The organism is Arcobacter sp. s6 (genome assembly GCF_040884245.1).
Classification (GTDB): domain Bacteria; phylum Campylobacterota; class Campylobacteria; order Campylobacterales; family Arcobacteraceae; genus Aliarcobacter.
In genome coordinates this window covers 1-57,671 of record NZ_JBEVTN010000002.1, presented here as the reverse complement: position 1 = coordinate 57,671, position 57,671 = coordinate 1, and the positions used below count along the sequence as shown (strand labels likewise).

At 28.3% G+C, this 57,671-nt stretch carries 53 protein-coding genes (1 of these 53 running past the window's edge); 28 read left to right on the top strand and 25 right to left on the bottom strand.

The features are described 5' to 3' along the window. The 3 genes from ABVS04_RS01240 to ABVS04_RS01230 all read left to right on the top strand — a co-directional run. Positions 1–1,143 carry the 3' portion of an LL-diaminopimelate aminotransferase gene (locus ABVS04_RS01240; protein WP_368028837.1) on the top strand. It extends 72 nt beyond the left edge of the window, so the window shows 1,143 of its 1,215 coding nt (coding positions 73–1,215); its start codon lies off the left edge, out of view; its stop codon occupies positions 1,141–1,143. Between the two features lie 124 nt (positions 1,144–1,267). Further along, positions 1,268–2,530 carry a homoserine dehydrogenase gene (locus ABVS04_RS01235; protein ID WP_368028836.1) on the top strand — a complete coding sequence of 421 codons (1,263 nt, stop codon included), beginning with the start codon at positions 1,268–1,270 and terminating at the stop codon, positions 2,528–2,530. A 61-nt stretch (positions 2,531–2,591) separates the two neighbouring features. Next, positions 2,592–3,905 carry an MATE family efflux transporter gene (locus tag ABVS04_RS01230; RefSeq protein ID WP_368028835.1) on the top strand — a complete coding sequence of 438 codons (1,314 nt, stop codon included), beginning with the start codon at positions 2,592–2,594 and terminating at the stop codon, positions 3,903–3,905. On the opposite strand, the gene ABVS04_RS01225 is transcribed toward ABVS04_RS01230, so the two are convergent. The 16 genes from ABVS04_RS01225 to hisF form a co-directional block, all read right to left on the bottom strand. Further along, positions 3,902–4,597, bottom strand: coding sequence for a hypothetical protein (locus tag ABVS04_RS01225; protein WP_368028834.1), 696 nt, complete (start codon positions 4,595–4,597; stop codon positions 3,902–3,904). The genes ABVS04_RS01230 and ABVS04_RS01225 overlap by 4 nt on opposite strands. Continuing rightward, entirely contained in the window at positions 4,587–5,411 is an 825-nt protein-coding gene (locus ABVS04_RS01220) for a DUF692 domain-containing protein (protein WP_368028833.1), read from the bottom strand. The genes ABVS04_RS01225 and ABVS04_RS01220 overlap by 11 nt, the downstream gene beginning before the upstream one ends. 24 nt (positions 5,412–5,435) lie before the next feature. Beyond that, positions 5,436–5,756: a hypothetical protein gene (locus ABVS04_RS01215; protein ID WP_368028832.1), complete on the bottom strand. Its 321-nt coding sequence runs from the start codon at positions 5,754–5,756 to the stop codon at positions 5,436–5,438. Positions 5,757–5,816: 60 nt separating this feature from the next. After that, positions 5,817–6,386, bottom strand: a complete 570-nt coding sequence (locus tag ABVS04_RS01210) for a YceI family protein (protein WP_368028831.1) — start codon at positions 6,384–6,386, stop codon at positions 5,817–5,819. 82 nt (positions 6,387–6,468) lie between these two features. After that, entirely contained in the window at positions 6,469–9,585 is a 3,117-nt protein-coding gene (locus ABVS04_RS01205; protein ID WP_368028830.1) for an efflux RND transporter permease subunit, read from the bottom strand. A gap of 6 nt (positions 9,586–9,591) precedes the next feature. After that, the gene (locus ABVS04_RS01200) at positions 9,592–10,605 is read right to left on the bottom strand and encodes an efflux RND transporter periplasmic adaptor subunit (RefSeq protein WP_368028829.1); all 1,014 of its coding nucleotides are present in this window, start codon (positions 10,603–10,605) and stop codon (positions 9,592–9,594) included. Beyond that, positions 10,602–11,798: a TolC family protein gene (locus ABVS04_RS01195; protein WP_368028828.1), complete on the bottom strand. Its 1,197-nt coding sequence runs from the start codon at positions 11,796–11,798 to the stop codon at positions 10,602–10,604. Before ABVS04_RS01195 ends, ABVS04_RS01200 begins: the two co-directional genes overlap by 4 nt. Further along, positions 11,798–12,181 (bottom strand): FixH family protein, encoded by a 384-nt coding sequence (locus tag ABVS04_RS01190; RefSeq protein ID WP_368028827.1) that lies wholly within the window; start codon positions 12,179–12,181, stop codon positions 11,798–11,800. The genes ABVS04_RS01195 and ABVS04_RS01190 overlap by 1 nt, the downstream gene beginning before the upstream one ends. A 73-nt stretch (positions 12,182–12,254) precedes the next feature. Then, positions 12,255–13,409 (bottom strand): sensor histidine kinase, encoded by a 1,155-nt coding sequence (locus ABVS04_RS01185; protein WP_368028826.1) that lies wholly within the window; start codon positions 13,407–13,409, stop codon positions 12,255–12,257. Then, positions 13,387–14,046, bottom strand: a complete 660-nt coding sequence (locus ABVS04_RS01180; RefSeq protein ID WP_368028825.1) for a response regulator transcription factor — start codon at positions 14,044–14,046, stop codon at positions 13,387–13,389. Before ABVS04_RS01180 ends, ABVS04_RS01185 begins: the two co-directional genes overlap by 23 nt. A gap of 248 nt (positions 14,047–14,294) precedes the next feature. Further along, entirely contained in the window at positions 14,295–14,561 is a 267-nt protein-coding gene (locus tag ABVS04_RS01175) for an RNA-binding protein (RefSeq protein ID WP_172124020.1), read from the bottom strand. 53 nt (positions 14,562–14,614) lie between these two features. Then, on the bottom strand, positions 14,615–16,024 hold the full coding sequence (gltX, locus tag ABVS04_RS01170) for a glutamate--tRNA ligase (protein WP_368028824.1): 1,410 nt from the start codon (positions 16,022–16,024) through the stop codon (positions 14,615–14,617). Positions 16,025–16,113: 89 nt separating this feature from the next. Beyond that, the gene (gene rlmN / locus ABVS04_RS01165; RefSeq protein WP_368028823.1) at positions 16,114–17,196 is read right to left on the bottom strand and encodes a 23S rRNA (adenine(2503)-C(2))-methyltransferase RlmN; all 1,083 of its coding nucleotides are present in this window, start codon (positions 17,194–17,196) and stop codon (positions 16,114–16,116) included. Between the two features lie 27 nt (positions 17,197–17,223). Then, entirely contained in the window at positions 17,224–17,760 is a 537-nt protein-coding gene (locus tag ABVS04_RS01160; RefSeq protein ID WP_368028822.1) for a purine-nucleoside phosphorylase, read from the bottom strand. Beyond that, positions 17,757–18,443 carry an SIMPL domain-containing protein gene (locus tag ABVS04_RS01155; protein WP_368028821.1) on the bottom strand — a complete coding sequence of 229 codons (687 nt, stop codon included), beginning with the start codon at positions 18,441–18,443 and terminating at the stop codon, positions 17,757–17,759. The genes ABVS04_RS01160 and ABVS04_RS01155 overlap by 4 nt, the downstream gene beginning before the upstream one ends. A gap of 1 nt (position 18,444) precedes the next feature. Then, positions 18,445–19,206 carry an imidazole glycerol phosphate synthase subunit HisF gene (hisF, locus tag ABVS04_RS01150; RefSeq protein ID WP_368028820.1) on the bottom strand — a complete coding sequence of 254 codons (762 nt, stop codon included), beginning with the start codon at positions 19,204–19,206 and terminating at the stop codon, positions 18,445–18,447. Positions 19,207–19,279: 73 nt separating this feature from the next. Between hisF and rsmA the strand changes: the two genes are divergently transcribed. The 10 genes from rsmA to ABVS04_RS01100 all read left to right on the top strand — a co-directional run bounded on the left by rsmA (position 19,280) and on the right by ABVS04_RS01100 (position 29,899). Beyond that, on the top strand, positions 19,280–20,077 hold the full coding sequence (gene rsmA, locus ABVS04_RS01145; RefSeq protein WP_368028819.1) for a 16S rRNA (adenine(1518)-N(6)/adenine(1519)-N(6))-dimethyltransferase RsmA: 798 nt from the start codon (positions 19,280–19,282) through the stop codon (positions 20,075–20,077). Continuing rightward, positions 20,061–22,019, top strand: coding sequence for a ribonuclease J (locus ABVS04_RS01140; RefSeq protein WP_368028818.1), 1,959 nt, complete (start codon positions 20,061–20,063; stop codon positions 22,017–22,019). Before rsmA ends, ABVS04_RS01140 begins: the two co-directional genes overlap by 17 nt. Positions 22,020–22,030: 11 nt before the next feature. Continuing rightward, the gene (locus tag ABVS04_RS01135) at positions 22,031–22,993 is read left to right on the top strand and encodes an SIS domain-containing protein (RefSeq protein WP_368028817.1); all 963 of its coding nucleotides are present in this window, start codon (positions 22,031–22,033) and stop codon (positions 22,991–22,993) included. Next, complete coding sequence (locus ABVS04_RS01130) at positions 22,990–23,796, top strand: pseudouridine synthase (protein WP_368028816.1); 807 nt, start codon at positions 22,990–22,992, stop codon at positions 23,794–23,796. The genes ABVS04_RS01135 and ABVS04_RS01130 overlap by 4 nt, the downstream gene beginning before the upstream one ends. Beyond that, positions 23,780–24,970 carry a replication-associated recombination protein A gene (locus tag ABVS04_RS01125; RefSeq protein ID WP_368028977.1) on the top strand — a complete coding sequence of 397 codons (1,191 nt, stop codon included), beginning with the start codon at positions 23,780–23,782 and terminating at the stop codon, positions 24,968–24,970. The genes ABVS04_RS01130 and ABVS04_RS01125 overlap by 17 nt, the downstream gene beginning before the upstream one ends. Before the next feature lies 1 nt (position 24,971). After that, the gene (hemJ, locus tag ABVS04_RS01120; RefSeq protein ID WP_368028815.1) at positions 24,972–25,496 is read left to right on the top strand and encodes a protoporphyrinogen oxidase HemJ; all 525 of its coding nucleotides are present in this window, start codon (positions 24,972–24,974) and stop codon (positions 25,494–25,496) included. After that, complete coding sequence (locus tag ABVS04_RS01115) at positions 25,493–26,899, top strand: PhoH family protein (RefSeq protein ID WP_368028814.1); 1,407 nt, start codon at positions 25,493–25,495, stop codon at positions 26,897–26,899. Before hemJ ends, ABVS04_RS01115 begins: the two co-directional genes overlap by 4 nt. 285 nt (positions 26,900–27,184) lie before the next feature. Next, a complete protein-coding gene (locus ABVS04_RS01110) occupies positions 27,185–27,562 on the top strand; it encodes a hypothetical protein (protein ID WP_368028813.1) in 378 nt (125 codons plus the stop codon). 1 nt (position 27,563) lies between these two features. Next, positions 27,564–29,168: an FAD-dependent oxidoreductase gene (locus tag ABVS04_RS01105; protein ID WP_368028812.1), complete on the top strand. Its 1,605-nt coding sequence runs from the start codon at positions 27,564–27,566 to the stop codon at positions 29,166–29,168. Further along, positions 29,165–29,899: a succinate dehydrogenase/fumarate reductase iron-sulfur subunit gene (locus ABVS04_RS01100; protein ID WP_368028811.1), complete on the top strand. Its 735-nt coding sequence runs from the start codon at positions 29,165–29,167 to the stop codon at positions 29,897–29,899. The genes ABVS04_RS01105 and ABVS04_RS01100 overlap by 4 nt, the downstream gene beginning before the upstream one ends. Before the next feature lie 33 nt (positions 29,900–29,932). Here ABVS04_RS01100 and ABVS04_RS01095 read toward each other — a convergent pair whose 3' ends face one another. From ABVS04_RS01095 to accB, 9 genes are all read right to left on the bottom strand, one after another. After that, a complete protein-coding gene (locus ABVS04_RS01095; protein ID WP_368028810.1) occupies positions 29,933–30,997 on the bottom strand; it encodes a TRAP transporter substrate-binding protein in 1,065 nt (354 codons plus the stop codon). Positions 30,998–31,051: 54 nt separating this feature from the next. Next, complete coding sequence (bluB, locus tag ABVS04_RS01090; protein ID WP_368028809.1) at positions 31,052–31,672, bottom strand: 5,6-dimethylbenzimidazole synthase; 621 nt, start codon at positions 31,670–31,672, stop codon at positions 31,052–31,054. Further along, positions 31,673–31,975, bottom strand: a complete 303-nt coding sequence (locus ABVS04_RS01085; RefSeq protein ID WP_368028808.1) for a hypothetical protein — start codon at positions 31,973–31,975, stop codon at positions 31,673–31,675. Positions 31,976–32,031: 56 nt separating this feature from the next. Continuing rightward, positions 32,032–33,822 carry an asparagine synthase (glutamine-hydrolyzing) gene (asnB, locus tag ABVS04_RS01080; RefSeq protein ID WP_368028807.1) on the bottom strand — a complete coding sequence of 597 codons (1,791 nt, stop codon included), beginning with the start codon at positions 33,820–33,822 and terminating at the stop codon, positions 32,032–32,034. Between the two features lie 6 nt (positions 33,823–33,828). Next, entirely contained in the window at positions 33,829–34,743 is a 915-nt protein-coding gene (locus tag ABVS04_RS01075; RefSeq protein ID WP_368028806.1) for an AEC family transporter, read from the bottom strand. Between the two features lie 84 nt (positions 34,744–34,827). Beyond that, positions 34,828–36,411 (bottom strand): inorganic phosphate transporter, encoded by a 1,584-nt coding sequence (locus tag ABVS04_RS01070; protein WP_368028805.1) that lies wholly within the window; start codon positions 36,409–36,411, stop codon positions 34,828–34,830. A gap of 200 nt (positions 36,412–36,611) precedes the next feature. Next, the gene (locus tag ABVS04_RS01065) at positions 36,612–38,291 is read right to left on the bottom strand and encodes a DEAD/DEAH box helicase (protein ID WP_368028803.1); all 1,680 of its coding nucleotides are present in this window, start codon (positions 38,289–38,291) and stop codon (positions 36,612–36,614) included. Between the two features lie 238 nt (positions 38,292–38,529). Beyond that, positions 38,530–39,882 carry an acetyl-CoA carboxylase biotin carboxylase subunit gene (locus ABVS04_RS01060; protein ID WP_368028802.1) on the bottom strand — a complete coding sequence of 451 codons (1,353 nt, stop codon included), beginning with the start codon at positions 39,880–39,882 and terminating at the stop codon, positions 38,530–38,532. A gap of 9 nt (positions 39,883–39,891) precedes the next feature. Then, a complete protein-coding gene (gene accB, locus ABVS04_RS01055; protein ID WP_368028801.1) occupies positions 39,892–40,353 on the bottom strand; it encodes an acetyl-CoA carboxylase biotin carboxyl carrier protein in 462 nt (153 codons plus the stop codon). Positions 40,354–40,522: 169 nt separating this feature from the next. On the opposite strand from accB, the gene ABVS04_RS01050 reads away from it, so the two are divergent. The 15 genes from ABVS04_RS01050 to ABVS04_RS00980 all read left to right on the top strand — a co-directional run bounded on the left by ABVS04_RS01050 (position 40,523) and on the right by ABVS04_RS00980 (position 57,456). Further along, positions 40,523–40,963, top strand: a complete 441-nt coding sequence (locus ABVS04_RS01050) for a cytidine/deoxycytidylate deaminase family protein (protein ID WP_368028800.1) — start codon at positions 40,523–40,525, stop codon at positions 40,961–40,963. Positions 40,964–40,971: 8 nt separating this feature from the next. Next, a complete protein-coding gene (locus tag ABVS04_RS01045) occupies positions 40,972–41,541 on the top strand; it encodes a class I SAM-dependent methyltransferase (protein ID WP_368028799.1) in 570 nt (189 codons plus the stop codon). A 63-nt stretch (positions 41,542–41,604) separates the two neighbouring features. Continuing rightward, a complete protein-coding gene (locus ABVS04_RS01040; RefSeq protein ID WP_368028798.1) occupies positions 41,605–42,354 on the top strand; it encodes a (Fe-S)-binding protein in 750 nt (249 codons plus the stop codon). Continuing rightward, on the top strand, positions 42,351–43,730 hold the full coding sequence (locus tag ABVS04_RS01035) for a lactate utilization protein B (protein WP_368028797.1): 1,380 nt from the start codon (positions 42,351–42,353) through the stop codon (positions 43,728–43,730). The genes ABVS04_RS01040 and ABVS04_RS01035 overlap by 4 nt, the downstream gene beginning before the upstream one ends. Continuing rightward, a complete protein-coding gene (locus ABVS04_RS01030) occupies positions 43,723–44,310 on the top strand; it encodes a lactate utilization protein C (protein WP_368028796.1) in 588 nt (195 codons plus the stop codon). Before ABVS04_RS01035 ends, ABVS04_RS01030 begins: the two co-directional genes overlap by 8 nt. Positions 44,311–44,335: 25 nt before the next feature. Further along, positions 44,336–46,543 (top strand): ABC transporter substrate binding protein, encoded by a 2,208-nt coding sequence (locus ABVS04_RS01025; protein ID WP_368028795.1) that lies wholly within the window; start codon positions 44,336–44,338, stop codon positions 46,541–46,543. Continuing rightward, positions 46,540–47,184, top strand: a complete 645-nt coding sequence (locus ABVS04_RS01020; RefSeq protein WP_368028794.1) for a response regulator transcription factor — start codon at positions 46,540–46,542, stop codon at positions 47,182–47,184. The genes ABVS04_RS01025 and ABVS04_RS01020 overlap by 4 nt, the downstream gene beginning before the upstream one ends. Before the next feature lie 85 nt (positions 47,185–47,269). Continuing rightward, a complete protein-coding gene (locus tag ABVS04_RS01015; protein ID WP_368028793.1) occupies positions 47,270–48,334 on the top strand; it encodes a TRAP transporter substrate-binding protein in 1,065 nt (354 codons plus the stop codon). Between the two features lie 121 nt (positions 48,335–48,455). Further along, positions 48,456–49,064: a TRAP transporter small permease subunit gene (locus ABVS04_RS01010; protein ID WP_368028792.1), complete on the top strand. Its 609-nt coding sequence runs from the start codon at positions 48,456–48,458 to the stop codon at positions 49,062–49,064. Further along, entirely contained in the window at positions 49,061–50,422 is a 1,362-nt protein-coding gene (locus ABVS04_RS01005; protein ID WP_368028791.1) for a TRAP transporter large permease subunit, read from the top strand. Before ABVS04_RS01010 ends, ABVS04_RS01005 begins: the two co-directional genes overlap by 4 nt. Before the next feature lie 223 nt (positions 50,423–50,645). After that, a complete protein-coding gene (locus ABVS04_RS01000; protein WP_368028789.1) occupies positions 50,646–53,486 on the top strand; it encodes an FAD-binding and (Fe-S)-binding domain-containing protein in 2,841 nt (946 codons plus the stop codon). 72 nt (positions 53,487–53,558) lie between these two features. Further along, positions 53,559–54,383, top strand: coding sequence for a peptidyl-prolyl cis-trans isomerase (locus ABVS04_RS00995; protein WP_368028788.1), 825 nt, complete (start codon positions 53,559–53,561; stop codon positions 54,381–54,383). Positions 54,384–54,397: 14 nt separating this feature from the next. Continuing rightward, positions 54,398–55,825, top strand: a complete 1,428-nt coding sequence (gene gatB, locus ABVS04_RS00990) for an Asp-tRNA(Asn)/Glu-tRNA(Gln) amidotransferase subunit GatB (RefSeq protein WP_368028787.1) — start codon at positions 54,398–54,400, stop codon at positions 55,823–55,825. Then, positions 55,826–56,722, top strand: coding sequence for an NAD(P)H-dependent glycerol-3-phosphate dehydrogenase (locus tag ABVS04_RS00985; RefSeq protein WP_368028786.1), 897 nt, complete (start codon positions 55,826–55,828; stop codon positions 56,720–56,722). A gap of 11 nt (positions 56,723–56,733) precedes the next feature. Next, the gene (locus ABVS04_RS00980) at positions 56,734–57,456 is read left to right on the top strand and encodes an energy transducer TonB (RefSeq protein WP_368028785.1); all 723 of its coding nucleotides are present in this window, start codon (positions 56,734–56,736) and stop codon (positions 57,454–57,456) included. Positions 57,457–57,671: the final 215 nt, after the last annotated feature.

Genomic DNA, 57,671 nt, shown 5'->3' with positions numbered 1-57,671 from the left:
AAAATGGAAGCAAGACGAGCGGGTGAAGACGTAATTGATTTCTCTATGGGAAATCCAGATGGTCCAGCACCACAACATATTACAGATAAATTAATTGAAGCTGCTGCTAAACCTAAAAATCATGGTTATAGTGCAAGTGCTGGTATTTTTAAATTAAGACTTGCTATTTCTAATTGGTACAAAAGAAAATATGACGTTGATTATTTAGATCCAAATTTACACGTATGTGCAACAATGGGTTCAAAAGAAGGTTATGTTCACTTAGTTCAAGCTATTGTAAATGTTGGGGATGTTGCTGTTGTTCCAGATCCTACTTATCCAATTCATTCATATGCATTTATGTTAAATGGTGCAGCTGTTCATAAGTTTGAATTAGTATTTGATGATACATTTAAAGTAGATGAAGAATTATTTTTCCAAAGATTACAAAAAACAATTGATGAATCAATTCCAAAAGTAAAATTCGTAGTTGTAAACTTCCCTCACAATCCATCATGTGCAACTGTTACACCTGAATTTTATACTACACTTGTAGCAATGGCAAAAAGAGAAAGATTTTATATTATCTCTGATATTGCTTATGCTGATATTACATTTGACGGTTATAAAACTCCATCAATTTTCCAAGCTGAGGGTGCACTTGATGTTGCAGTTGAATGTTTTACATTAAGTAAATCATACAATATGGCAGGATGGAGAGTTGGATGTATCGTTGGAAATGAAAAATTAATTGGTGCATTAAAAAGAATCAAATCATGGTTAGATTATGGAATGTTTACTCCAATCCAAATCGCAGCTACTGTTGCACTTGATGGGCCACAAGACTGTGTTGCTGAACATGTAGAAAAATATAGAAAGAGAAGAGACCTAATGCTTGAAGTATTTGCAGAAGCTGGTTGGAAAATGAATAAACCAAATGCATCTATGTTTATATGGGCAAAAATACCTGAGTGTGCAGCACATTTAGGAAGTATGGAATTCTCAAAACAATTATTAACTCAAGCACAAGTTGCAGTAAGTCCAGGAATTGGATTTGGTAACTATGGTGACCAGTATGTGAGAATTGCACTAATTGAAAATGAAAAAAGAATCAGACAAGCTGCAAAGAATATAAAGAAATATTTAAAATCATTAGAAAAGTAAGCTTTGTTCTCAAAGCCCTTTAGTTTTTGCTACTTTTAAGGATTTTTTACAAATCCTGCTAAAAAGTAGATATAGAATAGATTCGGTTCCTTTAAAAGGGGAACCATTTTAAAGGAAATAAGATATGTTAAAAGTTGGAATTATTGGAGTTGGAACAGTTGGAGCAAGTGTTGCTAATATTTTAAGAGATAACAAAAATATTATTACCGCACGTGCTGGAATTGAGATTGTACCAACCATTGGAGTAGTATCTAACTTACATAAAACTAGAAATGTTGATATTAAATTAACTGATAATATTGATGAAGTATTAAATGATGACTCTATTGATGTTGTCGTTGAATTAATGGGTGGAATTGAAAAACCAAATGAAATAGTCAGAAAGGCTTTATTAAAAGGTAAAGCTGTGGTTACAGCTAATAAAGCTTTATTAGCTTATCATAGATATGAACTTCAAGAATTAGCTGGTGATATTCCATTTGAGTTTGAAGCAGCAGTAGCAGGTGGAATTCCAATTATTAATGCTCTAAGAGATGGATTAAGTGCAAATCATATCAAATCTATTCAAGGTATCATGAATGGAACTTGTAACTATATGTTAACAAGAATGATTAATGATGGTATAAAATATGATGATATTCTAAAAGAGGCTCAAGATTTAGGTTATGCTGAAGCAGATCCAACATTTGATGTTGGAGGATTTGATGCTGCACATAAACTTTTAATTCTTGGTTCTATTGCATATGGAATTGATGTTAAACCTGAAGATATTTTAATTGAAGGTATTGAAAATATTTCAAATGCAGATATTGCATTTGCAAAAGAGTTTGAATTCTCAATTAAACTTCTTGGAATTGCAAAAAAAGTTGGGAATGAAGTAGAATTAAGAGTTCATCCAGTAATGATTCCAGATGATAAAATGATTGCAAAAGTAGATGGTGTTATGAATGGAATCTCTGTTATTGGAGATAAAGTTGGTGAAACTATGTTCTATGGAGCAGGAGCAGGTGGAGATGCAACTGCATCTGCTGTTGTTGCAAATATCATAGATATTGCAAGAAGAGGTAAAGGTTCACCTATGCTTGGATTTGAAAACCAACCAGGTGAGAAAGTTACTTTAATGTCAAAAGATGATATTAAAACAAAATATTATTTAAGACTTGAAGTTGCTGATAAATCAGGGACTTTAGCAAAAATTGCAACTATTTTAGGAAATAACTCTATTTCAATTGAAGCTATGATGCAAAAACCATTAAAAAATGCAACTGCAAATTTACTTCTTACAACTCATACTTGTATTGAAAAAGATATCATTAAAGCAATCAGTGAACTTGAAAATTCAGGTGTAATCATCAGTAAACCTGCAATGATAAGAATAGAAGAATAGTTTCTATTCTATTAATTTGAGAAAAAATACCCAACACTTAACCACACAAGACATTCCAAGCTTGATAAAACAACTAGCAATTCCTGCTAGTGTTGGAATGTTTTTTAATACTATGTACAATGTAGTTGATACATTTTATGCAGGTCTTATCTCCACTCAAGCAATAGCTGCTTTATCACTATCATTTATGATTTTCTTTTTAATTATTGGTTTTGGATATGGTTTTTCATCAGCAATTACTGCACTTTTAGGAAATGCTCTTGGTAAAAAAAGATATAAGTTAGCTTCTATTTATGCTCATAAGGGCTTGATTTTTGTACCTATTATTGGTCTTGGGCTTAGTATTATTGGATATTTTACAGCTCCTTGGCTTTTTAGACTTTTAGGTGCACAGGATGAATATTTACAAATCTCTGTTGATTATATAAATCCTATTTTATTTGGTGCAATATTTTTTATGTTTAACTTCTCACTAAACTCTGTTTTAGTAGCAACTGGAGATACAAAAACATACAGAAACAGCTTGATATTTGGATTCTTCGCAAACTTAGTTTTAAATCCTGTATTTATTTATGGATTTTTATTTATTCCTGCAATGGGGATAAAAGGAATCGCAATAGCTACTGTTTTAATACAAGTTATAAATATGTTTTATATGCTTTATAAAGTATTACAAACAAAACTTATTCACTTTGAAAATCTTAGATATTTCATACCTGATTTAAGAGTTTATAAACAGTTTTTAACACAAGGTTTACCTGCTAGTTTAAATATGCTTACAATGGCTATTGGTTCACTTATTCTTACGTATTTTGTATCACACTATGGGATGGAAGCAGTTGCAGGTTATGGAATAGGATATAGAGTTGAGCAACTTATGCTTTTACCTGCGCTTGGTCTTAGCACTGCTGTTTTAACACTTGTTTCAAATAACTTTGGTGCTAAAAAATATGATAGAGTTATACAGACTTTAAAAACTGCATTAAAATATGGATTTATAATCTCAACTGTTGGAATAATTACTCTTACAATTTTAGGTAGATTTATTATCTCTTTATTTGATTCTAATCCTATTGTTGTTGGGTTTGGAGTTGATTATTTACTTGTTGAAATTTGGATTTTTTATGCTTATATTGTTTTATTTGTATGTGTTTCAACTCTACAAGGTATCAAAAAACCTAAAATGCTTTTATATATAGGACTTTATAGACAGATTTTTGCAAAACTTATAATTGCATATTTTATAGTAAAATTCTTCGAACTTGATTTTATATATTTATGGTTTGGAATTTTATTTATGATTTATAGTGCTGCTATTTTTGCATATTTTTATACAAACTCTTTATTAAAGAAAATTTGTAATAAAACTTTTTAATTTAGTATAAGCGCCCTATTTTGGATAAGTTCCATTAAAGGCTCTTGTAAAATCTCTTTAGCTTCTTGTAGCTCTATTTCATTTTCTTTACATATTTCATTTAAAGTAGACTCTAAGGAAGCGTGTTTTAGTTTCTTGATTAATACATAAATAAACTGATTTATTTCTCTGAATAAAACCTCATCAGTATTAAAGTCATAATAGATTATTAGATAATTTTCTCTTTTTTCTTCATTCTTTGCATTTATAATATCATATTGAAATTTTTTTACTCTAGCACTTTTTGAAATACAATAAGAATTATCCCATGAAAAATCATTCTCTTTTAACTTATACTCTTTCATATAAATTTCAACTTCAATCCAATCAAAATATAAAAGTTCATATAAATATTTTCTACTATGAAAAAGTTTTTGTTTTTTAACAAATTTCATATAATCATTTGCAATTTTCCATACAAATTCAGTTTTAGGTGGATTTTTCAGAAATTCATAAATAGAGTTTTCCAATTCATCCTTAGAAATATTTTTTACAAATTGAATAAAAGTACTTTTTACAATATCTTCATATCTATAAAAAACTAACTTTTGATAGACTTTAAAAGCATCTTTTGGATTGTTTTCTTTTTGATTTGTAATAATATCAAAGAATTTATCTTGAACTTCTCTTTCAAGTGATTTATTACTTTGCATTTCTTACTCTTTGAACTATATCTTTCATTTGATTATATTCATGTTCTAATTCTTTTAGTGGAGGAATATTATTATCACGTTCTATCATTACAGGAGCATCTACTTGCTTTAAAGTATATTCAAGTAATTTCCAAACACCTGAACAAATAGGCATACCATGTGAATCTATTTTCATATTGAACTCTTTATCATTATAGTGACCAGCCATATGCATATATGCTACTTTTGATTTATCAATTTCATCTATAAATCTTCTTGATTTAAAAGAGTGATTAGCTGCATTTACAAATACATTATTTACATCTAAAAGCATTTTTGCACCTGATTTATCTAAAACTTCATTTATAAAATCAACTTCAGACATTTCAGCATAAGGAACTAAATAGTATGTTGCATTTTCAAGTATCAAATTTCTTTGAATAATATCCTCAACCTCTTTTACTCTATCACTTATTATGCTTACCATCTTTTTTGTCATAGGAAGTGGTAATAATTCATAACTTTGATTTCCATCAAGTGAAGAGAAGCTAAGATGCTCAGAATAGTGTTCAATATCATATCTATCTAAAAATGTTTTGATTTGCTTAACGAATTTTTTATTTAGTTTATCAGCAGACCCAATTGATAAAGATAAACCATGGGCAATTGTCGGTTTTGAGAAAACAGCTTCTTCAAAAGCTTTTTCAAATATTTTTGGCATATGCATCCAGTTTTCAGGAGTTACCTCCCAAAAATCTGGATTAAAATCATTGTTTTTTAAATCTAATAGAAAATCACTTCTAAGTCCTAATCCACAACCTTTTATATTTAGCATATTACATCTTTTAGAGAAGCTTTATTATTTGCTTCCACATTTACCAGCACCACAAGAACCTGATGCTTTTTCTTTCATATCTTTTGCTTCAGTTGTAGCTTCTTTTTTCATATCGCCACCACATTTACCTGCTCCACAAGAACCTGATGCCTTTGTTGTAGTTTCTTTTTTCATATCACCACCACATTTACCCGCTCCACAAGAACCTGATGCTTTTTCAGTAACTTCTTTTTTCATATCGCCACCACATTTACCTGCTCCACATGATCCATTTGCTGCAAATGCTGATGATGTTGTTAATGCTGCTCCTAAGATTAAACCTGCTAATTTCATTTTATTATTCATTCTATTTCCTTTATTTTATTAAATTATTTTGTCGTAATTTCTATTTAAAATTGCTACTATTTACTTAGCTTCAACTGCTTCAACCTCAGCAGTTAGTTTTACTTCTTCGCCAACAGCAACTCCACCTAATTCTAAAGCTTTATTCCATTTTAAATCATAATCCATTCTATTAATTTTACCGCTTAGCGCAAAACCAACTCTTGAATTACCTTCAAAATCTTTAATAGTAGCCAAGTCTTCAACTTCTAAAACAACAGTTTTTGTGATACCTCTGATTGTAAGGTCACCAGTCATTTTTCCATCTTTATAAGAAGTCATTGCAAATGTCATCTCTGGATATTTATCTGCTAAAAAGAAATCATCACTTCTTAAATGGTTATCTCTCTTTTCAATACCTGTATCAATAGATGTAGTTTGAATTACTGCTTTAAATGTTTTAAAAGTTTTGCTAGCAGCATCAAAATCAATATTTGCTCCAAAATCTTTAAATTCACCTTTTACATTTGTAATCATTAAATGCTTTACTGAAAATCCTACATGTGTATGAGAATTATCAAGTTTATATTCACTAGCATTTGCTAAACTAAAAGTCATGGCAGTTGCTACAAATAATTTCATAAACGTTTTCATTTTCTCTCCTTATATTTAATCAAGTTACCCAGAAATTATAATAAAATTTTGTGTAGTAACTGTTTAGATTATATAATTTTACTTAATGATCTAATTCACCCTCTATCATCTTTCCTTTTTTTCTAATTGCCAAGATATAAAATATCGAAGGAATTATAATCAAAGTTAAAAAAGCTGAAGATACCATTCCACCAATCATAGGAGCTGCAATTCTTTGCATAACTTCACTTCCAACACCATGTATATACATAATAGGAATTAATCCTCCTAATATTGCAAATAGTGTCATAAGTTTTGGTCTTAGCCTTAAAACTGCACCTTTATAAATTGCATTAAAAATATCTGTTCTGTTTGGATCTTTTATTTTTTTATTCAATTCATGCATAGCTTCATGTAAATATACAAGCATCACTATAGATGTTTCAGCAGCGACTCCTAAAAGTGCCAAGAAACCTACAATTACAGCAATTGATATATTAAAATTCAAAAACTCTAAATAAAATATTCCACCTGTTAATGCAAATGGTAAGGTAAAGAAAATTATCATTGTATATGTTAAATTCCTCAAAGCTAAATATATAAGTACAAATATAATTACAAAAGTTAAAGGAATAATATAAACAAGCCTTTGAAGAGCAGATTCCAAATACTCACTCTGCCCTGCCCACTCATAATAGTAACCACTAGGAAGTTTTATATCTTTTAATAACTCTTTTGCTTCATCCTTATACTGATTTGCTGATATTCCATCTTTTGGTGTAATATAAATGAAATTTACATTTAATGCTTTTTCTGATTTTATAACAGATGGTCCCTCTTCATACTCTAAATTCGCAAACATTTTAAGGGGTTGAAAACCTAATTTTGTTTTTATTTGAAGATTTTCTAAACTTATTAAATCTTCTCTTTGAGTTGTTTCAAATCTCAAAGTAATTGGATATCTCTCTAATTTATCTATAAAAGTAGATATTTGAGATCCTGCAACTCCAAGTGAAATAGTTGATATTACATCATTTTTACTAATTCCATATCTTGCTATCATCTCCTCTTTTATGTCAATATTTAAATAATATCCTGAATTTATCTTATCAGTTGAAACAGATAAGGTCTTATCAAATTTCTTTAATTTTTGCTCAATTAATCCTGCTGTTTTTTCTAGTTGTTCATGATTATTTCCATACAGCTTGATTCCCAAAGGTGTCCTAATACCTGTAAGAAGCATATCAATTCTTCCTCTAATTGGATAGGTCCAAGAATTAATAAGCCCTGCTACTTGAAGTTTGTTATTCATCTCTTCCATTAGTTTTTTATAGGTCATTCCAGGACGCCATTCTTCTTGTGGTTTAAAAGTTACTATTGTTTCTATCATCGCAAGTGGGGCGGGATCTGTTGCTGTTTGTGCACGCCCTGCTTTTCCAAATACGGTATCTACTTCTGGAAATGATTTTAAAATTATATTTGTTTTATTTGTGAGTTCTTTAGCTAAGTCTATCCCTATTCCATAGGGAGTTACAGGCATATACATAAAAACTTGCTCATTCATCATTGGCATAAATTCCCAATTTTGTTTTTTATAAACGGGATATGCTAAAATTATTGTTCCAATAAAAATCACAACAACCAAATATCTTAATTTTAATGAAATTTTTAGAAGCGGTGAATAAAGCATAATGAAAAATTTATTTAATATATTTTTATCTTCTGCCATTATTTTTCCACGAATTAGAAACACCATCAAAATAGGAACAATTGTGATTGACAAAATTGCTCCACTAATCATTGCAAATGATTTAGTAAAAGCTAATGGTCCAAATAACCGACCTTCTTGTCCACTTAATGCAAATATTGGTAAGAAAGAAATAACTACTAATATTAGTGCAAAAAAGATTGGTCGCCCTACTTGTTTTGCTGATTTAATAATTATTTCAATTCGTTCTTTATTACTTATATTCTCTTTTCCTTGAAGATATTTATGGGCATTTTCAACCATTACAATTGTGGCATCAACCATTGCTCCAATAGCAATTGCAATTCCACCTAAACTCATAATATTTGAGCCCATTCCAAAGGCTTTCATCATTAAAAAAGTGATTAATACAGTTATTGGCAAGGTTATAATAATAATTAATGCACTTCTAAAGTGAAATAAAAATAATCCACTTACTATCATTACAATAATCGATTCTTCAATTAATGTATTTTTTAAAGTATCAATAGCTTTATCAATTAATGAAGTTCTATCATAAGTTTCAACAACTTCAACATCATCAACGTTTAGGGTTTCTAGTTTTTCTTTTACAGCTTTTATAACTGCATATGGGTTTTCACCAAACCTAACAACTACAATACCTCCAACTGTTTCACCCTGCCCGTTTAAATCGACCATTCCTCTTCTATTTGATGATGTAATATTTACATTTGCGATGTCTTTTATTTTTAAAGGAATTGAATTAAAAGTTTTAACAGTAATATTTTCTATATCAAAAACATTTTTTAGGTAACCTTTGGCTTGAATCATATGTTCATAACCATTTTCTAAGATTATTCTTCCACCTTTTTCATCATTATTATTTACTAAGGCTTTTTTAACATCTTCTATACTTAAATCATATTGAACTAATTTATCTTGATTTAGTGTGATTTCATAGTTTTTTACAAAACCTCCAACTGATGCAATTTCACTTACTCCATCAACCCCTAAAAGAGCAAATTTATAATAATAATCTTGTAAAGTTCTAAGCTCATCTAAGCTTTTTGTTTTTGATGTTAATGCATATTCATAAGCCCAACCAACACCCGTAGCATCAGGACCTATTTGAACACTTGAACCTTCAGGAAAGGTTCCTTGAAGAGTTGATAATTGCTCTAAAATTCTGCTTCTTGAATCATAAATATCTGTTCCATCTTTGAAAATAATATAAATCATCGCATTTGAAAAAGAGCTCATAGCTCGGACCGTATCAATATTTGGCAAAGACATTAAGTTTGAAATCAAAGGATATGATATTTGCTCTTCGATTGTTTTTGGACTTTGACCTTTCCACTCAACTTGAACAATCACTTGAGGAGGTGATAAATCAGGTAGGGCATCTAAACTTGTGTTTTTCACAGCCCAAAAAGATGCAAAAGTTAAAATGATTACGCAAAAAAGTACTAAAAATTTATTTCTAACACTATATGAGATTATACTTTCTACCATCTTTTCCTACCAATCTTCATCATCAGATTCATACAGTGCATTTGTAACTGCATCTGAATCTAGCAAGAATAGGGCATTGTTTATAACCTCATCATTCTCTTGTAAGCCACCAAGTATTTCATACTTATTTGAAGATATTCGTTTTGCATTTATTTTTATAGGTTCAAACTCTTCATTTGAAATAGGTCTAAATACATAATATGTATCAGCTTTTTTTAGTACAGCTGTTTTTGGTAAAGTTAGCATTAGTGATTTTCTTACCGTTAAATCTATTTTTCCAAACATACTTGGAACAAGCTCATTATTTGTATTATCAAGTATAAATCTTACATCAACTGTTTTTGTTTTTTCATCAAAAGTAGGGTAAATAAAATCAACTGTTGATTTTATACTAGAATTTAATCCATCAATAGATATTTGTGCTTCCATACCTTTTTTTACATAAGATAAGTCACTTTGGTAAATAGAACTAATAAACCAAATTTTATCTAAAGAAGCCAGTTGAAGTAGGGTAGTTCCCTTTTTTACGGCACTTGAGTTATTTATACTTTTTGCTAGTAGGATACCATTTACACTAGAGGTAACCACTATACCATTTTTATCTACTTTTGATTTTCTGATTTTTTCTTGTTCAGATTTTGATATGTCTAAGTTATCAAGTCTTAGAAGAGTTGAATTATAAATGTTCTTATTAAAATCACTTGCAATTTGAAGTTCACTTTGAATACTTAAAATATCATCTGAATAAATAGAGTATAAAGGCTCACCTTTTTTTATACTCATATAGGTTTTATTTGCATTTAACTTTGTAATATAACCATCAAATCTACTTACGATATCAACTAATGAGCTCTCATCAATTTTTGTTATTCCATAAAAACTTTTTGTAAGAGCTAATTCTTCTTTTTTTACTTTTACAATTTTCTTGTTAAAAAGCTGTTTGGCTTCTATAATTTGGGCATTTAAAGCCGTTGTTAAAAGTAGGGTGCCTAACAATACTATTTTTATACTTCTAATCATTTTATGCCTTTATTTGTAAAATATAATAAAGCAGAATAAGCTTCATAATATTTTTGTAATTCATCTATTGCTTTTATTTCATAAGATATTAATTCATTTAAATTTTTAATGCTTTCTTGTGGTTTAATCTTATCAAAGCTTGTGTAAGTCTCTATATTTGTTTGTATTTTTTCTTTGATTGGTATAATTTTTTCTTCTATTAAATTGTAGTTTGTATATGAACTGTTTAAACTATTTTTTAATATTTCACTTTGCATTGAGAAGTTATGTTTTAGCTGTACTAATTTATCATTTGTTTCATTCATATTCATTTTAGCTTGAAGTCTAGCTGTATTTTCAGTGTCATAAATAGGAAGTGGGAAACTAACACTCACATTTACATAATCATTAAATCTAGAATCCCTTTGAAAATAAGCCACATTTAACATCACATCTGGAATCTTTTTTTCAGCCTCTAAATCTGCCATATTTTTTGATTTGTTTGCCATCTCTTCCAGGGTTTTAAACTTGGGATGTTCTTGGTTTATACTTAATAAATTTATCTTCTTTATATCAATATTTTCATCGATTTTATCAATCTTAGTATATGTAATTTGCTCCAATTTTAAGTATGAATTATCAATCATATTCTTAAGATTTTGTTTTTGCAAACTTATATCTAAAGCCGATATTTGAGAATTTAATATCTCATTTTGAGTAACTTTTTGATATTTATATAAAGAAGTAAATAAAGTTTCTAGTTTTTTAATATTTTCTTCATATGACTCTAATAGCTTATATTTTCTTTCTAAAAGTAAAATAGTATATACATATTCATAAACTTTTGATTCTAGCTCTAGCTTTTTATCTTCAAGATTTTGTATTTGTATATTTCTATCTTTTTGGGCAATCTTTTCTTTTATTTCTAATTTTGAACCTGTAGGAATCACTTGAGATAAGCCTATAAAAGAAGCTTGCATAGCCTCTTTATCTCTTGAACTTAAATCGTTAAGCCATAGGTCATTTAATCCAAGTGACAAAGTAGGGTTTTGCCACTTTTTAGATAATAAAATCTGATGATTTGCAACTTCTATGGATTTATCTATACTTTTTATATCATAATTATTTTCATTTGTATTTTTTACTAGCTCATCTATTGTCACAGCTGATAATAGGCAAACAGTAAGGCTTGAGCATAGTAATATCTTTTTCATTATAGGTTTATACTACCTTTTACAGTATGAACCACATCATCTTTTGTTTTAAATTTTAGATGATATTGCCAAGTTCCTGACATACTAAAGTTAACATTTACTTTGTAAACTCCATTTTCAAGTACTGCTTTATCTTCATATTCCATATATGGCATACCTGGCATTTCAGGCATAAAAACTTTTAATTTTACTTTTGCATCTGTAATTGCTACACCATCTTTAGATAATTCAATATCAAAAGTATTTGTTCCTACAATCAAGCTTTTTTCAGAGCTTAATTTAATATCATAACCATCTTTTGCACCATTTTGTTCTATTGCTTGGGCATTTAAAAAACCAACTGTTATTAATAGCGTTGCAAATAATTTGATTAAACTTTTCATATATTTCTCCTTTGAAATTTTTAGTATATAAAATATTATCAATTTTGTGAGGAGTTAATGTGTAGATTCTTTTTTAAAAATTTAGAGTAAAAGTTGTACCTTTTTTTAATTGTGAGTTTACAGATATATTTATATTATAATTATTACATATTTGATTTACAATACTAAGACCTATTCCAAAACCGCCTTGTTGCGTTGTTGCTCTATAATATCTTTTAAATATATCTTTTAGTTTATTTTGCTCTATTCCAATACCTGAATCACTTATTATTAAAGATCTATTTTCAAGTTTTATCTCTATAAATCCAGCTATTTTATTATATTTAATTGCATTTGATATTAGATTATTGAAAACTCTTATAAAATCATCTTTATCTATTTTATACTCAAAATCTTCTAATTTTAGTTTTATATCTATTCTCTTTTTTATTGCTAAAGGTTGAAAAAATTCTAGCTGTTCTATTATTATTTGTTTTAAATTTACTATTTCAATAGATTTCTTATCATAACTATTTTGTAAAAATATATAAGTTAGATCTTTATATAGCTCAGATACTCTTTTTGCGCTTATTCTTATTCTTTCTATTTGTTTTTCATTTAAGCTATTTGATTCTGTTGACATTAAAATAGCGCTAATTGGTGTATTTAACTCATGGGTTGTATCTTTGATAAAGTTATTAAGTTTTTCTCGTTCGTCTTTTATAGGCTTTAAAAATAGCTTTGCTAAATAAAATCCTATAATTGCAATAAATAAATAGATTAAAAAGAAAATAAGTACAATATTTGTTTTTAATTTACTGATTTGTTCAAAAAAAAGATTCTCTTTTATCGCTATATAATAAACACCCAAATGGCCTAAAGTAGAGGAGTCAATTAAAATAAAATGTTTTTGATGCTCTATTATTGTTTTTGTAAAATCAATTTCATCATCCAAATTTCCAAAGATTTTATTTTTATTCTCATCATAAAAAGAGATTTTATAATCATCTGTTTTTAGTAAATAATTTTTATCAAACTCCTTATTTGTCATATGTGCAAATATTATTTTTGATGATATTTGTGAAACTACATTTTGCATATTTGATTTTGTTAAATCATAATATAGTGTTTTTTCATTTTGAAAATAGAAAAATGCAACCATTAACATTAATACAAAAGATGAGCCCAAATATAAAAAAAGAAATCTTATAAAAGTGCTTTTTTCACTAGCTGTTAAATCTATAACCAACTCCTCTTATATTTATAATAGAGTCTTCCCCTAATATTTTACGCAGATTTTTAATATAAGTTCTAATAGTAGAAGCTATTGGCGCTTCTTCATATGCCCAAACATTTATACTTAATTCTTCAATACTAACTGATTTATTTCTATTTTTTATTAAATATTCTAATACTTCACTCTCTTTTTGGGCAATATGAATAGTTTTAGCATCTTTATTTATTGTTAGAGTATCTTTATTTAGATATATTTTATTTGATATTTCAATGCTATTAGAAGATGAAATATTGTGTAATCTTTTAATATTTTCAATTCTTAAATCCAACTCTTTTAATTCAAATGGTTTTTTAATATAATCATCACAACCTGATTTAAACCCTTTTTCAATATCTTCTAACAAATGAGCAGAAGTTAAAAAAATTGCTGGTGTTTTTATTCCATTTTTTCTTAAATCTTCTAATAATTCAAAGCCATTTATATTTGGAACATTTACATCTAAAAGCATTAAATCAAATGTTTTTGAATAAATTATATCTTGGGCTTCATCACCTGTAAATACTGAAGTTACACTATTATTCATCTCCATTAGATGTTCTTGTATTATTTCATTCAAAATTAAATCATCTTCAAGTAGTAATATTTTCATTTAAATTCCTTGAATAAATTGTAGCATAAAATTATTTAGTGTTATTTGTGATTTTTTATAAGCTATAGAATAGCTCCTCCTATTAATAAATAACTATTTATTAAATAACAATAATTCCATACAGATGGAATTAAATGAGGAGTCTAAATTTCTATATTTCGTGATTGGATTTGATGAGTAACTTTAAAAAAGTTAAGCATAAGGTCTAAGTTATGTAGCATTTAAAATAAATGCTACTTTAACTTAAATTAGAATTGTCTTCTTGGTCTTTCTTCTCTAGGTTTTGCTTCATTAACTCTTAAAGTTCTACCTTCGCAGTCATTACCATTTAAAGCTTCAATTGCTTTAGTCCCAGCTGATGCATCTTCCATTTCAATAAAACCAAATCCTTTAGATTTTCCTGTTTCTCTATCCATGATAACTTTTGCACTTTTTACTGCACCAAACTTTGAGAAAACTTCTTCTAACTCTTTATCATTCATTCTGTATGATAAATTACCTACGTAAATGTTCATCTATTCTATCCTTTGTAAATGTTATAATATTATGCCTGATTATTTTTAAATAATCAAGTATTTTGAAAATTTCTTTTTAGAGCATTTTGTAATCTTGAAGAAACCTCATTAAATCCTAAAATTGCAATGATGTCATACACTGAAGGAGCTTGTGTTCCACCTGTTAATGCTATTCTAATTGGTTGAAATAATTGTGGAAATTTCAATCCATTTTCAGTAATAAAAGGTTTTGTGATCTCTTCAACTTTTGCAACATCATACAAGTCATCTTTATTTTTTTCTAGTAGATTAATATATTTTTCTAAAAATGCTTTTGTATCTTCTTTTACAAATTTCTTAACTCCGCTCTCTTCATAAGAAGTTGGAATTTCCAATATAGCATTTACTGAGGCTTTTAACTCTATTAATGTTTGTGCTCTTTGTTTTGATAAATCTAAAAGTTCTGTTCTTTTTGGATGATGAGATAAATCCATATCAAAGAACTTTAATTCTTGAATTAATCTATCATTTGATACAGCTTTTATATATTCAGAGTTTAACCACAATAATTTTTCAGCATTGTATGCAGATGCTGATTTATTAATATTTGAAGGATCAAACAATTCTAACATATCTTCCATTGAAAAGATTTCTTGGTCACCATTTGACCATCCAAGTCTAACTAAAAAGTTTAATAAAGCTTCAGGTAAATATCCTTGATTCTTATAATCCATAACATCCATTGCACCATCTCTTTTAGATAGTTTTTTCCCAGATGGATTATTAATCATTGGAACATGATAAAACTTAGGTACTTTAAATCCTAAGGCATTATAAACAACAATTTGTTTTGGAGTATTTGATAAGTGATCATCACCTCTTATAATATCAGTCATCTCCATTAAGGCATCATCAACGGCAACAACAAAATTATATGTAGGCATTCCATTTGATCTTGCAATTACAAAGTCATCAACTTGATTAGCATCAAATTTCATAGGACCTTTTACACCATCTAAAAATTCTATTGTTCCAGAAGTTGGAGCTTTGATTCTAATAACTGGCTCAACACCTTGAGGGATTTCAGGTAAAACTTTCCCATCTTCTGGTCTCCAAGTTCCATCATATCTTGGGTTTTCTTTTCTAGCTTCTTGACCTGCTCTTAGGGCATCAAGTTCTTCTCTACTCATATAACATTTATAAGCATTTCCATTATCTAATAAGATATCAATATATACTTTATAAATTTCTGTTCTTTTTGATTGATACAAAACTTCACCATCATAATTTAAGCCAACCCAATCAAATGCATTAATAATAGCTTCCATTGCATCTTCATTATTTCTTGCAGTATCAGTATCTTCAATTCTTAATTTAAACTCTCCACCTGTTTTTCTAGCCCACAAATAGCTATATAATGAAGTTCTTAAACCACCAATATGTAAATATCCTGTTGGACTTGGTGCAAATCTTGTAATTGCCATTAAATTATTTCTCCTCTTTTTTGTTTTGTATATAAAATCCTATGCCCGTAACAATAGCTACAATTGCTATAAAGATTAATAGTGATATTTCAAGAATTCCCATTAGCTTCTTTCTCCTTTAACTGCCCACAAGCAGCACTTATGTCAATACCTTTTGATTCCCTAATAGTACAAATTAATCCACGTTCATTTAAATAATCTTTGAATCTTAACATATCTTCAACTTCAGGTCGCTGATATGTAGTCCCTGGATAGGGATTAAAGAAAATTAAATTTACTTTTGCTTGAATTCCATTTAGAAGTTTTAAAAGTTTTTTTGCAGCATCAACTGAATCATTTTTATTTTTTATTACTAAATACTCAAACATAACTTTTTTTCTTGTATCTATTGGAAATTTCTTAACAGCATCAATAATTGAAGCGATATTATAAGCTTTATTCATAGGAATTAATTCACTTCTTAACTCATCATCAACAGCATGAAGAGAAATTGCAAGTTGTATTCCTAAATCAATTTGACCTAACTTTTCTATTTTAGATGCAATTCCTGATGTTGACACTGTTTGTCTTCTTCTTGAAATTGCTAATCCATCAAGTTCAGAGAATATACTAACTGCTTTTACGAAATTAGTAAAGTTGTCAAGAGGTTCACCCATTCCCATATAAACAATGTTTAATGCTTTGTTTTCAGCTATGTCATTATCTCTTTTTATATTTACAATTTGAGCTATATACTCTCCAACTGTAAGATTTCGTACAAATCCACCTTTTGCCGTTAAACAAAAAGTACATCCAACCTTACAGCCAACTTGAGATGAAATACATACAGTGTATTTTTCACTTCTTACAATATTTCCATCTTCATCTTTTTTCTTATCTTTCATCAAAAGTAATACAGCTTCAACTGTGTGGTTATCTCTTAATTTAAAAAGATATTTGATGCTTCCATCAATACTTTGCTCTTTTTTTACTATTGTCATAACATCAATTGGATAGTTTGCTTTTAAATCTTCTTTTAATTCATTTGGTATATTTTTCATTTCATCATATGAGTTTGCATATTTTTTATAAAGCCAGTTGTACACTTGCTTTGCTCTAAATGATGGTTTTAATTTTTCTTTTAGTTCATCTAATGTGTAATCATATATTGATATTAATTCTTCTTTTGCCATTATAATTTATCCAGTATTTTATTTTGTCTATTTTATTATATTTTTTTCAAGTAAATATTTTGTTAGTTTATCCATTGCTTCTTTGTGATTTTTTATAAAATCTTCATGGGCAGTCTCATTTGTATAGTTTGTTATTACAAATATTCCAGCAACTGGAATTTCAAACTCCTTTGCAACACTTAAAATTGAAAAAAACTCCATATTTTCAATTCCAACACCATAATCATTAAACTCTTTACATAATTTTTCATTTGTAGATATATAGTTTGATGAGTTTACAATTGTGTCATTTCTTGCAAATTTATTCTCTGATTCTAAAACATTATCAAGTGGAGTATATGCACTTTGTATTAAAAAACCAAGCTCTATATTTGAAGCTCTTTTTGATTCAATAATATCAAATATTTGATGGTTACCATATGAACCTGCACTTCCTATAAAAAGTAAAAACTCAGGCTTATCAAATAAACATATTCTTGTTAAGTTTATAGCAGATTCAACCAAACCCACACCAATAGGGTGGGCGAATGGAAAAACTTCATTTCTTCCAGCACAGATAATCATTTACATTCCAATGTAAAATTTGGATTAATATTAATATTTTGCTCACTATTAATAGGTGCCACGTCTGCAGCTATTTTTGCTTTTGTTGAATATGCTATTTCAGCTCTTGCATACATTATATTCCCATTTTGTGATTCATTTACATTTATAGTTTTTATCTCGCAAGATTTTGATAATTTTGCAGATAAAGTTTTTGAGTAAGATTCTAACCATGTAATTGATTCTAGTCTTAATTCATCATAACTTTTATTTTGTAGTTCATCACTTATTTTCCATGATACATTTGAAATATTTAGTTTTACATCTTCAGATTTTGTACTATCTTTTATAGAAATTAATTCATCCATAAAACTATTTAATTTTTTTGCATCTGTTGATTCAGCAGTATATCTTAGACTTCCTACATAACCTGTAAATTCTTGTTTATTATCATAATATTTATATTTTGGACTTAAAGTAAAACTTCCATTTTTTAATGTAATACTTTTATTGTTTTTCATAAAATCATTAAATTTTTCTATTTCTATATTTACTTTTGATTCATCTAATTTTTCAACACTTATATTAATATATGTATTTAATAAATCAGGATTAACAACTTTTGAAAAACTTTTATTGAAATTTATTTCATAAGAAAATGACAAAATAGGTAATATCAATAATGAAAATATTTTTTTATTCATTTTATATCCTTACAGGAATATTATTAGCTCTTAAATATCTTTTTAAATCCATAATATCTATCTCTTTAAAGTGAAAAATTGAAGCAGCAAGTGCTGCACTTGCACCATGTTCAAAAGCTTCTTTTATATGCTGCATAGTTCCAGCACCTCCACTTGCAATTACAGGAATATCAACTAGTTTTGATATTTGTTCTGTAATATTTAATTCAAATCCTGTTTTAGCACCATCTGTATCCATAGAAGTTAAAAGTATCTCACCAGCACCTCTATCATATACTTCTTTTGCCCATGAAAGTGCATCAAGGCCTGTGTCTTCTCTACCACCTTTTACAAAAACATGATATGAACCATCAGAAACTTTTTTTACATCAATGGCTACCACTATACATTGTGAACCAAATCTTTTTGAGCTTTCATTTATTAAATCTGGGTTTGTAACAGCAGATGAATTAATAGAAACTTTATCGCATCCTACATTTAGTAAGGCATAAATATCTTCAAGTTTTCTAATTCCTCCACCAACAGTTAGTGGAATAAAAACCTCTTGAGCAACCTTTTTTACAATATCAACAATTGTTCCTCTATTTTCATGGCTAGCTGTAATATCTAAAAAAGTAATTTCATCAGCACCTTCTGCATTGTATCTTTTTGCGACTTCAACAGGGTCCCCTGCATCACGAAGACCAACAAAGTTCACACCTTTTACAACTCTTCCATTATCAACATCTAAACATGGTATTATTCTTTTTGCAAAACTACTCAAATATAATCCTTCATAATAACTAAATATTATCTTATCTAATTGTAAGTTAAAAGCAGATATACTCCTTGCAATTATGGAAAAAGTAAAAGCGAAAAAACAATACGGACAAAACTTTTTAAAAGATACGACTATTTTGGATAAAATCATCCAATCGATGCCCACCAAGAATAACTACATCGTTGAAATTGGGCCTGGATTAGGTGATTTGACCAAAAACTTAGTCAAGTACAAAGATATGACTGCTTATGAAGTAGATACTGATTTAATCAGCATCTTAGAGTCTAAATTTGCAATAGAAATAGAAGAGGGTAGACTAAAACTGATCCACACTGATGTTTTAGAGGCTTGGGATAAGCAAAAAACTCTACATGATGGTAGATATGATTTAATCGCAAATCTACCATACTATATTGCAACAAATATTATATTAAGAGCGTTTGAAGATAGCGCTTGTGAACACATTATTGTGATGGTTCAAAAGGAAGTTGCAGAAAAATTTACTGCACGTGTAAAAGATAAAGAATATTCTTCATTAGGTATTATTACTGAATTAATTTCTGTTGATTCAAAAATACTTTTTGATGTTCCTCCTGAATCTTTCGATCCTCCACCAAAAATAATGTCTTCAATTCTTTATATAAAAAAAGATATGGATAAAGTTCTTGATAAAGATTTTAATAAGTTTTTAAAAGCATGCTTTGTGCAACCAAGAAAAAAACTTTCTAAAAATCTTACATCAGTTGTAAGTAAAGAAGCCATTTCAGAAATTTATAAAGAGTTAAATATTAATGATAATATTAGACCTCATGAAGTAAGTTCATCTTTGTATAGCCAAATGCATACAAGGGTAAAAGATGGAAGAAATAAATAAAGAAGAACAGGCTGTTGTTAACAAACAAGTAATTCAAACAACTAATCAAAATACAAATACTACAGCAACTACTTCTGAGCAAAGCACAGAAGGCGTAGAAACAAAAAAACCACCTTTCAAAAAAAGAAAGCCAAAACCTAAAACTAATCCAAATGCTAACAATGCTGTTGCTAATCAACAAAAAGGTGAAGGATGGATTACTGATCTTAAAAAAGCACATTTAATAAATGAAAAAATTCATAGAGATAGATTAAATCCTCACTATAAACTAAATTTAAATACATCTGCAAAACTGAAAATTACTCCACTTGGAGGATTAGGTGAAATTGGTGGAAATATGATGGTTATAGAAACTGAGAATGAAGCAATTATCGTTGATGTTGGAATGAGTTTTCCTGATGAAAACATGCATGGTGTTGATATTTTAATTCCTGATTTCTCATACATCAGAGAAATTAAAGATAAAATTATTGCAATTATTATTACACATGGTCATGAAGATCATATTGGCGCTATGCCATACTTATTTAAAGAAATGCAGTTTCCAGTTTATGGTACATCATTACCACTGGAAATGATTGGTTCAAAACTTGATGAACATAAAATGAGAGAACATAGATCATACTTAAGAGCTATTCAAAAAAGAACTCCTATAAAAATAGGGGAGTTTGAAATTGAATGGATACATGTTACTCACTCAATTATTGATTGTTCATGTATTGCTGTTACAACTGAAGCTGGAACAATGATTCATACGGGTGATTTTAAAATAGATCATACTCCATACGATAACTTGCCAACAGATTTACATAGACTTGCTCATTATGGTGAAAAAGGTGTTTTACTTTTAACATCAGATTCAACAAATTCACATGCTCCTGGTTTTACAAGAACAGAAAAAACAGTTGGTCCAACTTTTGATAGATTATTTGCAGGAGCTAAAGGTAGAATTCTTATGTCTACATTCTCTTCAAATATTCATAGGGTTGCACAAGCAATTGAGAGAGCAATTACATTCGGGCGAAAAATCTGTGTTATTGGAAGATCAATGGAAAAGAATCTAGACTTAGCAATGAGTTTAGGATATATAAAATTTCCAAAAGATCAATTTATAGAAGCTCATGAAGTAAATAAATATAATGATAAAGAAATTTTAATTGTAACAACAGGATCTCAAGGAGAATCTATGTCAGCACTTTATAGAATGGCTATTCATGAGCATAGACATATCAAGATAAAGCCAGATGATCAAATTATATTATCAGCTAAAGCAATTCCAGGGAATGAAGCTAGTGTATCTGGTATTATCAATCATTTATTAAAAGCTGGGGCTAAAGTTGCATATCAAGATTATGGTGATATTCACGTTTCTGGGCATGCTTCTCAAGAAGAACAAAAATTAATGCTAAGACTTGTTAAACCAAAATTCTTCTTACCTGTTCATGGTGAATATAATCATGCATTAAAACATGGTCAAACAGGTATTGATTGTGGTGTATTAGAAAGAAATGTTTATATTATGAGTGATGGAGAGCAAATTGAAGTAAGCCCTAAATATCTTAAAAAAGTAAAAACTGTTAAAACAGGAAAAGTTTATATTGATAACCAATTAAACAATAAAATTTCTGATGATGTAATTTTAGATAGACAAACAATGGCAAATGAAGGTGTTGTTATGATTGTTGCACAAATTAATGAAAATGACAGAACTATGGCACAAAGACCAAAAGTTACTTCTTTTGGATTAGTTCCCGATAAACAAGATAAATTCTTCTCTAAAGAGATTGAAGATTTATTAACTACATTCTTAGAAAATATTAAACCTGGAATTCTAAAAAACAATAGAATTTTAGAAGATGAATTAAGAAAAGTTGTTAGAAAACATTGTACGAGAAAATATAAAAAATATCCTATGATAGTTCCTACAATATTTGTTCAATAAGGATTGTATAGATGGATTTCAAACAAATTGTTAAAGATTTATTACTAGTTGAAGCAAAAGAGTTAGAAAAAGCTGCAAATAATATAGCTTTTGATATAGAAAAAGCAATTGAGTTAATAATAAGTACTAAAGGTAAATTAATTATCACAGGTGTTGGTAAATCGGGATTAGTTGGAGCAAAAATTGCTGCTACTCTTGCAAGTACTGGTACAAGCTCATTTTTTCTACATCCTACAGAAGCAATGCATGGTGATTTAGGAATGATTGGAAAGAATGATATTGTTCTTGGAATTTCATATAGTGGAGAAAGTGAAGAATTAGTACAAATTCTTCCACATTTAAAGAGATTTAATATCCCTTTAATTGCAATGGCTAGAAATCCTGAATCAACATTAGCTAAATATGCAGATGTTTTTATAAATATAAAAGTTGAAAAAGAAGGATGCCCGCTTGATGTTGCACCTATGTCATCTACAACTCTAACTATGGCTATGGGTGATGCTCTTGCTGTTTGTTTGATGAAAAAAAGAAATTTTAAAAAAGAAGACTTTGCTTCATTTCATCCAGGTGGAAGTTTAGGAAAACAACTTTTTGTAAAAGTTGATGATTTATTACGAAAAGAGAATCTTCCAGTAGTTTCACGTGAAACAAAATTAAAAGATGCAATTTTAATAATGAGCGAAGGAAGACTTGGAAGTGTAATAATTACAGATAAAGAAAATAAAGTAATTGCACTTTTAAGTGATGGGGATTTAAGAAGAGCTTTAATGGGTGATAATTTTTCTATGGATTGTAAAGTAGAAGAGATTGCTACAATGAATCCAAAAAGATTAAAAAACAAAGAGCTTTTAGCAAGTGATGCACTACAAGTAATAGAAGATTATAAAATACAGCTATTAATTGTAACTGATGAAAATGATAAATTAGTTGGTGTATTACATATTCATGATTTAATAGAAGCTGGTATAAAATGAAAAAAAGAGACGAAGAAGTTCAAGAAGAATTAGTAAGATTAAATAAATTTTTATCTCATAATAGTAATTATTCAAGAAGAGAAGCTGATAAGCTAATAGAAGAGGGTAAAGTAAAAGTTAATGGAAAAATTGTAACAAATCTTGCTACAAAAGTTTCAAATAAAGATGAAGTTGAGATTGGTAGAAAAAAAATTAGAGAAGACAAAAATAAAATTTCTACCGTAATAGTATATAACAAACCGAAAGGTGAAATAGTATCAAAAAAAGATCCTCAAGGAAGACGTACTATTTATGATTCACTTGATCATAAATACAAACACTTTTTAAGTGTAGGTAGACTTGACTATGCTAGTGAAGGTTTATTATTACTTTCAGATAGTGTTACTATTGTTGATGCATTAATGCACTCTGATTTAGAAAGAGTTTATAAAATAAAAGTAAATGGTATTATTACAAAACCTGTTGAAGAGGCTATGCAACATGGATTAGAAATAGAAGATGCAACAAGTGGCGCTTATAAAACTAGTAAAATTAAATCAATGAGTTTTGCACCATTTTTAGCATATGATATTCAAAGTAATGGTGAGAAGTTTTCAAAAATCAAAGTTGTAATTAGTGAAGGTAAAAATAGAGAATTAAGAAGATTCTTTGCTCATTTTGGACTTGATGTACTTGATTTAAAAAGATTGGAGTATGGTGGGATCTCTTTAAATAATCTACCAACAGGAAAAACAAGATATTTGACGAAAGAGGAATACAAAAATCTTAGAATCTTTATGAATGAAGATGATAGATCTATCTAATAAATTAAGACCAACAAATCTAGATAATTTTGTTGGTCAATCTCACATTATTGCTAAAGATAAGGCACTATATAAATTAATTAAAAAAAAAGACATACCACATCTATTTTTTTATGGAAAACCTGGAACTGGAAAAACTACACTAGCAAAGATTATAGCTCGTGAAATAAATACAGACTATTTTTATTTTAATGCTACAAGTATAAAAATTGAAGATTTACGTAAAGTGTTTGATAAATATAAAAACTCTTTAATTAAGCCTTTAATCTTTATTGATGAAGTTCATCGATTATCTAAAAACCAACAAGAAGTCCTTCTTCCTATTATGGAAAATTATGATGCAATCATAATTGGAGCAAGTACTGAAAATCCATTTTTTACTTTAACATCAGCAATTAGATCAAGATCATTTTTATATGAATTTAAAGCCTTTACAAAAGAAGAGATGAATAAAATTCTTGATATTGCTTTAAAAGATATTGATATAAATATAGAATCTGATGCTTTAGAGTACTTGATTACTTCGAGTTCAGGAGATGCTAGAGCTATGCTTACACTTCTTAATTTTTCATATAAAGTATCTAAAGATATTGATGTGAGTTTATTAAAAGAATTAAGAGAGAATGTAATAGGGGATGGAGTTTCATCTTCTGATACACATTATGATTTAGCAAGTGCTATGATAAAGTCTTTACGAGGTTCAAATATTGATGCTTCACTTTATTATATGAGCAGATTGATAAATGGTGGAGAAAGTGTTGACTTTATTACAAGAAGATTAGTTATATTTGCAAGTGAAGATATTGGTAATGCAAATCCAAATGCTTTAAACCTTGCAGTAAACACAATGATTGCTTGTAATAAAATAGGGTATCCAGAATCGAGAATCATACTTTCTCAGTGTGCAATTTACCTAGCTTCGAGTCCAAAATCAAATAGTGCATATAAAGCAGTAAATAAAGCTTTAGAAGAGATAAAAGCAGGAAAGATACTAGATATACCAAAACATCTTGATTCGCAGCATATAGGCTATTTATACCCCCATAATTATGGTGGATATGTTGAACAAGAATATTTAAAAGAAGATTTAAAGCTTTATGAAAATTCTAATATAGGATTTGAAAAAAGTTTAAATGAATGGTTGATTAAGATAAAAAACAATAGTAAGGATTAAAATGGAATATTATACTTGGATACTGACTTTTCACATTATGGCTATGATGTCTTGGATGGCAATGCTTTTTTATCAACCAAGACTTTATGTATATCATACAGAGCATCAAAATAAGAAAGAGTTTGTTGATGTAGTCAAAATTCAAGAACTTAAGATGTACAAATATATTGGTGTTCCAGCAATGTGGGCTACAATAATAAGTGGATCAGTAATGCTTTATTTAAATCCATATTTATTATCAAGCGAAGCAGGTGGGTGGATGCATGCGAAAATATTTTTTGCTTTATTGCTTGTTATATATTCATATTCACTAGGATATTATAGAAAAAAATTAGAAAAAGATAATTATGAAAGAAGTGGTAATTTCTTTAGAGCATACAATGAAATACCTACTATTTTATCTTTATTTATTGTAGCATATGTAATTACAAAAACTTTTTCACTATTATTTACAATCGTAACACTTGTTATTGGTTCATTTATAGTATATAAAGTTTATAAACAAAAAGAAAAGAAGATATCATGAATTTTGAGAAATACTATGTATTAGATACAAATATACTACTAGAAGATGCAACAAATATATATAAATTATCACAAGAAGGGAAGAATCTAATTATTTTACCCGAAACAGTTTTAGATGAACTTGATACTAAAAAAAGTGGTTTTGATGAAATCAATTTTCAAGCAAGAGAGTTTGCAAGAATTTTAGAAAACTCTGAAATATTAAATTCTCAAAAGGTAGAATCATATAAAACCATTAGATTAAAAATACAAAATGATAAAAATACTATTATAGATATTATTTCAAAAGATGAATATTTAGTGAATATAAAAAATATATCTCCAAATATAATCAATGATAGAAAGATTCTAGAAATTGCTACCTTTGCAAATACTTACTATAATAATCAAGTTGAATTTTTATCACTAGATATAATGGCAAGAACTAGGGCAGTATCTCTTGATATTAAAACAGATGCACTTGTAGGTAAGGATAAGGACAATTTTGAGTTTGAATTTATTAAAGATATTGATATAAGATTTCAAGACTTAGAATTTCTTGATAATCAAGAAATAAATAAATTTGATAAAGAATATAAACCATATAATTTCTCATATTGTTTTAATGTAGAAGCATCAGATCAAGTTGTTTTAGCAAATATTCAAAACAAAAGAATTAGAGTATTAGATGAAGATGAAATTAGAGATCAAATAATTACTCCTTTAAATAAAGAGCAGTTATTCTTTTCAGATGCAATTCTTAATCATTTTTATAATGTTCTAATTGTAGAAGCAAAAGCAGGTTCAGGAAAGACATTATTAGCTTTAAGTGGAGCATTAAAACTTGTTAGACAAAAACACTTTCAAAAAATCATTTATATAAGAAATTCAATTGAATCACTTGATAAAGGAGAGGAAGTAGGTTATCTTCCTGGTCTTGAAGAAAAATTTAGAATATACAATCATCCCTTGATGGATAGTTTGGATTATATTATTAGAACAGAGCATAAAAGAAAAAGAAATAAAAAAGCTCCTGATACTATAGTGTCAGAATTGGACGACAGCGAAGTAACAGCTCGAATCGAACAAATGATTAGCAATTATGGAATAGAGACTATGTGGGTAGGGGAAATGCGTGGAAGAACCTTATCCAACTCATTTATAATTATTGATGAAGCACAAAACATGTCAAATAAAACTATGCAAATGGTTTTATCAAGAATTGATAGTTCTTGTAAAGTTGTTATACTAGGTTCAAATAAACAAATAGATAACTTCTATGTAAACAAATATACAAATGCATTAACTACACTTTTAAAATCTACTAAAAATGAAAATACACTTGTAAATTCATTTGCAATCAAATTACAAAAAGTTCTAAGAGGCCCAATAACAGAATGGGCTGAAGAAATTTTCTCTAAATAACATCTTTTTTTAGATGTTATTTAATCAATTATAATACATCAATTAATTAGTACTAAAACTCAATTTACATTTTGATTAATAAAAATTGTAAAATTCTTTTATACAAATATTTAAATATATTTTTAATTAACTAATTTGTTTAAATGAATTAAAAAGACTAAGAATACAAGCCTATAAAATCGTAATTATATTTATAATATAAACTAAGAATCTAAATATAAAATTAAAAATAAATAAACTTCATTTTGTGTTATAATACACATTATAATATGTAAAGGAGTAAAAATGGGCTTATTACAATATACATCAAATGAAATGTTTTCTTCAACTGAATTAGTTAGAAAGAGTAAAAATATATTTGATAAATTAAATAAAAATGAAATTGAAAAAGCAATAATTCTAAGAGATGGAAAACCAGGTGTCATACTTTTAGATTTCAATCAATATGAAAATATAATGAATGACTATTTGAAACTAAAAGAGAAGATTTTAAATGAAAGTTCAAAAAAAGAAAATATTGAATCTACAAAACAAAGCGATGAAAAAATAAATAGTGATAATTCTCAAAATGTATATGAACAAATTGATAATTCTGATTTTTCTTTTGATTCAAATAGTGCAAGAGAAGAGAAGATTGAACCACTAAAAGAATTTTGGGATTAAAATGATAGATGTATTAATAATTGGTTCAGGAATAGCTGGACTAACTGCTGCATTAAATGCAAAGAAAAATGATTCAAATGTTTTAGTTGTATCAAAAACATATCCAACACACTCACAAAGTGTTCAAGCACAAGGTGGAATAAATGCTGTTTTATATGAAGATGATGATAGTGTTGATATACATACTGAAGATACATATAATGCATCTTTTAAGCTTGCGAATAAAGACACCATAAAGTTTATGTGTGAAAATGCTAAAGATACTATACATTGGCTAGATTCCATTGGTGTTCCCTTTAATAGGGATAAAGACAATAAAATAGCTCAAAGAAAATTTGGTGGAACAAAGAAAATAAGAACTTGTTACTCAAGTGATTATACTGGTTTAAAAATACTTCATACACTATATGATCAATGCATTAAAGAGGGAATAAATTTCAAAAATGAACATCTAGCTTTAAATCTAATAGTTCACAAAGATATAGCTAAAGGTATAACTGCACTTGATATACAAACAGGTGAAGTAAAAGAATTTATATCAAAAACTACAATAATCGCAAGCGGTGGATATGCAGGTATTTATTATAACCATACAACAAATTCATATTCAAATACAGCTGATGGAATTAATATAGCATACAAAGCTGGATGCGAATTATCCAATATGGAATTTGTACAATTTCACCCAACTACACTAGAAAACTCAAATATTTTGATAAGTGAAAGTGCTAGAGGTGAGGGTGGATATCTTGTTGATAAAGATGAAAAAAGATTTATTGATGAATTAAAACCAAGAGATGAAGTATCTAGAGCCATATATGAGAAAATAAAAAAAGATGAAAAAGTATATCTTGATTTGAGGCATTTAGGAATAGATAAGATAAAGGAACTGATGCCACAAGAAAGAACTTTAGCCTATGAATTTTCTAATATAAAAATCGAAGAAGAGTTACTTCCAATTATTCCAGCAGCCCACTATAGTATGGGTGGAATAAAAACAGATAAAGAGACAAAAACAAATATATCAAATCTTTATGCTTGTGGAGAATGTGCTCAAGCATATATACATGGAGCAAATAGGCTAGGGGGAAACTCTTTACTAGAAATAGTTACATTCGCTAAAGTAGCTGGATTAAATGCATCAATAAAATCAAATGAAATTAATGATTTCCATATATCAAATAACACCCAATATAAAGATGAAATAAAGGAAATTGAAAATATTTATTCATTACCAAATATTGAAAACTTTTATAAATATAAAGAAATAATTGGACTTAGCTTGTTTGATAAGCTTGGATTATTCAGAGATGAAGAAAAAATGAATGAATTGTTAAATGAACTTAATGAAATTAAGAATAAATTACCCAAGATGGGAATTGCTGACAAATCAAATGTATTTAATAAGAATCTAATTGAATTTATTGAATTCAAAAATATTTTAGATATTGCAATAATAACAACAACTTGTGCAATAAATAGAAAAGAAAGTAGAGGAAGCCATTATAGAACTGACTATCCAAATACAGATGAGAACTATAATAAGTGTTCAAAAGTTTATATACAAAATAATAGTACAAATATAGAGTTAGAGGACATCAAATGAAAATTAATATAAAAAGATTTTCTAAAGATAAAGTATATGAAGATAAAGTATATCAATATGATACAAATGAAGATAATTTATTAAAAGCTTTATATGATATTAAAATTAATATTGATTCAACATTAACATTTAGATGTGGTTGTAAAAGTGGAGTATGTGGTTCATGCGCTCTTAAAGTCAATGGTGTAGAAAAATTAGCATGTAAAACAAGAATCAAAGATTCAGACTTAATTGAACCCATGAGTAACTCCAATATAATAAAGGATTTAATAGTAGATGTTTCACATGAAACATTTTTGATAAAGAAAACAAACAGCTTTATTGAAGAGAATATAGAAATTGAGTTAAGTCAAAAAGATATAAAAATAATAGATTTACAAAGTAATTGTATTTTATGCAATTCATGTTTTAGCTCATGTCCTGTTTACGATGTAAATAAAGACTTTCTAGGGCCTTTTGCACTAACAAGAGCCTTACGATATATAAATGACAAGAAAAACGCTTCTAGAGCAAATATAGTGAGTAGTATTCAATCAAATGGGATATGGGATTGTACTTTATGTAGTGCATGTACACTTGTTTGTCCACAAGGTATAGATCCAAAAGCAGATATTATGCAATTACAAAATATATCTATACAAAATGGTTATAATAATCCAAATATGCAGACTTTTGATTTTGGTACAAATTTCAATGATGATTTTGGGGGATTTAATCCAAATGGATTTTAATAAAGAGGAAAAATCCTCTTTATTATAAAAGTATTATAAATTGTCTTTTAAGTATAAGTAGTCAGACATTTTAGTCCACTCTCTTACTTTTTTCATATAAACATCTTGAGAATCTAAAATCTCTTTTAATAAAGGACTTTTCTCTCCCATTTCTGTTCTTAATTCTTGATTTGCTTTTTTCATCTCATCCATAATTTGTTTAGAAAAAGTTTTAACTTGAATATTTGGATATTCAGTTTTCATTTGTTGCCATGCAACAGCATTCATATCATAATTTTGAATATACATATCATAAGCGCTTAATCTTATTGCATCAACCATAATCTCTTTTAAATCATCTGGTAATTTCTCAAATTTCTTTGTATTAATGATAAATTGCATTTCTGATGCTGGTTCATGCCATCCTGTATAATAATATGGAGCAATCTTATGAAATCCCATACTAATATCCATTGAAGGTCCAACCCATTCTAATGCATCAATTGTTCCCATTTCTAGTGAAGTAAATAATTCACCTGCAGCCATATTATTAGCTTGAACACCTAGCTTTGCCATGATCTCACCTGCAAATCCTGGAATTCTCATTTTAAGACCTTTTAAATCATCAAGAGTATTGATTTCTTTTTTAAACCATCCTCCCATTTGAACACCTGTACTTCCACCAGGAAATGATAATACACCATGTTTATCATAAACCTTTTTCATAAGTTCCATTCCACCACCATGGTAAAACCATGCATATTGTTCAGGAGCAGTTAAACCAAAAGGCATTGATGTAAAGGGTAAAGTGTTTATGTCTTTACCTTTCCAATAATATGATGCCGTGTGCCCCATATCATATTGCCCAGCTTTAACCATATCAAGAACACCTAAAGGCGCTTTATGTTTATTTGCCGAATCTACTTTAATATCAAGCCTACCATTTGACATTTTATAAGCCATACTAGCCATGTTTTTAGCTGTATCTATAAGAGGCGTAGCAGTTTCACCCCAAGTTGTTGCCATAGTAAATTTATATACTTTATCATCTGCACTTAAAGAAGACAATAATCCTATGCAAACAACAAAGAAAGAAAATTTTCTAATTGTTTTTTTCATTTATACTCCTTGTAATAAGTTGTGTATTATATATTTAGGTGTATATTAAAAAGCTTAACTAATAAGGCAATCTGATAGATTGATTTTTTTATTCCATTTTAATTTTTTCAATTCTGGTTCACTATAAAATTCTTTTGTATATCCAAAGCATAAGTATGCAATAAATTTAAACTCGTTTTTGTTCATATCAAATATTTTATTTATTTTTTTTGGTTTTAAAATGGATACCCAACCCATACCAATATTTAAAACACGAGCAGTTAACCACATATTTAAAATTGCACATACAACAGAATATTCTCCTGTTCTTTTCATATAAGTTTGTCCTAAAATATCATTTTTACTTTTTTTATAATAAACTGCAATATTAATGTTTGATTCTTTTATTCCTTCAAGTTTTAAAGAAGAGTATACAGGTTTATCAAGAAACTTTTTTTTACTTTTATCAAAAGATTTTTTAAAGTGCTTATAAACTAAATCTCGTTTTTCATCATTAACAATAATAAATTGCCAAGGTTGAGAATAACCAACAGAAGGTGCATTTAAAGCAGATTGTAAAATGATATCAAGTTTTTTATTTGATATCTTTTTGTTAATGAAATTATTTCCCCTAACATCACGTCTAGAGACAATAATATTGGAAAGTGTCTTTAAATCTTTTTTATTAAATTTCATTTATATAGAAAAATCATGTAAATCTTTGAATAGAAATGCTTCAACAATTTCATCTATACTTTTTTGAGTTGGAGCAACTAATGCAATAATTCCTTCATCCATAAATGGCCATACATACTCTAAATCATTGATAACAACAACAGCATCAATTAAAACTGTAATATCTTCACGTCTATCAAAAAATTCAACCTTTACGATTTTACCTTCATCTAAAGTTATAAAAGCCCATGCTTTATTTTCTTCTATTGATGAAATGATACACTCATCTCTATTTTTCATATCTACTGGAATTAATATAGTCATTTTTTCTCTTTTAATAAATTTTATTTATAATATATTTGATTTTACAATCTTTTATCTTAAGAAATATACTCTTTTTTATACCATAAAGAAAATATAAAAAGAGAATAAAGATGTTGCTTAAATTTATTAGAACGTGATAATTCATAGATATGAAGTATATAATCATCATTGAATAAATTTGTACTTTTATTAACTTCAAGTATAACTTCAAGAATATGATTTTTATACTCTTTATTTAACCACTCATTAAATGGAGAATTAAAACCTTTTTTAGTCCTATTTATAATTTCATTTGGAATATATTTAGAAGCTATTTTCTTTAATAAATATTTATTTGTATCTCCAATTTTTATTTTTGATTCAACACTAAACATATAATTTACTAAATTAAAGTCTAAAAATGGCGTTCTAACTTCTAATGAGTTTCCCATAGAGATTCTATCAACTTTCGATAATAATGCCTCTCCTAACCAAATCTTTAAATCTATATAACTCATCCAGTCAACAGGATCTTGTTTTGAGGTTTCATTCTTAAATGTTGGAACTTTTTTAAATAATCTTTTTCTTTGAATATCAGTATATATTTCTCCAAATGAGTTATAAAGATTTTGCTTTTTTACTATTCTTCGTAAGTATTCACTCTCTTTAGTATTATTTTGTAATGCTCCTATAATATCATTTAAAAATATATTTTGTTCATATGATAATGATTTTTCAAACTCGTAATATTTTAAAAACTTTGCATAGTTGTCATAACCTAAAAATATCTCATCACTTCCTTCCCCTGAAAGAACAGTTTTAATTCCACTTTGATGTATTTTTTTTGTTAAAATATTTAAAGGAATTGCAGCACTATCTCCATGTGGTTCTTCTAAAAATTCTAAAGTCTCTTCAAAGTGATTTATATACTCTTTTTGATTTATAGATACAGGATTATGATTTGAGCCTATATGAGATGCTGTAATTTGTGCGTAAGATAATTCACAATAGTTTTTATGTTCATCATAACCAATACTAAAAGTATTTATCTTCTTTCCTGATATTCTTGTATAAAGTGCAGATATTAACGAACTATCAATTCCACCACTCAATAGTGAAGCAACTTCAACGTCACTATTAAGTCTATACTCAACACTTTTAAATAAAAGCTCTTCTATATCATTTAAAGCTTGTTTTTCGTCCTTAATGGCTTTATAGGTGTTTATCTTATAATATTTCTTTTTTTGAAGCTCACAGGGCTTATTTGGCTCATATATCATATATGTTGCAGCTTCAAGTTTAAAAATCTCCTGATAGAAAGTATCTTCGCCATAAGAGACAAAATATTGCATATATTTTGAAACAGCAACTTTATTTAAAGATGGTTTATAATCAAGTAGATTTAATATTGACTTGATTGAAGAAGAAAATATAAACTTCTTATCCTTAAAATAGTAGAAAAATGGCTTTTTACCATATCTATCTCTTGCACAGAAATATCTATCCTTTTTTATATCATAAAGACAAAAAGAGAACATTCCATTTAGTTTATTTAAAAATTCAAATTCATATTTTTGGTAAAGTCTAATCAATACTTCACTATCACTTTTAGTTTTACACTCTAAATGTTCCACGTGAATCAATTCTTTATAATTATAAATTTCTCCATTAAAAACAAGTAATATATCATCAAAAATCATAGGCTGATTTGCTTCTTCATTTAAATCAATAATAGCAAGTCTTGTATGTCCAAATTGCTTATTATCAATAATATGAGATTTATGAAAATCAGGACCTCTATTATTTAATAGTTCTAATGATTTATCAAATTCATTTGAAATAAAATTTGTACCTATTATTCCACACATACTTACCTACTTAATAAAATATTTAATAACTTCAATATTAAAATAAAGAAGTAAAGCAAACAATGCAGTTGAAACTAAAACTGAAGCTGCAACATTAAATGGTTTACAGTTATATAATGCAGCCAAATTAACATTATTTACAGCTAGAGGAACCATTAGTTCCATAATCAAAATTGATGCAACATAAGAATTAAGATCTGTAAAATATAATACAAATACTAATCCAACAACAGGTAGTAAAACATGCTTAACAAAAGAAATTTGTATTGATAACGGCCAAGGAATAGTTTTGATTTTCACACTAAATAAGTACATTCCAAAAATAAGTAATTGAATAACCATTGAAGTATATGCACCCATTTCTAATGCTGTATAAATATGTTTATTTATACTTATTCCTTGATAATTAACAAAAAGTGCAAGTAAAGCAAACCAAATTGCAGGAATCTTTGAAATTGATTTAATAGCATCTTTTAATAAAAACTGCTCTCTTGCAAAAAAATATACAGAAAAAGTATAGATAAAGATAATATTTGCAATGTTTATAATACTAGTGTAAGGAACAGATTCAATACCAAAAATAGCAATTCCAAGAGGAATCCCAAGATTTCCAGTATTACCAATAAGTGAAGTTGCTAAATAAATAGATTGTTCATTTCTTTCTTTAAATAGTTTTTTATTAATTAAAAGTAGGAAAACTATACAAATAAGAATAATAGATAAATAAGCAATAGGAGAAGCAATTAATTCATAATTAATTGGAGTTTTTGTTAATCCCCAAAAAATTAAAATTGGTTGAAAGAAATATAAAGAAATTAAGACAAGAGTTTTTTCATCAAGTTGATTTGTAAAGATTTTTTTTGCAGTAAATCCTAGTAAAATAAAAAAGTAAACAGGTAAAACAGCAAATACAGCTTCCAAAGAAAATCCCTAGTAAAATTTTTAAAAGGGATTCTACCATTAAAGAGATAAATAAAAGATGATTAGTATAAGTAGAATTTCTACTTATACAGCCATAATTCCTTTTATCATAAAGAAAATAGCAGCAGCTAAAATTGAAGCAGCAGGAACTGTAATAATCCACGCAGCAATAATTTTTTTAACTGCATCTCTTTTTACATATTTTGTTCTTTTTGCATCTTTTACATCTTTTCTATCTTGTTTAACTAAATCTTCTCTGTCATCAATATTTTTAATAAGCTCAACAATTCTTACATAATTACTTTTTGATTTATCAACAATAAGTTCAAGATTTCTTAACTCTTCATTCATAGATTCTAATTCTTTTTTATGCTTCTTAAATTTCTTTCTTGTTTCTTGTAAAAATCTTTTTTCATTAGCATCCAAAAATTCTCTTAAAAATCCAACCCCAAAAACTCCACCAACTGCAATATGAGTAGATGAAACAGGAAGACCCAATTGACTTGCAAGTATCACAGTAAATGAGGCAGCCATTGCAATAGAATATGCTCTCATTTGATCAAGTTCTGTAATCTCAGACCCTACTGTTTTTATCAATTTAGGACCATATAACATTAATCCAATCACAATCCCAAAAGCACCAACTGCCATAACCCAAAAAGGAATAGCAACATTTGATGCTATTTCAACATTTACTATAGCATCATTAATTGCAGCTAAGGGTCCAATTGCATTTGCAACGTCATTAGCTCCATGTGCAAATGATAATAAAGCAGCAGCAAATATCAAAGGAATATTAAATAAAGTGTTTACAGATAATCTATTATTTTCTAATTTTTCTGCAGCTTTAAATATTAAAGGTTTAACAATAATATATACAATCACACCAATAATTAAACCTATAAGTGTAGCCGTAATAAAATCAACTTTAATTATTTGTTTAATACCTTTTAAAATAATGTAAGTAGAAAATATCCAAGACATTAAAGCAATTAATAAAGGAACAAATTTCTTTGAAGCTTCAATTTTATCTTCTTTAAAAACTATTTGTTTTTTAATAAAAAATAAAAATGCTGCTGCTATAATTCCACCCATTAGTGGAGAAATAACCCATGATGCAACAATCTGAGTTACTTTATCCCAATCTACTATTGAAAATCCAGCTGCTGCAATACCCGCACCCATAACTCCACCTACAATAGAGTGTGTAGTTGAAACTGGAGCACCAATTGACGTGGCAAAATTTAACCAAAGGGCTGCTGATAATAAAGCAGCAGACATAGCCCAAATAAATATTTGAGGATCTGAAATTAATGCTGGATTTATTATTCCATCTTTAATAGTTTTAACAACATCTCCACCAGCTATAAAAGCCCCTAAAGATTCAAAAATAGCTGCAATTATAATTGCACCTGTTAATGTTAATGCCTTAGATCCAACAGCTGGACCAACATTATTAGCAACATCATTTGCACCAATATTCATAGCCATATATGCACCAAAAACTGCACCGATAACTAAAAACGTATTATTGGGAAGATTACCATGTGAAGCATATGACCAAAGAAGAACTACTACCATAAAAAGTAGTGCTAAAGAGAGTTTTGCAAAACCAGGTAATGTCTTATCCCTAGCCTTATCAATTCTGTTAATTGTTTTAATATCCAAATTGTACCTTTTGTAACTATTTTGTAATTTAAGTAGGTTAGTATTATAGTGGATATTTCCTTATCAAAGCTTTAAGTTAGCTTAATACAATTATAGTTAATCCCTATATTTTATATAGGTTTAACAATATTTAGAAAATAAAATTGAGTTTTTTAGAAGTACAAGGAAAGAATTGTTTCTATTTTAATAAAAAAAGAGAATTAATCTCTTTTTCTACTTCTGTCACCACTTGGTCTTGAAGGTCTATCTCCTCTTGGAGCTCTATCACCACTTGGTCTTGATCCTCTATCACCACTTGGTCTTGATCCTCTGTCACCACTTGGTCTTGGAGCTCTATCACTACTTGGTCTGTCACCTCTTGGTGCTCTATCTCTATCTCCACTTCTAGGTCCTCTGTCTGGTCTATCACCTCTTGGCGCTCTATCTCTATCACCGCTTGGTCTATCACCTCTTGAGTTTCTATCTCTAGAATTACCACCTCTTGAGTTACCACCTCTTGAGCCAAATCTTCCACCTCTTGAGCCTCTATCTCCTCTACCTTCACCTTCATATCTGCTCGCATTTTCAACAAGTCTTTTAATATCAGATTCTGATTTTCCAATATTATTATTTCCTTGAACGAATGTAGATGCAGAAATCATTGAAGCTAATTTAAATGCAATTGTAGAAATATCAAACTCTTCTTTTAGTTCTTCAACTAATGTTAAAGCATAATCTTGAATTTCTTGTTCACTAATTTGATTTTTTAATTCAGCAACTTTTTTTAATTTAACTGAATCAATATCAGGAATAGCTTTTCCTTCTAATTTTGTACCGATATTTTTTTCAATTTTTTGTAACATTCTAAACTCATGTGGAGTTACAATAGAAACAGCAACACCTTCTTTCCCAGCTCTCCCTGTTCTTCCAATTCTATGTACATAAGACTCAGAATCAAATGGTAAATGGTAATTAAATACATGAGAAACATCATTTACATCAAGTCCACGTGCCGCAACATCTGTTGCAATTAAAATTTCTAATTTAGAAGTTTTAAACGCTCTAATTGCTTCTTCTCTTTGTCTTTGCTCCATATCACCATGAAGACCCTTAGCCATAAATCCTTGAGATACCATAAATGTTGATAATCTATCAACTTCTTTTTTTGTGCGACAAAAAATAATAGATTTAGTAGGATTTTTATAATCGTATAATCTGATTAATGCATCATCTCTTTCTCTTTCATCAACAACGTAAAAAGTTTGAGTGATTTTTGAATTTGTAACATCTTTTTTAGTTAAAGTTATAAATTCTGGCTCTTCTAAAATTGTTTTAGCAAGATTTTTTATAGCAACTGGCATAGTTGCAGAAAATAATAAAGTTTGTCTCTCAGTTGGTAAGAAGGTAAAAATTTCTTTAATATCATCTAAAAATCCCATATCAAGCATTTCATCTGCTTCATCAAGAATTACATAATCAGGCTTAATATCAATTTTCCCACCTCTTAGAAGATCTAAAAATCTTCCTGGAGTTGCAACGATAATACCTGCATTCTCAATTAATTTTATTTGTCTAGCATATGCTTGTCCACCGTATACAGTAGCTGTATTAATACCTAAAAACCTACCAAATCTGTATAATTCATCTGATACTTGCATTGCAAGTTCTCTTGTTGGAACAATAACAACAGCTTCTACACCACTATTACCCTTCATTTTATTTAATATAGGAAGTCCGAATGCAGCAGTTTTACCAGTTCCTGTGTGTGCTTGACCAACAATATCTTTACCATCTAAAACAAATGGAATCGCTTGTTCTTGTATTGGACTTGGTTCTTTAAACCCTGCTTCATCTATTGCTTTTTGCAATAATTCTTTAAAATTAAATTCGTTAAAAGTCATTCTTTTACCTTTGTATGTATTTATTAAAATATACACACGGCTATATGTTAGATTTAATCTCCCCATAAATGTACAATTAAAACGCAATTTGAGTCTTGCAAGTAAGTCAGTTTAATGAAAATGAATCTTTGATTAGTTTATCAAAGTAAAATGGGTATATAAATGTGTATAATTTGGCGGATTATATCTAGTTTTAGATAAATTTAAGCTTTAAGAAATAGGAGCAAAGCTCCTCTTCCTATAAATCTTCTAGTTTTTTGTAGTTTTCTAAGTATTTTGTATCATAGTCATTTGAAATGAAATCTTCATTTTCCATCATTTTTTGATGGAATGGAATTGTTGTTCTAATTCCTTCAACTTCAAACTCTTTTAAAGCTCTTTTCATAATATTAATAGCTTTATTTCTATCTCTTCCCCAAACAATTAGTTTACCAATCATTGAGTCATAATAAGGAGGTACAACATATCCTGCATACACATGAGAATCAACCCTTACGTTTCTACCACCTGGAACCATCCATTGAGTCACTTTTCCTGGACTTGGTAAAAATGAGTTTGGATCTTCAGCTGTTATTCTACACTCAATTGCATGACCTCTAAATTTAATAGATTCTTGTGGAGGAACTTTTTCACCTTCAGCAACTTTAATCATTAATTCAACAATATCAATACCAGAAACCATTTCAGAAACTGGATGTTCAACTTGAAGTCTTGTATTCATTTCCATAAAGTAAATGTTTTGTTTATCATCAGCTAAAAATTCGAAAGTACCAGCACCTTCATACTTTAGATATTTTGTTGCTTTTACAGCAACTTCATGAAGATTAGCTCTTGTTTCATCGTTTAATAAAATTGCAGGCGATTCTTCAATAACTTTTTGATGTCTTCTTTGAAGTGAACAATCTCTCTCCCCTATATGAATAGCATTACCATGAGAATCTCCAACAACTTGAACTTCAATATGTCTTGGATTATTGATAAATCTTTCTAAGTACATTGTTCCATCACCAAACGCAGCAAGTGCCTCACTAGATGCTGCTGTAAACAGTTGATCAAACTTATCTTCATTTTCAATAAGTCTCATACCTCTACCACCACCACCAGCAGATGCTTTTGCCATAATAGGATATCCAATTTCAGCAGCTACTTTTCTACCTTCAGCTACAGAATGTACAGCACCTTTTGAACCTGGAACTACAGGAACTCCAGCTTTTATCATCTCATCTTTTGCTTTAGACTTATCAGCCATTTTTTCCATTACTTCAACAGAAGGTCCAATAAATTTAATATTGTGTAGTTGACAAATTTCTACAAAGTCTTGATTTTCAGATAAAAATCCATAACCTGGGAAAATTGCATCACATCCTGTCATTTCAGCAGCTGTAATAATAGCTGGGATGTTTAAGTATGACTCAGATGATTTAGCACCACCAATACATACAGCTTCATCTGCATGTTTTAAGTAAGAAGCATTTTTATCTCCAGCACTATAAACAACAACTGATTTTTTACCCATTTCTCTAATAGTTCTAATAGCACGTTGAACAATTTCACCTCTATTAGCTATTAAAATTTTTTTAATTTCTGCCATAGATTACTCTTATAACTTTTCAACAACAAAAAGAGGCATGTCATATTCAACAGGTGCACCATCTTTAACAAGAATTTCTACAATTTTGCAATCAAATTCAGCTTCAACTTCATTCATAATTTTCATAGCTTCTAAAATACAAAGAGTTTGACCTTTTTTAACTGTTGAACCAACTGTAACAAATGCAGGTGATTCAGGTGATGGAGATGAATAATATGTCCCAACCATTGGTGAATTAATAGTTTCACCAGATACTACACTTGTAGCTGCTTCAATAACAGGAGCAGATATAGCAGGAGTAGCGCTAACTGTTGATACTTGAGCAACAGGAGCAGATGTAGTAACTGTAGTTACACCACTTTCAAAACCTCTTTGCATAGAAATTTCAAATTCACCCTCTTTAACCTTTAATTTGTTAAGTTCACTCTTATCAAATACTCTTATTAATTCTCTGATTTCTTTAAAATCCATACTTAGCCTTTTTCATTTAGTAAAATTTTTTCTCATAATAGCACATTTTTTCTAATAAATATATTTTTGAAGAATTAATTAAGTTTTATTTAAGACTGAAAAGTAAAATGAAAATGTTATCTATAAAAAATCTTTCGCTATAATTTAGAAAAGTTTTGTTAGGAAAAAAATGTTAAATGATCAAAGTTTTATAAATATTGCAAAAGAAATAGCATTAGCTTCAAAATGTGTTTCAAAACAAGTGGGTGCTGTTATTGTAAAAGATGGAAGAATCCTTTCAACGGGTTACAATGGAACGCCAGCTGGTTACAAAAATTGTAGTGACCACTGGGAAGGAAACTATACTAAAGATCATCATGATTGGTCAAAAACTTATGAAATTCACGCAGAAATGAACGCAATTATTTGGGCTGCGAGAAAAGGCATTTCTATTGAAGGTGCTACAATTTATGTAACCCTTGAACCTTGTAGTGAATGTTCTAAAAATGTCATTGCAAGTGGTATAGTAAGAATTGTTTATGAAAAAGCCTACGAACATACAAACTCTGAAATTATCTCAAAATTTATAAAAGACAATAATGTTCAAATTGAGCAAATAAAAAATACTTAATAAGTTATATGGCTCAAAAAGACAATACTGAATTTTATAATAAATCCATAAGAAAATATGGAATAAGTGCTCAAGGAGTACAATGGAATTCAGATTTTTCCCAATACAAAAGATTTGAAATCCTAACTAACTTTATAAAAAAAGATATTAAAAATTCTTCAATAATAGACGCAGGTTGTGGTTTTGGTGAATATTACAATTATTTGTTCGATAATAATTTAAAACCTAAATCATATTTAGGAATTGATTGTGAAGAGCAGATGATAAATCTTGCATCAAAAAGATTTCTAAATACGTCATTTAAAAAACAAAATATTTTAAAAGATTCCTTAGATTTTGCAGACTATTATATTTGTAGTGGAGCCATGAATATACTAGAAGAAAATGAAGTTTTTATTTTCATCAAAAATTGTTTTCATCATTCAAAAAAAGCTTTTGTTTTTAATTTCTTAAAAAATGATTCCTTAACAAAAGTTAATAAAGAACAAGTAATAAACTACTGCTTAAAATTAACAAATAAAATTCAAATAAAAGAATTTTATCTTAGTAACGATTTTTCCATCTATCTAGAAAAATAAAATTATCATATATTTCTCATATTTTAAATATAAAATTAGTCTAAACAAACATAAGGAATAAAAATGAAAATAGGCTTATTTGTACCATGTTTTATGAATGAACTATATCCTGACATTTGCAAGGCAACATACCAAGTACTTAAAAAACAAGGCTTAAAGATTGAATATCCACTAAGCCAAACATGTTGTGGTCAGCCAATGGCAAATTCAGGTTGTTCAAAAGATATAAAAAATTTAGCAATAAATTTTGTAAATACATTTAAAGAGTTTGATTACATAGTAGCTCCTAGTGGTTCTTGTGTATCAATGGTTAAAGAGCACTATAATGAATTTTTTAATAATGATAAAGATTATAATAAAGTAAAAGCTTCTATCTATGAAGTATGCGAATTTTTACATGATATTATAAAAATAGAAAATCTAAATTTAAATATTTCATTTCCCTATAAAGTAGGTCTACATAACTCTTGTCATGGACATAGAGTTTTAAAATTAGGAACGGCTAGTGAGCTTAATGTTCCATATAATTCAAAACTTGAGAATCTTTTAAATACAGTTAATGATATAAAATTAGTTGAATTAAAAAGAAAAGATGAATGTTGTGGATTTGGTGGTACATTTAGTGTTGCTGAAGAAGATTTATCAGTTGCTATGGGGAAAGATAGAATTAAAGATCATTTAGATTCAGATGCACAAATAATGACAGGAGCTGATATGTCATGCTTAATGCATATGGATGGATTAATAAATAGGAACAACTATCCTATAAAAGTAATGCACATTGTAGAAATTCTAGCAGGAGTTAAACCATGAGTACTAACCATAATCACGCAGACAATGCAAAAGTATTTGTAGCTAATGATGAAAGAATGCATTGGCATGATCAAGCTCTTTGGTTTGTAAGAGAAAAAAGGGATAGAGCAAGTAAATCAATCCCTGAATGGGAACAATTAAGAGAATTTGCCAGTCAAATAAAAAGCCATACTATGGCAAATCTAGATAAATACTTACTTGAGTTTGAAAAGAATGCAAAAGCAAAAGGAATCATAGTTCACTTTGCTATTGATGCAAAAGAGCATAATGAAATAGCATATAGACTTTTAAAAGAAAAGAATGTAACAAAATTAGTTAAATCAAAATCAATGTTAACAGAAGAATGCCATTTAAATCCTTATTTAGAAGAAAGAGGAATAGAAGTAATTGATACAGATTTAGGAGAGAGAATTGTTCAATTAAGAAATGAACCACCTTCTCATATAGTTCTTCCAGCTATTCATCTAAAAAAAATGGATGTATCTGACACATTTCATAAGTATTTAGGAACTGAAAAAGGAAATGATGATCCAACTTATTTAACAAGAGCAGCTAGAGCTAGTTTAAGGGAAGATTTTTTAACAGCACAAGCAGGACTTACAGGTGTAAACTTTGCAATAGCTCAAACAGGAGGAGTTGTTGTTTGTACCAATGAAGGAAATGCAGATATGGGAGCTAGTGTTCCAAAGTTACATATTGCTTCAATGGGTATTGAAAAAATTATTCCAAGACTAGAAGATTTAAGTGTATTTACAAGATTACTAGCACGTAGTGCAACTGGTCAGCCAATTACATCTTATACTTCACATTTTCATGCTCCTATTGAAGGTGGAGAAATGCATGTAATTATTGTTGATAACAACAGATCACAATTCTTAGCATCACAAAAAAATAAAAAAGCATTAAATTGTATTAGATGTGGAGCTTGTATGAATACATGTCCAGTTTATAGAAGAAGTGGTGGTCACTCTTATGAATATGTAATCCCAGGACCAATTGGTTCAATTTTGGGTGCTAAAAAAGAACCAGAAAAGCACAATTCATTACCATTTGCATGTACTTTATGTGGTTCTTGTACAAATGTATGTCCAGTAAAAATTGATTTAGATTCGCAACTCTATAGTTTAAGACAAGATTTAGCAGAAGCTAATTTAATAGATTCTAAGAAAAAGATGGCCATGAAGGTAACCGCTTGGTTAATGGGAAAACCTGCATTATTTGAACTTGCAGGGAAAGTTGCTAGAAAAGTTGTTCCTAAACTTCCACAATCATTGGTTTATAATAAAGGAAATATTTGGGGAAGACAAAGAGATTTACCAAAAATGCCAGAAAAAAGTTTTAAAGAAATGTTCATATCAGGAGAATTAGATGACTAGTAAAGAACTAATACTTAAAAATATAAAAGAAAATAATATAGTTAAAGATGTTCCTCTTCCATCATATGATAACTTTGGAATAAAATTTGAAAATAAATTTCAAACTTTTTCAACTATGCTTGAAAGTGTTGGTGGGAAAGCTTTAGTTATAGATAAAAAAGATTTAGATAAAACTATAAAAGATTTATATCCTGATGAAAAACAAATAGCTTCTAATGTTGATTTTTGTACCATTGGAAATTTTGATGCTAATTCACAAGACGATGTTCACACTTTAAAAGACATTGATTTAGCAGTTGTAAAAGGTAACTTTGCAGTTGCTGAAAATGGTGCTATTTGGATGAAAGATGAAGATAATAGACATAGAGCATTATATTTTATAGCACAAAATATTGTTATTGTAATTGAGGAAAAAGAGATTTTAAATAATATGCATGAAGCTTATCAAAAATTAAATTTTGACAATAGTGGATATGGTGCGTTTATTTCAGGTCCATCAAAAACAGCTGATATTGAACAATCACTAGTTATTGGTGCCCATGGACCAAAATCAGGTTATGTAATTTTTACAAAATCTTGATATAATTGCTAAATAGGGGATATTAATGAAATTTTTTTTACTATTTAGCATACTTATTTGTAATCTTCTTTTTGCTAACTCTGGCAAAGAAGTATTACTTTTACACTCTTATCATAAAGGATATGCTTGGTCAGATGATATATCAAAAGCTATTGAAAAATCTTTTTCTAATTATAAAAAAGAAGAAATAGAGCTGACAACAGTTTATATGGATACTAAAAGAATAGACAATGCTGCATATTTAAATTCTCTTGCAAAACTTTACAAACAGCAATTTGAAGGAAGAAATTTTGATTTAATACTTGTAAGTGATAACACAGCTTTCGATTTTATGATTAAATATCATGATTATTTATTTAAAAATACTCCCGTTTTATTTTGTGGAATAAACAATTTTGACAAAGCATTATTAGATGAAAATAGTATGAAAAACTATATGTCAGGAGTCGCAGAAGATGTTGATTTAGAAAAGAATTTTGAACTTATATCAAAATTACATCCAAAATTGAAAAATCTTTTAATAATAAACGACACATCAATAACTGGATATGCTGTAAAAAGAGACTTACGACCAATAATTGAGAAATATAAAAATAGATTTAATATAGAATATACAGATGACTTAGAAATAAATAATTTAAAACAGAAAGTTTCAAATTTAGATAAAGAAAATAGTGTAATTCTTTTTGTACTTTTATTTAAAGATACTACAGGAAAATATTTTACTTATAAACAAAGTTTTGCTCAAGTAAAAGAAGCAAGTCAAGTTCCAATTTATGGCTTATGGGATTTTTATTTAAATAATGGAATAGTAGGTGGACTTTTAACATCTGCAAACTCCCAAGGAGAAGCTATTTCAAAAATGGCTATTGATATTTTTAATGGAAAAAAAATATCAAATATTCCAATTATTGAAAAATCACCAAATGTTTATATGTTTGATTATAAAGAATTAGTTAAATTTAATATTGATATTTCTCCATATATAAGTAATCCTGTAATAATAAATGAACCAGTAACAGTATATAAAGAACATTCAAAACTTTTTATTTTTGCAGCATTAATAATCTTTACACTAAGTACAATTGTAATTATATTAAGGGCAAATATTCAAAGAAGAGAAAAACTAGAGCAGGAATTATCTAATAGAATAGAGTTTGATAAAGTTTTACTAGATACTATTCCAAATCCAATATACTACAAAAATATTGATGGTAAGTTTTTAGGTTGTAATATTAGTTTTGCATCATTAGTAAGTAGTAGTCGAGATGAAATAATTGGTAAAACGGCCTTTGATTTTTTTCCATTTAAAGTTGCACATGCAAATACACAAATAGACCAAGAACTTCTTACAACATTTGCAACAAGTACTTCAGAATTTACCTTTCATACCCCATCTAATGAAATGAAACATATAATTTTAAATAAAGCTGTGTATAAAAATATAGATGGAACGGTTGGTGGAATTGTTTGTATTATGGATGATATAACAGAAAGAGTTCAACAAAAACAATTTTTAATTCAACAAAGTAAATTAGCAGAAATGGGTGATATGATTGCTGCAATCGCACATCAATGGAATGAACCATTAATTGAGCTTTCAGCTCTTGTTCAAGATATACAAACATCATATCTATTAAATGAATTAAAAGATATGGAAGTTAATGATTTTGTTAATGACTCAATGATACAAATAAAATATATGTCAAAGACTTTAAGTGATTTTAGAAATTTCTTGAAACCTTCAACAAAGAAAAAATTATTTTCAATATCAAAAGCGCTAGGTGAAATAAATGAAATAATCGGGAAACAAGTTTTTTATTCAAATATAGAAATGAACTTCAATTATAAAAATAAAAATGAAGAATTACTTGTTTATGGATATGAAAATGAATTTAAACAAGTTTTACTAAATCTAATAAATAATGCAAAAAATAAAATCGTTGAAAAAAATATTGATATTACAAAAAAAGCACAAATAAATATCAATATAGAGAGATCAACAAATTACAATATTATTGAAATAATTGATGATGGTGGAGCTATTGATGAAAAAATCATAAATTCAATATTTGATCCATATTTTACTACAAAAGAATCAGGTACAGGATTTGGTCTTTACATGGCAAAAGTAATTATTGAAGATAAAATGAGAGGTATTATAACAGTAAGAAATGACAATAATAATGTTATTTTTACTATAAAACTTCCTCATAAAAAGGTACAAAAATGAAAATCCTATTATTAGAAGATAACCAAAAATTAAATGAAACAATAAGTAAACGATTAAAGATGAAAGGCTACAATATTTTAGCTTTTACAGATGGTGCATTAGCATTTGAAGCTGTATCAGATGGGTTTTCATGTTTTATATTAGATATAAATGTTCCAAATATTGATGGAATAAAAATTCTTAAGAAAATAAGAGAATATTATCCCTCTTTACCTGTTATTATAATAAGCGCAAGTGTTGAACTTGATGTAATAAAACAGGCTTATGACTTAGGATGTAATGATTTTCTGAAAAAACCTTTTTTTATTGATGAGTTAGAAATTAAAATAGAAAAACTATGTAAAATACAGAATGATAAAATATATTTTGATGAAAATTACTATTTTGATTTTAAATCAGCTGTGATAAAAATTGATGAAAAAGAACTTAGATTAACAAAAAAAGAAAAACTTTTAATGAATCTTTTTTTAACCAAAAAAAATCAAGTTATCTCATATGAATCAATAGAAAGTTATGTATGGGAAGGAAACTTTGCATCTTTAGAATCAATCAGAAGCCTTATTAGACGTTTAAGAAAAATACTAGTTAAAGATTATATTCAAACTGTAGTTGCTACAGGATATATTTTTAAAGTTACTTAAGAATTATGTTTTACTAAGAAAAATATCATATAATTATCATTTCTAGCAGTTAGAATTAAACAATAACAAATCTAAGGAGAATGAAATGTTAAAAACTACTACAAAACTACTTGTTACAACTGCATTAATTGCAGGAATCACTACAACAGCATCAGCTGCTGATAAAGTTAAATGGAAATTAGCTACAACTTGGGGTGCAACATTAACTCCATTTATTGATGCTCCAACAAATATGGCAAATTTAGTTGAAACTATGTCTGATGGTAAATTTACTATTAGAGTTGATGATGCAAATAAGCATAAAGCAGCACTTGGTATTTTAGATATGGTTAAAGGTGGTCAATATGATATGGGTCACTCTGCATCATATTACTGGAAAGGTAAAGACATTGATACTTTACCATTTACAACAATGCCATTTGGTATGACTACACCTGAACAATATGCATGGTTCTACTATGGTGGAGGAATGGATTTAATGAAAAAAGCATATGCTAAGCATAATGTTTTAGCATTCCCTGGTGGAAATACAGGAAATCAAATGGGTGGATGGTTTAGAAAAGAGATCAACACTGTTGCTGATTTACAAGGTCTAAAAATGAGAATTCCTGGATTTGCTGGTGAAGTTATGGCAAAATTAGGTTTATCAGTTACAAATATCGCTCCAGGTGAATTATATACTTCAATTGAAAGAGGTACTATTGATGCACTTGAATGGGTTGGCCCTGGAATGGATTTAAGTATGGGATTCCATAAAATTGCACCTTACTATTACACAGGTTGGCATGAACCAGCAACTGAATTACAATTTATAGTAAATGAAAAATCTTTTAACAAACTATCAAAAGATTATCAACAAATTTTATTAACAGCAATGAGAGTATCTGCTTATGATATGTATATTCAAAACTACCATATGAGTAGTGAAGCATGGGCAACTATGTTAAGCGAATACCCAAATATCAAAGTTAAAACTTTCCCAAAAGAAGTTATGGATGCTATGAAAAAAGCTAATACAGAATTATTAGAAGAGGTTAAAAAAGAATCTCCTATAGTTAAAGAAGTATTAGAATCTCAAGAAGCTTATCAAAAGAAAGCAAGAAAATGGACAGAAATGTCTGATTACTTATACTTAAAAGACAATTTATAAAAAACTCTAACTCTCTTCTCAAGAGAGTTAGCTACAAAATAAAAATAGATATAATAAGTTTAATAAATGTATAAACTATTTTATATTTATTTAACTTATCTAAAATTTCAAAAGGATTATTATGCTGTTAAAACTGGAAAAAGGTTTTGATAAATTTGCTGATGCAATTGGTTATTTTACTGCATTTGTAATGGTACTTATGATTTTAAATGTAACTTATGATGTTGTTATGAGATACTTTTTTAATACAGGTAGTATTGCAATGCAAGAACTAGAATGGCACTTATTTTCTGTTATTATACTATTAGGTATAGCATATACACTAAAAGAAGATGGTCATGTTAGAGTAGATTTAATTTATGATACTTTAACAAATAAAAAGAAAGCAAAAATAAATATGATTGGTTCAATTGTATTTATCCTTCCTGTTGCACTTTTAATTGGAATTGAATCAATACCTTATGTAATTGAATCATTTGCTTCTAATGAAAAAAGTGGAGATCCAGGTGGTCTTGAATATAGATGGATTGTAAAATCTTTGATTCCATTATCATTTTTCTTGCTTGTAGTTACGGCAATTGGATTTTTTATAAAAAATTTAAATGTATACAAAGGCTTACATGACTCAAGTGAATACAATCTAAAAGGTGAAATTGAGAATTTAAAAAATGAATTAAATCAACATAAACATCATGTAGTTGATATGGATGGTAAAGGAGAAAACAAATGATTGGTATAATTATGTTTTTTGCTTCATTAGTAATGCTACTTTTTGGTTTTCCAGTAGCGTTTACTTTTGCAGCTGTATCATTACTATTTGGTGTAATCGCTGGAATTGTTGAAATTGGTTTTGATGATGGAATAATGAGTGGTTTACTTGAAGGAGTTGAAGAAGGTCTTTCAATGTTTGACTTTATGCCATATAGAATTATGTCAATAATGCAAAATACTATTTTAATGGCTATCCCAATGTTTATTTTTATGGGTATTGTTTTACAAAAAACAGGACTTGCAGAAAAACTATTAGAATCAATGGGTTTCTTATTTGGAGAAATTAGAGGTGGAGTTGCTATTTCTACTGTTTTAGTTGGAACTTTATTAGCCGCTTCTACAGGAGTTGTTGGTGCTTCAGTTGTGGCAATGGGTGTTATCTCTCTTCCTGTTATGATGAAGTATAAATATAATACACCACTAGCTTGTGGAACAATTTGTGCTTCTGGAACACTAGGGCAAATTATTCCTCCTTCAATTGTATTAATTATCTTAGGAGATGTATTTAGAGTTCCTGTTGGAGATCTATTTGCAGCTGCTGTTTGGCCTGGATTATTTTTAGTTGCAGCGTACATATTATTTATATTAATAGTTTCTTATGTTAAAAAAGACATGGCACCTGCTATTCCAAAAGATCCAGAACGTGGTTCAAAAATGAAACAAGTCGTTAGAGCATTTATGGATATAATCCCTTCATTAACACTAATTTTATTCGTATTAGGATCAATTTTTGCAGGAATTGCAACACCTACTGAATCATCTGCTATTGGATCAATTGGAGCTGTATTATTAGCAATTGCTTATAAAACATTCTCAACTGATATGGTTAAAGAAGCTGCTTTTGAATCTGTAAAAGTAACTTCGATGGTATTTGGTATTTTAATTGGTGCAACAGCTTTCTCAATGGTATTTACATACACAGGTGGAGATGAATTAGTTGAGCACTTTATGATGAATTTGCCTGGTGATGAGAAGATAGCATTTATTTTATTTACAATGTTAGCAATATTTATTTTAGGATTTTTTATTGATTTTGTTGAAATTTCATATATTATTGTTCCTATTCTAGCTCCAATTGCTATGAATCTAGATATAAATCCTGTTTGGTTTGCTATACTAATAGCTATGAATTTACAAACATCATTTTTAACTCCACCATTTGGATTTGCACTATTTTATCTAAAAGGTGTAGTTGAAAACAGTGTTAGAACAATAGAAATATATAAAGGTGTTTTACCGTTTATTTTAATTCAAGTAATAGTTTTACTTATACTTGTATTTTTCCCAGAAATATTTGGAATTAATTCAAGTATGTAAACAATAAGTAAAAGGCTTGTGCCTTTTACTTCCATTTAAATAAGAAGCAAAAATGAAAAATAAAGACTTTTTAAAATTACTCTCAAATATCATTTTTAAAATAAAAGATAAAATGTTCGCTTTTATCTATGACTCGCAACAAAGAATCTACACAGTACCACGCCTAGAGTGATAAAACTTTTTTTCTTATAAACAAAAATATATATTAAAAAAAGGGTAAATAATGTTAGAAGCAAAATATCAAGATTTTTATGATCAAATAATACATAAAATTCCAAAAGAAAAAATTTTTACGGACAAGCTACATACTTTAGCTTATGGAACAGATGCATCTTTTTATAGATTAATTCCAAAAATTGTAATTAAAACTGACAATGCAAAAGAAGTTCAAGATATTATTGAGTTATCAAACTCAATGAATTTAAGTATTACTTTTAGAGCAGGGGGAACTTCGCTTTCAGGACAAGCTATTAGTGATTCAATTCTAATAATAACTTCAAGAAATTTTTCAAACTTTAAGATTGCTCCTGATGTTAGCTATATTTCTTTAGAGCCTGCACTTACAGGGGCTCAAGTAAATGGATTGCTTGCACGTTATTCAAAAAAGATAGGTCCAGATCCAGCTAGTATAAATGCAGCTATGATTGGGGGAATTGCCGCTAATAATGCATCAGGTATGTGTTGTGGTATTTCACAAAATTCATATAAAACTTTAAAATCAATGAAATTAATATTTGGTGATGGAACAAAACTTGATACTTCATGTCAAAAAAGTAAAGATTCATTTAGAAAAACTCATGGTGATTTCTTAAAAGACTTGAAAAGCTTTTCAGATGAAACAAAAAACAATGAAGAATTAAGAGCAAAAATTGAGAGAAAATTTAAAATAAAAAATACATGTGGTTACTCTTTAAATGCACTTATTGATTTTGATGATGAATTTGAGATATTAGAACATTTAATTATTGGGAGTGAAGGTACATTAGCGTTTATAGAGGAAATCACTTATTATACAGTTGAAGATTTAAAAGATAAGGCTAGTACTCTAATTTATTTTAAAGATATAAAAGAAGCATGTTCTGCTGTAACAAAATTAAAGTTAGCAAAAGAAGCAAAAACAATCAATGTTGAAGCTGTTGAATTAATGGATAGGGCAGGACTAGCAAGTATCGAGAATGATCCAGCAATGCCTTCATATATAAAAGATTTTGATAAGAATGTAACTGCACTTTTAATTGAAACAAGAGCAGTAAGTGATGAACTACTTGATATTCAAATTACACAAATTGAAGAATTATTAAAAGAATTCTCAGTTGTTAGAGAAATATACTTTACAAAAGATGTGGCGGAATATACACTATATTGGAAAATTAGAAAAGGTTTATTCCCTGCTGTTGGAGCAGTAAGAGAAACTGGAACAACTGTAATAATCGAAGATGTTGCTTATCCAATTGAGTGTTTAGCAGATGCTACACTTGAACTTCAAGATTTATTTAAAAAGCATGGTTACAGTGAAGCTTTAATTTTTGGTCATGCCCTTGAAGGAAACTTCCACTTTGTATTTACACAAGATTTCTCAGATGCAAAAGAAGTTAAGAGATACGATGATTTTATGAATGATGTTGTTCATAGTGTTGCTGTTAAATATCAAGGAAGCTTAAAAGCAGAGCATGGAACAGGTAGAAATATGGCTGCATTTATAGAAGTTGAATGGGGTTATGATGCTTATATAATGATGAAAAAGATCAAAAGTTTATTTGATCCTAAAGGATTATTAAATCCAGGTGTTATAATAAATGATGATGCTCAAGCTCATTTAAAAAACTTAAAAACACTTCCTGCAACAAATGAAATAGTTGATAAATGTATAGAATGTGGTTTTTGTGAACCAACTTGTCCATCAAATGAACTATCTTTAACACCAAGGCAAAGAATTGTTGTAAATAGAGAAATTTCAAGACTTGAAAGTATAGGTGAACATAAAGAAGCAAAAGAATACAAAGATTTATATCAATATGATGGAATAGAAACTTGTGCAACATGTAGTTTATGTTCATCTGCTTGTCCTGTTAAAATAGATACAGGAAATTTAACAAAACATCTTAGAGCTGAACAACTATCAAATACTGGAAAATCAATTGCAAACTTTGTTGCTAATAATTTCTCAACAACATTAAAAGGAGTAAGATTTGGCCTTCATAGTGCAAACTTTATTCATAAAGTTTTAGGAACACCTAGTATGGAAAGTGTTACTAAAACATTTAGAGAATTAAGTAAAAATACTCTTCCTAAATGGAGTATTACTATGCCTAAAGCTACAAGTATTAATATTAATTTTGAACAAAAAGTTAGTGATAAAAAAGTTGTTTATTTCCCTTCTTGTATTACAAGAAGTATGGGATTAGATGATGCATCAAAAGAAGAAAAACAATTATTTGAGCTAACAGTAGAATTACTTCAAAAAGCTGGTTACCAAATTTTATTCCCACAAAATCTTCCAAATTTATGTTGTGGTATGCCATTTTCATCAAAAGGCTTTAATGATGCTGCACATACAAAATCTTCTCAATTAGAAGATGCACTCTTACATGTGAGTGAATTTGGTGAATATCCAATTTTATGTGATACAAGTCCATGTACTAAAAAAATGCTTGAAAGCTTTTCACATAAATTAAATATTTATGAACCAATTGAATTTGCTTTAGAATTTTTAACAAAAGAGTTAGAATTTACAGCAATTGATGAACCAATTACAATTCATACAACTTGTAGTTCAAGAAAGATGGGATTAGAAGATAAGTTTAATACCTTAGCTAAACTTTGTTCAACAAATGTAATTGTTCCAGCAGATGTAAAATGCTGTGGTTTTGCAGGGGATAGAGGGTTTAATTTCCCTGAATTAAATAAATCAGCTCTTAGACATTTAAAAGAGCAAACAAGTGGTGCTAAAATGGCATTTTCTACCTCTAAAACTTGTGAAATTGGATTAAGTGATGAATCAGGACTTGATTATAATTCTATTTTCTATCTAGTTAATAAAGTGACTAAATCTAAAAATTTATAATCTTTTTTCAATCAAAACAGATATTTACTATTTTTTTGGTAAAATATCTGTTTTATGAAAGAGGGAATAATAATGTACAAACTTTTTTTATCACTACTTGTGAGTTCAGGAATATCATTCGCTGCAATGGTAAACGGTATAGCAATAATTGTAAACGATCAACCAATAACTCTTTATGATATAGATAAAACTATGTCAGTAAATAATATCAGCAAAAACGATGCTGTAAGTTACTTAATTGATAAAATTCTTTATGATCAATTAGTTGAAGAAAATAACATAACAGCAGATGTTTTCGATATTAATGATTATACTGAGAAACTTGCTAATTCAAATGGCATGGATGTTTACACATTCAAATCAGTAATCAAACAAAAATATCCAGATTATGCAGTTTTTGAAAATGAAGCAAAAAATGCTGTAATTAGACAGAAACTTGTTCAAAAAATAGTAAAAGGTCAATTAACAGTTGCAACAGAAGAGGATATGAATCTTTATTATGAAAAAAATAAAAACCAATTCTTATCAGCTAGTAGTTATGATGTAGTTCAATATGCATCTAAAGATAAAGCAGCTTTAATTAGTACAATAAAAAATCCATTAGTTATATCTCCTGAAGTTACAAGAGAACCTCTTAAATTATCAATAGATAAACTACAAGGTCAAATGCAGTTTTTATTAAATGAGACAAAAGTAAATACATTTACTCCTATATTTACTGCTAATAAACAATATATAGCATTATTTATAGTAAAAAAAGAGGGTTCAGCACCACTTTCTTATGAAAGTGTTAAAGCAAAAATCTTTAATGATATTATGAGTACAAGAGAAAAAAAATATTTAAAAGATCACTTTGAGAAACAAAAACTTACAGCTGATATTAAAATAGTTAGATAAAGGGAATAGAAAATATGTTTGAAGTAATTATAGGGTTAGAAGTACATACACAATTAAATACAAATAGTAAACTTTTTTGCTCTTGTGCAACAAGTTTTGGTGAGCAACCAAATACAAATGTATGTCCAACTTGCTTAGGATTACCAGGAGCACTTCCTGTTTTAAATAAAGAAGCTGTTCATAAAGCAATTATGCTTGGAACTGCATTAAAAGCAAAAATAAATCAAAAATCTGTATTTAATAGAAAAAATTACTTCTATCCAGATTTACCATCAGGTTACCAAATTTCACAATTTGAAGTTCCAGTTGTTGGTCTTGGTGAATTAGTTATTGATTTTCCAGATGGTAGACAAAAAACTATTGGAGTGACAAGAGCTCATTTGGAAAATGATGCAGGGAAAAGTATCCATGCAGGAGCGGTTTCTCATGTAGATTTAAATAGAGCAGGAACTCCACTTTTAGAAATTGTTTCAGAACCAGATATGAGAAGTGCAGAAGAAGCTCTTTTATATCTTAAAAAATTACACTCTATAGTAAGATATTTAGGTATTAGTGATGCGAACATGCAAGAGGGTTCATTTAGAGCTGATGTTAACGTATCAATCAGACCAAAAGGTGATACTAATCTTTATACTAGATGTGAAATCAAAAACATGAATTCATTTAAATTTATTGAGAAAGCTATTGCTTATGAAGTAAATAGACACATTGAAGCTTGGGAAGATGGAGTTCACTCAAAAGAAATTGTTCAAGAAACAAGATTATTTGATCCAAATACAGGTGAAACTAGATCAATGAGAGGAAAAGAAGATGCTGCTGATTACAGATATTTCCCAGATCCAGATCTTTTACCTGTAATTATCACAGATGAAATGCTTGCAAAATATTCAGTTATTCCAGAGCTTCCAGATGAAAAAAAGGAAAGATTTGTAAAAGAATTTGGACTTAAAGAATATGATGCCTCTGTAATTACTGCTTCTTTAGAAATGGCTAAATATTTTGATGAAATGATGGCTCAAGGAATTAGTGCTAAAAATGCAGTTACTTGGTTAACAGTTGAATTATTAGCAAGATTAAAAGAGGGCGCAGGAGTTGAAGACTCTCCAGTAAAGGCAGAAACGCTAGCAACTATTGTAAAAAGAATAGAAGATGATACAATTTCTGGAAAAGCGGCTAAAGAAGTTCTTGATTATTTATTTGAAAATGAATCAAAAGATGTTGATGCAGCTATTGAAAAACTAGGACTTAAGCAAGTATCTGATGATGGAGCACTATTAGCAATTATTGATGCTATATTAGCTGCAAATGCTGATAAAGTTGCAGAATATAAAGCAGGAAAAGAAAAACTAATGGGATTCTTTGTTGGTCAAACAATGAAAGAATCAAAAGGTACAGCTAATCCTGCCAAAGTTAATGATTTATTAAAACAAAGATTATCATAAATGAAAGAAAATTCTATTGCAGTAATTGGTGCTGGAAAATGGGGAAGTGCTCTTCATTTTGCACTTAGTCAAAAGCAAGAAGTATATATTGCATCAAGAACACCTCGTGATGTAAAAAACTTTGTTGATTTGCAAACTGCATTGGAATGTGAATATTTAGTAATTGCAATACCTGCTCAAGAAATAAGAGCTTGGTTAAAACAAAACTTTATTTTTAATGGACAAAAAGTATTAGTAGCTTCAAAAGGTATTGAAGCCAATAGTGGTGAATTTTTAAATGAAATTTATGCTCCTTTTATTCCAGATAAAAATATTGGGTTTATTTCAGGACCTTCCTTTGCAGCGGAAGTTATAAAAGGCCTTCCTTGTGCTTTAGTTATTAATTCAAGTTCAAAAAAACTATATAAAGAATTTGAACCTTTTTTCCCAAATTTTATTAAGACTTATTATAGTTCTGATGTAATAGGTGCAGAAGTTGCAGGAGCTTATAAAAATGTATTGGCAATTGCAAGTGGAATTTGTGAAGGTTTAAATCTTGGGAAAAATGCACAAGCTTCTTTAATAGCTCGTGGTTTAGTAGAAATGCAAAGATTTGGAAAAGTTTTTAAAGCTAAAAAATCATCATTTTTAGGACTTAGTGGGGCGGGTGATCTTTTTTTAACAGCGAATTCTACAATGAGTAGAAATTTTAGAGTAGGGCTTGGCTTAGCACAAAATAAAAAATTAGAAGATATTTTAGAAGAACTAGGAGAAGTAGCAGAAGGTGTAAAAACAGCAATTGCTATTCAGAATCTTTCTAGAAAATATCAAATATATACTCCCATTGCAAATGAAGTAAATCTTGTACTTCTAGGGAAAAATCCCAAAGATAGTCTTAAAGATTTACTTAAAAGTTAAATTATAAATTTATGAATAAATTTATAATTTTTGCTTCTTTTTTTGTAGTTACTTCCTTACATATTTTACTTTTTCTTTATTATAGAAACGCTCAAATAATCACATCATTAGCAAAGAAAAGTACTCCTAGTATTCAATTTCAATTAACAAAAGTAAATGAAATGGAAGAACGAATTGAAAAACCTATTATTAAAGAAAAGACTAAAGAGATTAAAAAAGAAGAACTAATTAAACCAGTAGAGATAAAGAAACCAATAAAAACTGAAAAAAAAGAAAGTCCAAAAAAAATTGAAAAAGTACAAGTGAAAGAAGAGATTAAAGAACTGATTCAAGAAATTTCTGAAAATATAGAAAAGAATGAAGAGATAAGAAAACCAATTCAAACAGAACAAAGTACTCAAGAAACTCTAAAACCCACTCCTAAAATTGATTATCAAGAAAATATACTTATAGACAAATATGCTTCTAAATTAAGAGAAAAAATAAACAAAAATAAAAATTATCCAAACATGTCAAAAAAATTAAATGAACAAGGAACAGTAATAATAAGCTTTAGAGTACTCAAATCAGGAGAATTCATAAATATCAAAGTCTTATCCTCAAGTAGTAAAGAAAGACTTGATAAGGCTGCTTTAAATGCTTTATATGATACAAAAGAGTTTGAAGTATTTGATAAAGAAATAAATAAAGAGTATTTAGATTTTAATCTACCCTTAGAATTTAAATTAAACTAGATAGATTTAGATAAAATACCTTATGCAAACAATCACCTTAGTTAACTTACTTTATTCATTAATACCTTTGTTAATAGTTGGATATTTTTATAATAAATGGGCAAACAATAGTACTGAAATATTATATTCAACCATTAGAAGAGACTGTTAAATATTCCGTGTCAAAGTAATTCTGATAGGAGAAATCCTATCACACCTTAGCTTAATTGGCTGCC

Coding starts and splice junctions, on each gene's coding strand:
- ABVS04_RS01235 (WP_368028836.1), top strand. CDS start 1,268: ATGTTAAAAGTTGGAATTATTGGAGTTGGAACAGTTGGAGCAAGTGTT.
- ABVS04_RS01225 (WP_368028834.1), bottom strand. CDS start 4,597: ATGCAAAGTAATAAATCACTTGAAAGAGAAGTTCAAGATAAATTCTTT.
- ABVS04_RS01220 (WP_368028833.1), bottom strand. CDS start 5,411: ATGCTAAATATAAAAGGTTGTGGATTAGGACTTAGAAGTGATTTTCTA.
- ABVS04_RS01215 (WP_368028832.1), bottom strand. CDS start 5,756: ATGAATAATAAAATGAAATTAGCAGGTTTAATCTTAGGAGCAGCATTA.
- ABVS04_RS01210 (WP_368028831.1), bottom strand. CDS start 6,386: ATGAAAACGTTTATGAAATTATTTGTAGCAACTGCCATGACTTTTAGT.
- ABVS04_RS01205 (WP_368028830.1), bottom strand. CDS start 9,585: ATGGTAGAAAGTATAATCTCATATAGTGTTAGAAATAAATTTTTAGTA.
- ABVS04_RS01200 (WP_368028829.1), bottom strand. CDS start 10,605: ATGATTAGAAGTATAAAAATAGTATTGTTAGGCACCCTACTTTTAACA.
- ABVS04_RS01195 (WP_368028828.1), bottom strand. CDS start 11,798: ATGAAAAAGATATTACTATGCTCAAGCCTTACTGTTTGCCTATTATCA.
- ABVS04_RS01190 (WP_368028827.1), bottom strand. CDS start 12,181: ATGAAAAGTTTAATCAAATTATTTGCAACGCTATTAATAACAGTTGGT.
- ABVS04_RS01180 (WP_368028825.1), bottom strand. CDS start 14,046: ATGAAAATATTACTACTTGAAGATGATTTAATTTTGAATGAAATAATA.
- ABVS04_RS01175 (WP_172124020.1), bottom strand. CDS start 14,561: ATGAACATTTACGTAGGTAATTTATCATACAGAATGAATGATAAAGAG.
- gltX (WP_368028824.1), bottom strand. CDS start 16,024: ATGGCAATTACAAGATTTGCACCAAGTCCAACAGGATATTTACATATT.
- rlmN (WP_368028823.1), bottom strand. CDS start 17,196: ATGGCAAAAGAAGAATTAATATCAATATATGATTACACATTAGATGAA.
- ABVS04_RS01160 (WP_368028822.1), bottom strand. CDS start 17,760: ATGATTATCTGTGCTGGAAGAAATGAAGTTTTTCCATTCGCCCACCCT.
- ABVS04_RS01155 (WP_368028821.1), bottom strand. CDS start 18,443: ATGAATAAAAAAATATTTTCATTATTGATATTACCTATTTTGTCATTT.
- rsmA (WP_368028819.1), top strand. CDS start 19,280: ATGGAAAAAGTAAAAGCGAAAAAACAATACGGACAAAACTTTTTAAAA.
- ABVS04_RS01140 (WP_368028818.1), top strand. CDS start 20,061: ATGGAAGAAATAAATAAAGAAGAACAGGCTGTTGTTAACAAACAAGTA.
- ABVS04_RS01135 (WP_368028817.1), top strand. CDS start 22,031: ATGGATTTCAAACAAATTGTTAAAGATTTATTACTAGTTGAAGCAAAA.
- ABVS04_RS01130 (WP_368028816.1), top strand. CDS start 22,990: ATGAAAAAAAGAGACGAAGAAGTTCAAGAAGAATTAGTAAGATTAAAT.
- ABVS04_RS01125 (WP_368028977.1), top strand. CDS start 23,780: ATGATAGATCTATCTAATAAATTAAGACCAACAAATCTAGATAATTTT.
- hemJ (WP_368028815.1), top strand. CDS start 24,972: ATGGAATATTATACTTGGATACTGACTTTTCACATTATGGCTATGATG.
- ABVS04_RS01115 (WP_368028814.1), top strand. CDS start 25,493: ATGAATTTTGAGAAATACTATGTATTAGATACAAATATACTACTAGAA.
- ABVS04_RS01110 (WP_368028813.1), top strand. CDS start 27,185: ATGGGCTTATTACAATATACATCAAATGAAATGTTTTCTTCAACTGAA.
- ABVS04_RS01105 (WP_368028812.1), top strand. CDS start 27,564: ATGATAGATGTATTAATAATTGGTTCAGGAATAGCTGGACTAACTGCT.
- ABVS04_RS01100 (WP_368028811.1), top strand. CDS start 29,165: ATGAAAATTAATATAAAAAGATTTTCTAAAGATAAAGTATATGAAGAT.
- ABVS04_RS01095 (WP_368028810.1), bottom strand. CDS start 30,997: ATGAAAAAAACAATTAGAAAATTTTCTTTCTTTGTTGTTTGCATAGGA.
- bluB (WP_368028809.1), bottom strand. CDS start 31,672: ATGAAATTTAATAAAAAAGATTTAAAGACACTTTCCAATATTATTGTC.
- ABVS04_RS01085 (WP_368028808.1), bottom strand. CDS start 31,975: ATGACTATATTAATTCCAGTAGATATGAAAAATAGAGATGAGTGTATC.
- asnB (WP_368028807.1), bottom strand. CDS start 33,822: ATGTGTGGAATAATAGGTACAAATTTTATTTCAAATGAATTTGATAAA.
- ABVS04_RS01065 (WP_368028803.1), bottom strand. CDS start 38,291: ATGACTTTTAACGAATTTAATTTTAAAGAATTATTGCAAAAAGCAATA.
- ABVS04_RS01060 (WP_368028802.1), bottom strand. CDS start 39,882: ATGGCAGAAATTAAAAAAATTTTAATAGCTAATAGAGGTGAAATTGTT.
- accB (WP_368028801.1), bottom strand. CDS start 40,353: ATGGATTTTAAAGAAATCAGAGAATTAATAAGAGTATTTGATAAGAGT.
- ABVS04_RS01050 (WP_368028800.1), top strand. CDS start 40,523: ATGTTAAATGATCAAAGTTTTATAAATATTGCAAAAGAAATAGCATTA.
- ABVS04_RS01045 (WP_368028799.1), top strand. CDS start 40,972: ATGGCTCAAAAAGACAATACTGAATTTTATAATAAATCCATAAGAAAA.
- ABVS04_RS01040 (WP_368028798.1), top strand. CDS start 41,605: ATGAAAATAGGCTTATTTGTACCATGTTTTATGAATGAACTATATCCT.
- ABVS04_RS01035 (WP_368028797.1), top strand. CDS start 42,351: ATGAGTACTAACCATAATCACGCAGACAATGCAAAAGTATTTGTAGCT.
- ABVS04_RS01030 (WP_368028796.1), top strand. CDS start 43,723: ATGACTAGTAAAGAACTAATACTTAAAAATATAAAAGAAAATAATATA.
- ABVS04_RS01025 (WP_368028795.1), top strand. CDS start 44,336: ATGAAATTTTTTTTACTATTTAGCATACTTATTTGTAATCTTCTTTTT.
- ABVS04_RS01020 (WP_368028794.1), top strand. CDS start 46,540: ATGAAAATCCTATTATTAGAAGATAACCAAAAATTAAATGAAACAATA.
- ABVS04_RS01015 (WP_368028793.1), top strand. CDS start 47,270: ATGTTAAAAACTACTACAAAACTACTTGTTACAACTGCATTAATTGCA.
- ABVS04_RS01010 (WP_368028792.1), top strand. CDS start 48,456: ATGCTGTTAAAACTGGAAAAAGGTTTTGATAAATTTGCTGATGCAATT.
- ABVS04_RS01005 (WP_368028791.1), top strand. CDS start 49,061: ATGATTGGTATAATTATGTTTTTTGCTTCATTAGTAATGCTACTTTTT.
- ABVS04_RS01000 (WP_368028789.1), top strand. CDS start 50,646: ATGTTAGAAGCAAAATATCAAGATTTTTATGATCAAATAATACATAAA.
- ABVS04_RS00995 (WP_368028788.1), top strand. CDS start 53,559: ATGTACAAACTTTTTTTATCACTACTTGTGAGTTCAGGAATATCATTC.
- gatB (WP_368028787.1), top strand. CDS start 54,398: ATGTTTGAAGTAATTATAGGGTTAGAAGTACATACACAATTAAATACA.
- ABVS04_RS00985 (WP_368028786.1), top strand. CDS start 55,826: ATGAAAGAAAATTCTATTGCAGTAATTGGTGCTGGAAAATGGGGAAGT.
- ABVS04_RS00980 (WP_368028785.1), top strand. CDS start 56,734: ATGAATAAATTTATAATTTTTGCTTCTTTTTTTGTAGTTACTTCCTTA.